The organism is Paenibacillus sp. EKM206P (assembly GCF_011066155.1).
GTDB lineage: Bacteria > Bacillota > Bacilli > Paenibacillales > Paenibacillaceae > Paenibacillus > Paenibacillus polymyxa_D.
In genome coordinates this window covers 115,343-173,013 of the sequence record NZ_JAAMNQ010000011.1, presented here as the reverse complement: position 1 = coordinate 173,013, position 57,671 = coordinate 115,343, and the positions used below count along the sequence as shown (strand labels likewise).

The 57,671-nt window shown below is 41.7% G+C and carries 59 protein-coding genes and 2 pseudogenes (1 of these 61 cut by a window edge); 9 read left to right on the top strand and 52 right to left on the bottom strand.

The window, feature by feature from the left end; genetic code table 11:
• Window positions 1-1,037, top strand: the end of a protein-coding gene (fdhF, locus tag G9G53_RS20310) for a formate dehydrogenase subunit alpha (protein ID WP_165149894.1). It extends 1,906 nt beyond the left edge of the window; only the last 1,037 of its 2,943 coding nucleotides appear in the window; its start codon lies off the left edge, out of view; its stop codon occupies window positions 1,035-1,037.
• A gap of 12 nt (window positions 1,038-1,049) precedes the next feature.
• Complete coding sequence (locus tag G9G53_RS20305) at window positions 1,050-1,532, top strand: DUF1641 domain-containing protein (protein ID WP_029515420.1); 483 nt, start codon at window positions 1,050-1,052, stop codon at window positions 1,530-1,532.
• 82 nt (window positions 1,533-1,614) lie between these two features.
• On the opposite strand, the gene G9G53_RS20300 is transcribed toward G9G53_RS20305, so the two are convergent.
• The 6 genes and pseudogenes from G9G53_RS20300 to G9G53_RS20275 form a co-directional block, all read right to left on the bottom strand.
• The gene (locus tag G9G53_RS20300; RefSeq protein ID WP_069010419.1) at window positions 1,615-1,968 is read right to left on the bottom strand and encodes a hypothetical protein; all 354 of its coding nucleotides are present in this window, start codon (window positions 1,966-1,968) and stop codon (window positions 1,615-1,617) included.
• Between the two features lie 164 nt (window positions 1,969-2,132).
• Entirely contained in the window at window positions 2,133-3,134 is a 1,002-nt protein-coding gene (kdgT, locus tag G9G53_RS20295) for a 2-keto-3-deoxygluconate transporter (RefSeq protein WP_165149892.1), read from the bottom strand.
• Window positions 3,135-3,182: 48 nt separating this feature from the next.
• Window positions 3,183-4,190, bottom strand: a complete 1,008-nt coding sequence (locus G9G53_RS20290; protein ID WP_165149890.1) for a tripartite tricarboxylate transporter substrate binding protein — start codon at window positions 4,188-4,190, stop codon at window positions 3,183-3,185.
• Between the two features lie 128 nt (window positions 4,191-4,318).
• Window positions 4,319-6,765: pseudogene (locus G9G53_RS20285) on the bottom strand (AraC family transcriptional regulator).
• Between the two features lie 215 nt (window positions 6,766-6,980).
• Window positions 6,981-8,645: a methyl-accepting chemotaxis protein gene (locus G9G53_RS20280; RefSeq protein ID WP_029515425.1), complete on the bottom strand. Its 1,665-nt coding sequence runs from the start codon at window positions 8,643-8,645 to the stop codon at window positions 6,981-6,983.
• 27 nt (window positions 8,646-8,672) lie between these two features.
• Entirely contained in the window at window positions 8,673-9,677 is a 1,005-nt protein-coding gene (locus G9G53_RS20275; protein ID WP_029515426.1) for a BMP family lipoprotein, read from the bottom strand.
• A 284-nt stretch (window positions 9,678-9,961) separates the two neighbouring features.
• On the opposite strand from G9G53_RS20275, the gene G9G53_RS20270 reads away from it, so the two are divergent.
• Window positions 9,962-13,138, top strand: coding sequence for a bifunctional cytochrome P450/NADPH--P450 reductase (locus tag G9G53_RS20270; protein WP_165149886.1), 3,177 nt, complete (start codon window positions 9,962-9,964; stop codon window positions 13,136-13,138).
• A gap of 95 nt (window positions 13,139-13,233) precedes the next feature.
• Here the strand turns inward: G9G53_RS20270 and G9G53_RS20265 are convergent, their stop codons facing one another.
• The 4 genes from G9G53_RS20265 to G9G53_RS20250 form a co-directional block, all read right to left on the bottom strand.
• Window positions 13,234-13,821, bottom strand: coding sequence for a restriction endonuclease (locus G9G53_RS20265; RefSeq protein ID WP_165149872.1), 588 nt, complete (start codon window positions 13,819-13,821; stop codon window positions 13,234-13,236).
• 175 nt (window positions 13,822-13,996) lie between these two features.
• Window positions 13,997-15,406, bottom strand: coding sequence for an aspartate ammonia-lyase (aspA, locus tag G9G53_RS20260; RefSeq protein WP_165149870.1), 1,410 nt, complete (start codon window positions 15,404-15,406; stop codon window positions 13,997-13,999).
• 200 nt (window positions 15,407-15,606) lie between these two features.
• On the bottom strand, window positions 15,607-16,137 hold the full coding sequence (locus tag G9G53_RS20255; protein ID WP_165149868.1) for a GNAT family N-acetyltransferase: 531 nt from the start codon (window positions 16,135-16,137) through the stop codon (window positions 15,607-15,609).
• A gap of 112 nt (window positions 16,138-16,249) precedes the next feature.
• A complete protein-coding gene (locus G9G53_RS20250; RefSeq protein WP_029515431.1) occupies window positions 16,250-16,651 on the bottom strand; it encodes a VOC family protein in 402 nt (133 codons plus the stop codon).
• A gap of 396 nt (window positions 16,652-17,047) precedes the next feature.
• Between G9G53_RS20250 and G9G53_RS20245 the strand changes: the two genes are divergently transcribed.
• The gene (locus G9G53_RS20245) at window positions 17,048-18,211 is read left to right on the top strand and encodes an aminotransferase A (protein WP_165149867.1); all 1,164 of its coding nucleotides are present in this window, start codon (window positions 17,048-17,050) and stop codon (window positions 18,209-18,211) included.
• A gap of 512 nt (window positions 18,212-18,723) precedes the next feature.
• On the opposite strand, the gene G9G53_RS20240 is transcribed toward G9G53_RS20245, so the two are convergent.
• From G9G53_RS20240 to G9G53_RS20210, 7 genes are all read right to left on the bottom strand, one after another.
• A complete protein-coding gene (locus tag G9G53_RS20240; RefSeq protein ID WP_165149865.1) occupies window positions 18,724-19,797 on the bottom strand; it encodes an ABC transporter substrate-binding protein in 1,074 nt (357 codons plus the stop codon).
• Complete coding sequence (locus tag G9G53_RS20235) at window positions 19,794-20,615, bottom strand: ABC transporter permease (protein WP_013372269.1); 822 nt, start codon at window positions 20,613-20,615, stop codon at window positions 19,794-19,796. The genes G9G53_RS20240 and G9G53_RS20235 overlap by 4 nt, the downstream gene beginning before the upstream one ends.
• Window positions 20,605-21,417 carry an ABC transporter permease gene (locus G9G53_RS20230; RefSeq protein ID WP_023989586.1) on the bottom strand — a complete coding sequence of 271 codons (813 nt, stop codon included), beginning with the start codon at window positions 21,415-21,417 and terminating at the stop codon, window positions 20,605-20,607. The genes G9G53_RS20235 and G9G53_RS20230 overlap by 11 nt, the downstream gene beginning before the upstream one ends.
• Window positions 21,407-22,516: an ABC transporter ATP-binding protein gene (locus G9G53_RS20225; protein ID WP_029515434.1), complete on the bottom strand. Its 1,110-nt coding sequence runs from the start codon at window positions 22,514-22,516 to the stop codon at window positions 21,407-21,409. Before G9G53_RS20225 ends, G9G53_RS20230 begins: the two co-directional genes overlap by 11 nt.
• 66 nt (window positions 22,517-22,582) lie before the next feature.
• Window positions 22,583-23,719 carry an N-acetyldiaminopimelate deacetylase gene (locus tag G9G53_RS20220; RefSeq protein ID WP_029515435.1) on the bottom strand — a complete coding sequence of 379 codons (1,137 nt, stop codon included), beginning with the start codon at window positions 23,717-23,719 and terminating at the stop codon, window positions 22,583-22,585.
• A gap of 181 nt (window positions 23,720-23,900) precedes the next feature.
• Window positions 23,901-24,614: a 2,3,4,5-tetrahydropyridine-2,6-dicarboxylate N-acetyltransferase gene (dapD, locus tag G9G53_RS20215; RefSeq protein ID WP_029515436.1), complete on the bottom strand. Its 714-nt coding sequence runs from the start codon at window positions 24,612-24,614 to the stop codon at window positions 23,901-23,903.
• 212 nt (window positions 24,615-24,826) lie between these two features.
• Window positions 24,827-25,735 carry a hypothetical protein gene (locus G9G53_RS20210; RefSeq protein WP_165149863.1) on the bottom strand — a complete coding sequence of 303 codons (909 nt, stop codon included), beginning with the start codon at window positions 25,733-25,735 and terminating at the stop codon, window positions 24,827-24,829.
• 239 nt (window positions 25,736-25,974) lie between these two features.
• Between G9G53_RS20210 and G9G53_RS20205 the strand changes: the two genes are divergently transcribed.
• Window positions 25,975-26,919: a DMT family transporter gene (locus G9G53_RS20205; RefSeq protein WP_165149861.1), complete on the top strand. Its 945-nt coding sequence runs from the start codon at window positions 25,975-25,977 to the stop codon at window positions 26,917-26,919.
• A gap of 75 nt (window positions 26,920-26,994) precedes the next feature.
• Entirely contained in the window at window positions 26,995-27,858 is an 864-nt protein-coding gene (locus G9G53_RS20200; RefSeq protein WP_165149859.1) for a sulfurtransferase, read from the top strand.
• A gap of 299 nt (window positions 27,859-28,157) precedes the next feature.
• Here G9G53_RS20200 and G9G53_RS20195 read toward each other — a convergent pair whose 3' ends face one another.
• From G9G53_RS20195 to G9G53_RS20150, 10 genes are all read right to left on the bottom strand, one after another.
• Entirely contained in the window at window positions 28,158-28,523 is a 366-nt protein-coding gene (locus G9G53_RS20195) for a hypothetical protein (RefSeq protein WP_165149857.1), read from the bottom strand.
• Window positions 28,524-28,661: 138 nt separating this feature from the next.
• On the bottom strand, window positions 28,662-29,288 hold the full coding sequence (locus tag G9G53_RS20190; protein ID WP_029515441.1) for a class I SAM-dependent methyltransferase: 627 nt from the start codon (window positions 29,286-29,288) through the stop codon (window positions 28,662-28,664).
• Window positions 29,289-29,309: 21 nt separating this feature from the next.
• On the bottom strand, window positions 29,310-29,765 hold the full coding sequence (locus G9G53_RS20185; RefSeq protein ID WP_165149855.1) for a DinB family protein: 456 nt from the start codon (window positions 29,763-29,765) through the stop codon (window positions 29,310-29,312).
• A 128-nt stretch (window positions 29,766-29,893) separates the two neighbouring features.
• Window positions 29,894-30,091, bottom strand: a complete 198-nt coding sequence (locus G9G53_RS26580; RefSeq protein ID WP_238796273.1) for a GNAT family N-acetyltransferase — start codon at window positions 30,089-30,091, stop codon at window positions 29,894-29,896.
• A gap of 139 nt (window positions 30,092-30,230) precedes the next feature.
• A complete protein-coding gene (locus tag G9G53_RS20175) occupies window positions 30,231-30,962 on the bottom strand; it encodes a hypothetical protein (protein ID WP_238438009.1) in 732 nt (243 codons plus the stop codon).
• Between the two features lie 282 nt (window positions 30,963-31,244).
• Window positions 31,245-31,661, bottom strand: a complete 417-nt coding sequence (locus G9G53_RS20170) for a GNAT family N-acetyltransferase (RefSeq protein ID WP_238438010.1) — start codon at window positions 31,659-31,661, stop codon at window positions 31,245-31,247.
• A 110-nt stretch (window positions 31,662-31,771) separates the two neighbouring features.
• A complete protein-coding gene (locus G9G53_RS20165; protein ID WP_165149853.1) occupies window positions 31,772-32,221 on the bottom strand; it encodes a hypothetical protein in 450 nt (149 codons plus the stop codon).
• 1,316 nt (window positions 32,222-33,537) lie between these two features.
• Complete coding sequence (locus tag G9G53_RS20160) at window positions 33,538-33,951, bottom strand: GNAT family N-acetyltransferase (protein ID WP_165149851.1); 414 nt, start codon at window positions 33,949-33,951, stop codon at window positions 33,538-33,540.
• 89 nt (window positions 33,952-34,040) lie between these two features.
• Window positions 34,041-34,490, bottom strand: a complete 450-nt coding sequence (locus tag G9G53_RS20155; RefSeq protein WP_165149849.1) for a GNAT family N-acetyltransferase — start codon at window positions 34,488-34,490, stop codon at window positions 34,041-34,043.
• Window positions 34,491-34,792: 302 nt separating this feature from the next.
• Entirely contained in the window at window positions 34,793-35,350 is a 558-nt protein-coding gene (locus G9G53_RS20150; protein ID WP_029515451.1) for a TetR/AcrR family transcriptional regulator, read from the bottom strand.
• 240 nt (window positions 35,351-35,590) lie between these two features.
• On the opposite strand from G9G53_RS20150, the gene G9G53_RS20145 reads away from it, so the two are divergent.
• A complete protein-coding gene (locus tag G9G53_RS20145; RefSeq protein WP_165149847.1) occupies window positions 35,591-36,340 on the top strand; it encodes an SDR family oxidoreductase in 750 nt (249 codons plus the stop codon).
• 241 nt (window positions 36,341-36,581) lie between these two features.
• Here the strand turns inward: G9G53_RS20145 and G9G53_RS20140 are convergent, their stop codons facing one another.
• From G9G53_RS20140 to G9G53_RS20100, 9 genes and pseudogenes are all read right to left on the bottom strand, one after another.
• On the bottom strand, window positions 36,582-37,037 hold the full coding sequence (locus tag G9G53_RS20140; protein WP_029515453.1) for an NUDIX hydrolase: 456 nt from the start codon (window positions 37,035-37,037) through the stop codon (window positions 36,582-36,584).
• Window positions 37,038-37,313: 276 nt separating this feature from the next.
• A complete protein-coding gene (locus tag G9G53_RS20135; protein ID WP_029515454.1) occupies window positions 37,314-37,703 on the bottom strand; it encodes a hypothetical protein in 390 nt (129 codons plus the stop codon).
• Between the two features lie 194 nt (window positions 37,704-37,897).
• Window positions 37,898-38,584: a hypothetical protein gene (locus G9G53_RS20130; RefSeq protein WP_069010401.1), complete on the bottom strand. Its 687-nt coding sequence runs from the start codon at window positions 38,582-38,584 to the stop codon at window positions 37,898-37,900.
• 515 nt (window positions 38,585-39,099) lie between these two features.
• Entirely contained in the window at window positions 39,100-39,468 is a 369-nt protein-coding gene (locus G9G53_RS20125; protein ID WP_165149845.1) for a hypothetical protein, read from the bottom strand.
• Window positions 39,469-39,691: 223 nt separating this feature from the next.
• Window positions 39,692-40,042: pseudogene (locus tag G9G53_RS20120) on the bottom strand (hypothetical protein).
• 774 nt (window positions 40,043-40,816) lie between these two features.
• Complete coding sequence (locus G9G53_RS20115) at window positions 40,817-42,538, bottom strand: helix-turn-helix domain-containing protein (RefSeq protein WP_165149843.1); 1,722 nt, start codon at window positions 42,536-42,538, stop codon at window positions 40,817-40,819.
• 109 nt (window positions 42,539-42,647) lie between these two features.
• Window positions 42,648-43,424 (bottom strand): (2Fe-2S)-binding protein, encoded by a 777-nt coding sequence (locus tag G9G53_RS20110; protein WP_165149841.1) that lies wholly within the window; start codon window positions 43,422-43,424, stop codon window positions 42,648-42,650.
• A 1-nt stretch (window position 43,425) separates the two neighbouring features.
• The gene (locus G9G53_RS20105; RefSeq protein ID WP_165149839.1) at window positions 43,426-44,469 is read right to left on the bottom strand and encodes an ABC transporter substrate-binding protein; all 1,044 of its coding nucleotides are present in this window, start codon (window positions 44,467-44,469) and stop codon (window positions 43,426-43,428) included.
• A gap of 687 nt (window positions 44,470-45,156) precedes the next feature.
• Window positions 45,157-45,381 (bottom strand): helix-turn-helix domain-containing protein, encoded by a 225-nt coding sequence (locus G9G53_RS20100; protein WP_010345209.1) that lies wholly within the window; start codon window positions 45,379-45,381, stop codon window positions 45,157-45,159.
• A 153-nt stretch (window positions 45,382-45,534) separates the two neighbouring features.
• Here G9G53_RS20100 and G9G53_RS20095 point away from each other — a divergent pair, with 153 nt between their 5' ends.
• Window positions 45,535-45,822, top strand: a complete 288-nt coding sequence (locus G9G53_RS20095; protein WP_094154364.1) for a DUF6809 family protein — start codon at window positions 45,535-45,537, stop codon at window positions 45,820-45,822.
• A 164-nt stretch (window positions 45,823-45,986) separates the two neighbouring features.
• Here the strand turns inward: G9G53_RS20095 and G9G53_RS20090 are convergent, their stop codons facing one another.
• From G9G53_RS20090 to G9G53_RS20055, 8 genes are all read right to left on the bottom strand, one after another.
• A complete protein-coding gene (locus G9G53_RS20090; RefSeq protein WP_165149837.1) occupies window positions 45,987-46,454 on the bottom strand; it encodes an NUDIX domain-containing protein in 468 nt (155 codons plus the stop codon).
• Between the two features lie 209 nt (window positions 46,455-46,663).
• Complete coding sequence (locus G9G53_RS20085; RefSeq protein ID WP_165149835.1) at window positions 46,664-47,116, bottom strand: GNAT family N-acetyltransferase; 453 nt, start codon at window positions 47,114-47,116, stop codon at window positions 46,664-46,666.
• 191 nt (window positions 47,117-47,307) lie between these two features.
• The gene (locus tag G9G53_RS20080; RefSeq protein ID WP_165149833.1) at window positions 47,308-48,198 is read right to left on the bottom strand and encodes a hypothetical protein; all 891 of its coding nucleotides are present in this window, start codon (window positions 48,196-48,198) and stop codon (window positions 47,308-47,310) included.
• A 262-nt stretch (window positions 48,199-48,460) separates the two neighbouring features.
• Window positions 48,461-48,847 carry a hypothetical protein gene (locus G9G53_RS20075; RefSeq protein WP_165149831.1) on the bottom strand — a complete coding sequence of 129 codons (387 nt, stop codon included), beginning with the start codon at window positions 48,845-48,847 and terminating at the stop codon, window positions 48,461-48,463.
• A gap of 189 nt (window positions 48,848-49,036) precedes the next feature.
• Complete coding sequence (locus G9G53_RS20070; protein ID WP_165149829.1) at window positions 49,037-49,414, bottom strand: retropepsin-like aspartic protease; 378 nt, start codon at window positions 49,412-49,414, stop codon at window positions 49,037-49,039.
• Window positions 49,415-49,657, bottom strand: a complete 243-nt coding sequence (locus G9G53_RS20065; protein WP_013372314.1) for a hypothetical protein — start codon at window positions 49,655-49,657, stop codon at window positions 49,415-49,417.
• A 181-nt stretch (window positions 49,658-49,838) separates the two neighbouring features.
• Window positions 49,839-50,477: a hypothetical protein gene (locus G9G53_RS20060; RefSeq protein ID WP_165149827.1), complete on the bottom strand. Its 639-nt coding sequence runs from the start codon at window positions 50,475-50,477 to the stop codon at window positions 49,839-49,841.
• A 197-nt stretch (window positions 50,478-50,674) separates the two neighbouring features.
• Window positions 50,675-50,878, bottom strand: a complete 204-nt coding sequence (locus tag G9G53_RS20055; protein WP_010345194.1) for a helix-turn-helix domain-containing protein — start codon at window positions 50,876-50,878, stop codon at window positions 50,675-50,677.
• A gap of 171 nt (window positions 50,879-51,049) precedes the next feature.
• Here G9G53_RS20055 and G9G53_RS20050 point away from each other — a divergent pair, with 171 nt between their 5' ends.
• Window positions 51,050-51,337 (top strand): hypothetical protein, encoded by a 288-nt coding sequence (locus G9G53_RS20050; RefSeq protein WP_165149825.1) that lies wholly within the window; start codon window positions 51,050-51,052, stop codon window positions 51,335-51,337.
• 88 nt (window positions 51,338-51,425) lie between these two features.
• Here G9G53_RS20050 and G9G53_RS20045 read toward each other — a convergent pair whose 3' ends face one another.
• The 8 genes from G9G53_RS20045 to G9G53_RS20010 form a co-directional block, all read right to left on the bottom strand.
• Complete coding sequence (locus G9G53_RS20045; RefSeq protein WP_165149823.1) at window positions 51,426-52,265, bottom strand: HNH endonuclease; 840 nt, start codon at window positions 52,263-52,265, stop codon at window positions 51,426-51,428.
• A 171-nt stretch (window positions 52,266-52,436) separates the two neighbouring features.
• The gene (locus tag G9G53_RS20040; RefSeq protein ID WP_165149821.1) at window positions 52,437-52,766 is read right to left on the bottom strand and encodes a hypothetical protein; all 330 of its coding nucleotides are present in this window, start codon (window positions 52,764-52,766) and stop codon (window positions 52,437-52,439) included.
• An 8-nt stretch (window positions 52,767-52,774) separates the two neighbouring features.
• Window positions 52,775-53,032: a hypothetical protein gene (locus G9G53_RS20035; RefSeq protein WP_165149819.1), complete on the bottom strand. Its 258-nt coding sequence runs from the start codon at window positions 53,030-53,032 to the stop codon at window positions 52,775-52,777.
• A gap of 196 nt (window positions 53,033-53,228) precedes the next feature.
• Window positions 53,229-53,993: an AbiU2 domain-containing protein gene (locus tag G9G53_RS20030; protein ID WP_165149817.1), complete on the bottom strand. Its 765-nt coding sequence runs from the start codon at window positions 53,991-53,993 to the stop codon at window positions 53,229-53,231.
• Between the two features lie 146 nt (window positions 53,994-54,139).
• Window positions 54,140-54,568: an NUDIX hydrolase gene (locus G9G53_RS20025; protein ID WP_165149815.1), complete on the bottom strand. Its 429-nt coding sequence runs from the start codon at window positions 54,566-54,568 to the stop codon at window positions 54,140-54,142.
• 283 nt (window positions 54,569-54,851) lie between these two features.
• Window positions 54,852-55,970, bottom strand: coding sequence for a hypothetical protein (locus G9G53_RS20020; protein WP_165149813.1), 1,119 nt, complete (start codon window positions 55,968-55,970; stop codon window positions 54,852-54,854).
• A 235-nt stretch (window positions 55,971-56,205) separates the two neighbouring features.
• The gene (locus tag G9G53_RS20015) at window positions 56,206-56,586 is read right to left on the bottom strand and encodes a restriction endonuclease (protein ID WP_274386640.1); all 381 of its coding nucleotides are present in this window, start codon (window positions 56,584-56,586) and stop codon (window positions 56,206-56,208) included.
• Window positions 56,587-57,022: 436 nt separating this feature from the next.
• Window positions 57,023-57,451 carry a hypothetical protein gene (locus G9G53_RS20010; RefSeq protein ID WP_165149809.1) on the bottom strand — a complete coding sequence of 143 codons (429 nt, stop codon included), beginning with the start codon at window positions 57,449-57,451 and terminating at the stop codon, window positions 57,023-57,025.
• Window positions 57,452-57,671: the final 220 nt, after the last annotated feature.

The window sequence follows — 57,671 nt, the reverse complement described above, 5'->3', positions numbered from 1 at the left end:
ACAACATTCAGATGCTAGAAGCCATTGAAGCAGGTGAGCTCAAAGCGATGTATATCGCTGGAGAAGAGATGGCATGGGTGGATGCCGACTCCAACCATACCCAAGAAATGCTGGCGAATTTGGATTTCCTTGTCGTTCAAGATGTATTTCTGAGCAAGACAGCTGAATTCGCTGACGTTATTTTGCCAGCCGTACCTTCACTTGAAAAAGACGGAACCTTTACGAACACCGAACGTCGTGTCCAGCGTTTATACGAAGCACTCCGCCCTATGGGAGACAGTAAACCGGATTGGTGGATTTTCAGCCAATTTGCCAAGCATATGGGATTTGATTGGGATTACAGCCATCCAAGTGAAATTTTTGAGGAAATGGCGTCGCTCACTCCATTTTTCTCCCAATGTAATTATGACGTATTGGAAGGCTGGAACAGCTTCCACTGGGGGTCGCCGGATGGTAGCAATACACCGCTGCTGCACACCAACGGCTTTAACTTTCCAGATAAAAAAGCGCGTTTGGGACTTTTCGAATATGTACCACCAAAAGAATACCCTGTTGAATTCGATCTGACCTTAAATAATGGTCGACTGCTCGAACAGTTTCATGAGGGAAATATGACGACCAAATCGGCAGGCATTCAGCTCAAACTCCCAAAAGTATTTGTGGAAGTGTCACCTGAATTGGCTGAGGAGCGCGGAATCCATAATGGATCGCTGGTTCGACTGGAATCCCCTTATGGTGCGGTCAAGCTACGCGTTCTGGTTACAGACCGGGTGCAGGGAACTGAAATTTATGTGCCGATGCACTCTACCAGCCATGATGGTGCTGTCAATCTGTTAACTGGTGGAGCGTTCGATGTGGTCACCCGTACACCGGCCTATAAACAAGCCAAAGTACGGATGCAAATTTTGGAGGTAGATGGTCAAAATCCACTCCCACGTATTAATCCGCGTTACAAAAAGCGTCACCCGCAAAATGGGGTTGAAGTGGACCGTAAGTGGAATCGTCCCGGTTATGTTGATTTGGTAGATCAAAAATAAGGAGGTCGAACCGTGGCTAAGCCTATTTCAATTGTAAGAAAACGCGTTTTGACAGAAGAAGAACGCCAAAAACAATCGCTGGATCAGCTTACTGCTGATCTGGCGGACAATGGAGTGGCATTGCAGAAGACGCTTGAAATCGTACGCGAGCTACACGACAGTGGTCTTCTCGAAGCAGCTCAGTCTATGCTAAAAGCCAAAGAAAGCATCGCTAAAATCGCTGTAGGACAAGCGACACGTAAGCCTGTGACGAACATCATTAATAATCTGATGGGAGCAGCAGGGATGCTGTCCGAGGTAGACCCCGAGCTGATGAAAAAGCTGGCAAACAGTGTTACCAATGGCCTGAACGAAGCTGATGAACATCTAAAGCAGAATAAAAAAACTCGTCTGCGCGATCTTATGAAGGCGATGAATGATCCAGATGTAAACCGGGCAATGGGATTTGGCATTCATTTTCTCAAAGGAGTGGGAAAAAGTTTGTCTGATAAATAACTCATAGAGTGTGAAGGTAGAAGACTAGTAACAACAGACAATAAAAAGAGCTGGCTCCGAAAACGGGGGCAGCTCTTTTTATTTATTTTTTATCCACTTGCAATAGCGTCACCGTTTTAAGAGAAACAGCATCTTTTATTTGCTCCTCTGCGATGACCTTGAGCTTAAGCAAACTGGCAATCTTCGACGTATCCGGCTTGGAAAACAAGCGCCATAGCTGCGGATCAGGCAGTGAATCATACAGCTTTGTATGATCGTATTCCTTACGGTGCTGCTGCACAATCTTGACCCGATAGTTGCCAATTTCCCAATCTGACACTTCCTTCTGCGCACAATGAGCGGTAATGTCATTACGCAAATCAGTCAGTTCACCTTCAATTTCTTTTTGCTTTTGCTTTAACTGGTAGTATCGGCGCACCTTGTTTTCCAATCCCATCACGCTCCTCTGCTTACATATGTATGTTTGCAGAAGTGTTTTAGGACAAGTTTTGTGATGTTAGGATTGAAGGCATAACTGCAAAAGCATTTCCCGGGTAATGGAAAGATTCATAAGTTGAACCATCACAATCCAAACTTTATTTCAGGATTTTTGTAAAATCCTCATTTAGGTACATTCGTCCCTGGATTTACAGGCCCTGCTCCTCGGGATTTCTCCTTACGCTTCATATAATTGGCCCAGTATGCCGTCAGAATAGGTACCAAAATCGAGGTCACAATGACTGAAGCGGCAACTAATGCCGTTGCAGATTGCGCAACAGGCAGGAACTCAGGCTTGATATTGGCGACAATGACTGGGTTCGCTACTGCTGCACCTGCTGTACTGGAAGCTGCGATCCCTGCTGTACCGTTGCCACCACCGATATATTTGTCCGTCAAAATTAGTGGAATACCTGTAACGAGAATGACAAAAATACCCAATAAAATACCAAGCATACCTGTCTGGACAATGACACTCAAGTCAATGGAACACCCAAGTGCAAAACCGAAAAATGGAATTAAGGCTTGCGTTGCGTTCCCAAAATACTTTCGGAAATCATGATCCAGATTGCCCAACATAAAGCCGATCAAAAATGGTAATACCGCCCCCACAAATGTCTGCGGTTCGAAAACGGCCAGTCCGGTGCTACCCAAAATAATCATGGTCACTAATGGACCCGATTCCAGTGACATCAGTACAAATGCTCCCGCCTCTTCCTTGGAGCCATACTGCTGCATAATGGAGGCGTATAACCCGCCGTTCGTCATATCCATAGCCGAGATCAGCGCCAGCACCGACAAACCTGCAAATAGCCCACTTTCTACACCCCCAACAGGCAGCAATCTGGATGCAATGATCGCCACTACCCACGCGACCGCGATTTTAGTCAATACGAGCGTTCCTGATTTACGCAATACAGTACCCGTCGCTCGCACATCTATAGAAGCCCCCATACAAAAAAACCACACTGCTAAAATGGGTACCGTACCTGTCATCAGCCCCTTGGTAAAAGATCCAAAATAGTCGCCTGCCCATGGAGTAAATGTATGAAAAAGCGCGCCAATAAACAGCGGCACCAGCATAATGCCCCCTGGAATTTTATCAATGTTTTGTTTGATTTTCATAACTTCGTTCAACCCTTTCGTTTTTGCCAATGCAAAAACAAGGCCGTGTCACTTGCGGCTCAAACCGAGCTCGGGAATCAGTCTCGCGAAGGTATCATGACTCTCCTTCAGTTGTCGCGCGAATGCGTCTGCATCCTGGACACGCAATCCCAACCCATGCTTACGCATTTCCTCCCTGAATTCCTCGTCTTTCGTTCCCTTGATCAGTGCATCCGTTAGCGTTTGAGCAACTGCATCCGGTGTATCCTTAGGCACAGCCAGCCCTCTCCAAGTGCCGATAAAATGTACACGCAGCCCAGTGGCTTGCTGTAGTGTCGGCACTTTTGGAAACGCTTCCGAAATAGTGTCTGACTGGATCGCCAGTATGCGAAGTTTCCCTTCGTCCACGTATTTCTTCACTTCTGCGGGACTGACGGGTACAGCATCCACAAATCCGCTCATTAAAGCGGAGACGGCTGGGCCTGCTCCCTCATAAGGAATATGGGTAAAGCGGACTCTGCTTTTCTGCTCCAGCATTGCGGCAGCAAGGTGCCATATGCTCCCTGTGCCTGCATTCCCCATTTTGAGCTTGCCGGGATGGGCCTCAGCATCCTCCAGAAATGCCTCTGCTGTCTTCCATCGTGCATCCGCCCGAACCGTAATGGCGGAAGGGTCCATATTGGTTTGAAGCAGCGGCTTAAATCGCTCATAGGTGAGCGGTAGCAGTCCCAGATGAGGCAACGTAGTCAGCTCAGCGACCAGATACGTTACGGTATAACCGTCCGCCTGCGCCTCAGCCCCTTCCATCAGCCCGACAGAACCGCCTCCTCCCGTTCGATTGACGACGATGATCGGCTGATCGAGATGCTTTTCGGCGGCTTTCGCCAACGCTCTCGCGGTAATATCTGTACCGCCTCCGGCTGCATAGGGAACGACAAGGGTTATTGGCTTCGTAGGAAATATACGGCTGTGATCCTGCAGGGTGCGGTGATCCACATATTCACTGATACTCAAGGCAGAAAGCATAGCTACTCCCGCCGCAACCAGCACATATTTTTGCCATGGCTTTTTCTTCATTACGTTTCCTCTTCTCAAAAATGAACTGGGCCCGTCATGCGCCCGTTTTCACCTCCAACGTTTTCGGTCTTGTTGTTTGCGTTTACATGAAGTCAATGTACCGCAACGTGGAGGGCTACAGCTATCGCTTAATCTTCGTATTTATCTTCTATTTCGCCAAGTATCAACCTTTTGACCGATCTGCATATTCATTGGAAGATTTGCTGATTTGTCTGAATTTCCCTGGGGTCACTTGCTTATGCTTGCGGAATACCCGAATAAAGCTGTTCTCATTTCGGTATCCAACCTGCTCTGCAATTTCTCCGATTTTCAAATGGGTTTCACATAGTAATGTGCATGCCTTTTTTACGCGTAATCCAGTCAAATAATCGTAAACGGTGGTCCCTGTTTCTTCCTTGAACATACTGCTCACCGAGGACACGCTCATGTGAACATGATCCGCAATTTCCTGAAGCCCGATGTTCAAATGCAAATGATGTTCCATATATTCGATCATCTCTTGTACACGCACAAAATCTTTGGACTGAATACGTCCGTGCCATTTTTCTTCAATATCAGTCAACATAGTGACCAGCAATACCTCAATGTCTTGAAGGTCTAGCGTCAGAATCTGATTCCAGTGGTAATCAGCAAGCTGATCCGGCGGCGTCACACTCTGAGTGGCACACCATTTCAGCAAATCTTCCAGCAATTCATGAACAAACAAGTAGACCTGGGCTGGGGATGTTCTGTGGAGTCGAAGTTCTTCTACCCAGTGGCTGATTAGCTTTACACTTGCACCCGGTTCCTGCGACTCCAGGGCATGAATTATTTCCACACGCCGATCGTCCAACAATGTTGAATCCTGAATTTGCTCCTTTGACTGTTCATCCACTGTATTATCCTTTTTCACACTTATATCGCTGTCCATATTCGTATATGAACGTCCATACCCCTCATACAAACGCAAATTAAGGGCCTCTTTTCCTTTTATAAAAGATGCCCGTGCCTCTTGAATATCCGTGACCATATGACCAATCCCTATAGAAATGGTCAAAGGAAGATACTCACCGACAACCTGAATCAGTCTATCAACGCTTTTGTGAAGCAAAATACTCTCTTGGAGGGCAGTCTCCGAACCAACTTCAACTTCATTCGAACTCTCGCTGTACTGTAACAGCACAATAAAACCACTTTCCTCTTCCGGCGAGCATACTGCTTTCCAGTAAGGTTCAAGCATCTCTAGCAAAATATTGTTCAGCGCATACTTGAGCAGCATTTTATCCTCTTCTGGAAAGCTTGCAGCCCACGCAGAATATCGGTCGATGGACACGATTATGACAAACAAAGAATTACCGTCCCAATCGGAAAAATACTGTTCCCATTTCATACGCATTTCCTGTATGCCCATTCTACGCTGGATGACATCTTCCATATATTTGGAACGCAGCTCCGGCAGGCTTCGCTCTACCACCAATGATTTGCGATGAAACTCTCCAACCAGTTTGCTAATCACAGGTTCCAGGTCATACAATCCTCCTTGGCGCGTTCCCTTATTACCCGAATTCAATAGGCTATTAATTTTTTTCATGGGGCGAAAAGCTGCATAGTTGTAATAGTAAACTGCTGAGCACCCAGCCAGTATGGAGATAAAGGCCAGCCACAGCATCATATTGCGCGCCAGCTTTACATTTTTTAGCAGCTTGTCCATCGGAACGAGCGAGACTAGACGCCAGCCCGTTACATCAGAAAAGGTTTGGTTCGCCATATATTCCATATTCCCTATCTCCACATAAGCATAGGGGCTCACATCCAGCTCTTTCAAAACCCTGCCCATATCATTTAAGGGTAAGGACAATCTCAGCTTGGGATAGATCAACTCGCCCTCCAGATCATACACGTATTGCGAGTTGGATAAATGAATATATAGTTTGGAGAAAAAACGGTCGTAATCCAGATTGATTAGCACCGCACCCATGACCTGACCATTCTCTACTATGGGCCTGGCCAGCGAAAGCAGCTCTAACGTCCCCTGCTCACGATCGGTGCCGTACCATCTCCGCTTAATCAACAACGGCTTTTTTTGAATGTCCTGAATCCAGGGAACCCATGTGGTATCCGGCGCCTGCTTCCAATCAGGCATGTAACCATAATTGCTGGATACGAGAGCATGATTGTCCAAAGAAATCACTTCAACCGAATAAATTTCTTCGTGTGAAGAAAGGGTTTTCAAGTATTTCTGAAGCCGATCTATGACGGAGGCGTTATCTTCCAGCGATTTCCTATCCGTTTGGACACGTACAAAAGCCTCTACATCCGGATGATATGCTGCATCCAGCGCCTTGTTATCAGACTCACGAAAAGCCCGATTGGTTACATCCAGATTGATTTGCAATAATTCTATATTGGGTGTGTTCAACTCGGTATCCAAACCTTCACGGTATCCTGAATACGATAGCAAGCCGATCACGCTAATCACGAGCGACACACACAAAGTGAGCAGTAGAATCAGTCTTGTCTGTTTATTTTTCAGTATCAATTGAAGCTTAAGTCGCAACATTCCCGTAACTTCATCCTTCCGGACTTCGTTGTCCATCTTCCTCTTGCCCATATACGTGGTGACATATTCTCCCTAAATCTATTTGACGTAAGAGTTGGAATTCCCTGCCTATGTAAATCAAACTTAATAAAACTTCATATGAGTACATCATTAAAATAAAAAAAGAAGAAGTCTCCCTGTGTTAGGTAGAACTTCTTCTTTGGCTGCTTATATTCATTATTCAGCAAAAACAGATACTCGCTTCACAGGTTTTAGCTTGTCTTTTCCACCTGAAAACGATCCAGTTCCCGCTGCATTTCCTCGCGAATCTGACGAAGCTCTTTTACCTTCTCAGCCGATTCCTCAAATGAACGCTTCTGCTCTACCGTGGAAGCTGTAATCTCTTCGCTGCCTGCGGCGGATTGCTGAGTGATTGCGCTGATATTTTCGATAGCTTGCTGCACCTGTACGCTCAATTCTCGCGATACATTCATGTCCGTTGATAGCTTGCTGACTTGGCCGGCAATTTGCTGCACTTTGCCACTAATCTCTGTAAACGATTCTCCGGTCGAGGAGGTTGCCTTCTCCTGCTCACGGAACAGCTCCTGACTTTGCGCCACAGAAGTCTTCACTTTATCCATAGCCTGCGTAATACCGTCAACTGCGGTATAAATTTTCTTTACAGCAGACTCTGATTGATTCGCCAGCTTTTTCACTTCATTGGCAACCACAGCAAAACCTTTTCCTGCTTCACCCGCACGTGCAGCCTCAATAGAAGCATTCAAGGACAACAGCGATGTTTGGCTCGCAATTTCGGATACGTATCCAGTCATGGTTGTAATCTCGGCTGCATTAGCTTCCAGCTCCTTGACTGTCTGCTCCACTTCGGACATGGCTGAACGATTTTCTGCAACAATACGCAGTTGATCGCTCATGACCCGCGTACCCTGCTCAATGACACGCAAAGCATCCTCACTATACGCGGTCGATTGAGTGGTCTCCAGCAGATTCGATTCAAACTTTTGCTGCATCTCGTCCACAACACCAACTGTCGACGACAGATCCTCAGCAATTTTCTGACTGCCTATCGCCAGTTCCTCTGTTGACGTGCTGACTTGTGTCACAATTTCCTTCATGGCCTCATTATGGTGATCAATATCCCGAGCCATCAGATCGACACGATTACCCGCCTGATCAATGGAGAGTACAATGCTGCGCAAGTTCCCGATCATTACCCGGAAAGATTCATTGAGCTCGTCCAGCTCATCGCGTCCCTTCGTTTGTGCGAGCTGAACGGTCAGATTCCCCTCGGCAATTTGCTTTGCGGCATCCGTTAACTTACGTGTTCTAAGGGCAAGCTGCCTGGAGGTGTATGTATTATATAGCCCAACTGCCACCAGAAGTAAAACTGCACCTGCTAAGGCCAATTGCCAAGTAAAACGAATGCTCTTGGTCAAATCTTCTGTGTATTGGTCATAACGTGCCTTGGTCAGCAGATCCAGCATAAAAACATCGTTCTGAATCCCCTGGGCGCGCATGGCCTCCCGCTTGGACTCCGGACTGTTTTGGGTACTCATTGCTTTCTCCGTTGCTACTTTCAATTGGCTGAATTTTGTTTTAATCGTATTCAGTCGTTTTTGCTGTTCTTCGGTCTGCATCATGCCCTGTGAAAGCAAAGCAATCGTCTTTTCAGACTGAGTCAGTTGATTTTGCACATCAGCTTTGTTGCTCTCTGTCATGGAAGCAGAATAATTTTGCAACGCCTGTCCCGACTGAATCAAATAGGCATTGAGCTGCTGTACATTCAACATAGCCGGAACCAAATTACTACTTTGCGAGTTAATACGAATTAATTCAAAAATGATATATGCCACTAAAGCCAGACAAGCGATCAAGGAAATCATCGCATTCAGCACCAGTTTACCTTGCAGTTTCATCAGCTTTCATCCTCCGTTTGCGAAAATTTATTGGGTGGGAACAGTAAGTGTGCCGGATTTGATTTTTTCCTTTAAATCATCCAACAACTTTTGCTGATCCGGACTCAGTGTCACGACACGAATAGGCGCTAAACCTACGCCATCTTCTGCAAGACCAAACACCATATCCTTCTCCGTAAATTTTCTTTGATGATCTGCAAAGCCTTTGACTGCTGTATAAATTGCAATGTCTACATTTTTAAACATCGAGGTCACTACCGCCTTTTCCGCAATAAAAAACTGGTCGCTATCGACCCCGATGGCTAATTTTTGCTGTTTTTGCGCTTCCTGTAGCGCACCTACGCCCGTGAGACCTGCGGCTGCAAAGATAACATCAATCTGATCCTGATTAATCATGTCATCTGCAATTTTCGTACCCAGTTCCGGCTTTCCAAAATCTCCTGCATACGTTGCAGTAACTTTGGCATTAGGCTTGACTGATTGCACCCCTGCGCGGTACCCAATTTCAAATTTTTTCAACAGAGGAGATTCCGCACCTCCAAGAAAACCCACCTGTTCGGTGCGACTCGTCAAACCGGCAACGACCCCAGCCATAAAACTGCCCTCTTCTGCTTTGAAGCTAATAGAGGCCACATTCGGTAAATCTGATTTCTCATCCACGATTAAAAATTTACGGTCTGGGTATTTTTTGGCAATGGATTCCATACTGTCCTTCACCATATAACCCAACCCAATGATTAAATCCGCTTTTTCTTGAGCAAGCTGCTCAAAAGCCGCATCATACGTCTTGGTCTCCGTTATTTCCCGGTATTCAAAAACAATCTTCCCCTCATCCCGTGCCTTGACCAAACCTCGAAAAGCCGCGTCGCTGTAAGATTGGTCACCCAGACCAATATCTGACAGTACGATTCCCACCTTAATGGGTTCGGCCTTGGTTTGTACGTCTGATTGCCCACATGCACTTACCAATAATGCAAAGATCGTGACAATGGGAATCCACCTAAAAGTTAATAATAGAGCTCGTTTCTTCATGACATATCACCTCAACATAAAATGCAAATCCCCAACATCTTTATATCGGTTATAAAAGCATATTTTTTCATAAGAGTTTCTGTAAATTCATTGTTAATAGAAGTGTGATAAGTGTGATGTCTTTGTTTATTATGTAAAAAATGTATATTTTGCTTTGTTTTTATTATACGAACTGTCCAAATTCATTTATTTTCGTTTATACCGGAAGAATAAAGTGTAATTTGGAAAACATAGGTACTTTGAAACCATCACCCTATTTCAATCTGAAAGGAGCAACATTTAAAATGACTTCGACCCATTTAATTCCACAACCCAAAACATATGGTCCCTTAGGAAATCTGCCCTTGATTGATACACATGCCCCTGTCCAGTCTCTGGTTAAGCTTGCTAATGAGTACGGTCCCATCTTTCGCATGGATCTGCCTGAAGGAACGAACATTTATATTTCCGATCATAAGCTAGTGGCAGATGCTTGTGATGAATCCCGTTTCGATAAGCAGGTGTGGGCTCCCTTACAAAAAGTACGAGCTTTTGCCGGAGACGGACTATTCACAAGCTGGACTGAGGAACCGAACTGGCGCAAGGCCCATCAAATATTGCTACCAAGCTTCAGTCAGCGGGCTATGAAGGGTTACCACAATATGATGCTTGATCTTGCGGTTCAGCTGGTGCAGAAATGGTCTCGGCTCAATCCAGATGAAAGTGTAGAGGTACCGGAAGATATGACCCGGCTGACTTTGGATACCATCGGATTATGCGGCTTTAATTATCGTTTTAACAGCTTTTACCGCGACCAGCCCCATCCGTTCGTGACCAGTATGACACGCGCACTGGATGAAGCAATGGGTCAGTTGCAACGCCTCAATTTGCAAAACAAGCTGATGTTATCGAAGAAAAAACAGTTTAAACACGACATCGAAACGATGTTCTCTCTGGTGGACAGCATTATTCAAGAACGCAAAACCCTGGGCAACCAAGGTGAAGAGGATTTACTGGCACGTATGCTGGAAGGCAAGGACCCGGAAACAGGTGAAACGCTGGATGATGAAAATATCCGTTATCAGATCATCACCTTCCTCATCGCCGGTCATGAAACGACCAGTGGGCTTTTATCCTTTGCCATTTACTATTTGCTTAAAAATCCACGAACGCTAACCAAAGCCTATGAAGAAGTGGATCGCGTGCTCACCGATTCGCTGCCTTCCTATACTCAGGTGCGTGAGCTCAAGTACATAAGGATGATACTGAATGAAGCTCTGCGGCTATGGCCGACAGCGCCCGCCTTCTCGCTCTTCGCCAAAGAAGATACACTGCTCGACGGAACCTATCCGCTTAAAAAGGGCGACAGTGTAAATGTACTCATCCCGAAACTGCACCGTGATACCGAGGCTTGGGGTGAAGATGTTGAGGAATTTAGACCGGAACGCTTTGAGGACCCATCCGCCATTCCACAAGATGCCTATAAACCGTTTGGCAACGGTCAACGGGCCTGTATTGGACAACAGTTTGCCTTACAGGAGGCCACCCTTGTGCTGGGTATGGTACTGAAACATTTTGAGCTGATTGATCATACTCATTATGAGTTGAAAGTCAAAGAGACGCTCACACTCAAGCCTGAGGGCTTCACCATTCAAGTACGACCGCGTAGCACACAGACTGCCGTCATGCTGCCGGGTGCCGCTCAAGAACTTCATGAACAGGAGGAACAAAAAGTTGCAGCTCCTCATGCCGAAAAACATGATACTTCTTTGCTGTCTTTGTACGGCTCGAATCTGGGTACAGCTGAGGGACTTGCGGGTGAACTAGCCGATTTAGGTCGGAATTGGGGTTTTAACAGTAGCATAGCAACTCTGAATGAACATGTGGACCATTTGCCTAAAGAAGGCGTGGTACTTATTACGACTGCATCTTATAACGGACATCCGCCGGATAATGCTGATGCCTTTGTAGAATGGTTGAAGCAGGTAGACGAGGGCCAACTGGCAGGCATAAGGTACGCTGTCTTTGGTTGCGGTGACCGGAATTGGGCCAGCACGTATCAGCGTATTCCAAGGATGATTGATGAGCTAATGGCTGCCAAAGGGGCAAAGCGACTGTATGATCGGGGCGAGGGCGACGCCAGTGGTGACTTCGAGAAGGATTGGGAAGTCTGGAATCGCGGCCTATGGCCGGAATTGCTGAATGCTTTCGGCATAGAGCACAGTGATACAGAACCACAGGACACCAGCAGTCTGAGCATAGAGTTTGTAAGCGACGTACTTAGCGCTCCTCTGGCGGCCAACTATGAGGCAACTACTGCCGTTGTTACCGCGAATCGTGAATTGCACGCTGCTGAAAGTGAACGCAGTACACGGCATCTGGAGATCCAATTACCAACCGGATTGTCCTATCGCGAGGGTGATCATCTGGGTGTTTTGCCGCGTAATCCTGCTTCGTTGGCGAATAGAGTAATGCAACGCTTTAAGTTACAGGATCAAGACTACATCGTATTGAGAGGCAGTGACCGGGATGCGGCGCATCTCCCCTTAGATCGGCCTGTCAGCGTAGGAGATTTGCTCACTCTCAGTGTGGAACTGCAAGAACCGGCAACGAGAGCCCAGCTACGGCAACTAGCATCCTTTACAGTGTGTCCACCGCACAAGAAAGAAATCGAAGCTTTGCTAGAGGATTCTACCTTTGATCAAGAGATACGACAGAAGCACGTCACGATGCTGGATATTCTGGAGAAGTATCCAGCCTGCGAGCTGCCATTTGAAAACTTTATCTCGCTGTTACCTCCACTCAAGCCTAGGTACTACTCCATCTCAAGCTCTCCGCTTGAATCGGAGAATTCAGCGAGTATAACCGTGGGCGTCGTGCGTGGACCAGCCCGTAGCGGACAGGGCGAATACCTGGGAATTGCCTCCAACTATTTGGCGCAGCTCCAACCAGATGATCCAATTGTCATTTTTGTGCGTAAGCCTCAGTCGGGCTTCCGTTTGCCGGAAGATCCGACGGTGCCTGTCATCATGGTCGGTCCAGGTACTGGAGTGGCACCATTCCGCGGATTCCTCCAAACCCGCCATGTACTTAAAGAAAGAGGGGAACAGCTCGGCGAGGCTCACCTATACTATGGCTGCCGTAATCCTAAGCTTGACTATCTGTACAAGCAAGAGCTGCAAGCCTGGGAGCAGGAAGGAATCGTTACGCTTCATACAGCCTTTTCACGTCTGCCCGATCAACCCAAAAGATACGTGCAGCATGTCATGAAAGAAGATGCGGACACTCTGATTCACTTGCTTGATGAAGGAGCGCATCTATATGTATGCGGTGATGGTAGCCGGATGGCTCCCGATGTAGAAAACACCCTTTGTGCTGCTTACGCGGAAGCACACCATACCAGTAAAGAAGAAGCACAGCAATGGTTGGATCGTCTCCAACAGGAAAAACGCTATGCCAAGGATGTCTGGACAGGCATCTAATGATAACAGTATAAGAACAAGCATCATGTTAAAAAATAAAAGGGACTGATTACTGGCCTTCAAACTCGTCGCCAGTAGTTCAGTCCCTTTTATGATTATCTTTCACTCCATTTGGAAGCAATCACATCTACTTTACTTTCTAATAGGTCCATAACCTCCTCGCGGTGCCTAGCCTTGAATAAATCTATGATGTCGATCAAGTCGTTGCGATCTAATAATTTAACCCCGTTGACAGCAGCAAGTGTTTTACAAGATTCCGTATAACGGCCGGAGGTGATAACGATAGACTTGTCGGCCGCATAATAACGCATAGAGGTGTAAATTTCCTGTACTGCTCCCAAGCCCACCGGATGTTGTACGCCATAACGTTTGGCCTGTATGACAACTCTGATGCCTTCACGGTCTGTAAAAACCAGATCCGCTCCAAAATCCCGGCTACTGGTTGTTTTATAGATGTCCTTATAGCCAAGCGCGGATAATAACCGTTGCAAATAAAGCTCAAATTCCGAGCCATCCTCCATACGATCTATATCCTGAATTCCAATTTTGCGTGGGTCCAGATCACGTAAAATCCGATTTCTGCGACCACGTATCAGTCCTCTGATGATGAGCGCAAACAACACCAAAAGTACAATGAGTCCTATTCCTAATTCCTTGTATGCCAATAATTTTTCTAGCAACACCCAACTCTCCCTTTTCTACCGTAAGCGTAGCCGTATCATCCTTAACAGGGAACTCCCCTATGCACGCTGGCTCCCGTATTACATCTCTCTTATCACCATAACAATAGCCCCGCCAGATTCGACGGGGCTATCTTCGTCTTGCCTCAAAGCTATCTAAATTCCATACTCCGTATCATTATTCGCGATTCAGCAAAGATTCTCCGGCAATACCAGGCTGAGTCATTTGGTACGGGTCCAATATAATGTCCAACTCTTCCTCGGTCAGTACATTATACAGCAGGCACAGCTCGCGCACCGATTTCCCCGTCGTAATTGCTTCGCGGGCAATACGTGATACTACCTCATATCCAAGGTGGGGATTGAGTGCTGTAATAATACCTACACTGTTCTCCACATATTCATGGCACCGCTCCACATTTGCTTCAATTCCTTCTACACAATGTATACGGAAAACGTGGAAGCCCTGCTTCATAATTTCCAGCGATTGCAGCAGATTGTAGACAAGCACAGGCTCCATCACGTTCAGCTCCAGCTGGCCCGCCTCTGAAGCCAGGCAGATCGTATGATCATTACCAATGACCTGAAAAGCAATTTGGTTAATGACCTCACACATCACCGGATTTACCTTGCCTGGCATAATGGATGACCCTGGCTGACGAGCAGGCAGACTCAGTTCTCCCAGACCTGCACGAGGTCCGGAAGCCATTAAGCGGATGTCATTTGCCACCTTAGACATATTCATCATACAAATTTTCAAGGCGGCAGACACTTCAGTATAAGCATCCGTATTTTGTGTAGCATCTACAAGATTTTCGTCAGCTTCCACAGGGAAGCCACTGACGTCTGCCAGTACCTCTGCGACACGCTGAATATAACGACGGTCTGCATTCAGGCCAGTACCTACCGCAGTTGCACCCATATTAATCGTTAGCAGGTGCTGTTTGGTCGCACGCACGCGTCCGATATCACGACCCAGCACACGCGCATAAGCCTGAAACTCCTGTCCTAATCGGATTGGCACTGCATCCTGCAAGTGGGTTCTACCCATCTTAATCACACTATCAAACTCATTGGCCTTGCGGGAAAATGCTTCCTGAAGCTCACTCATGGTAGCCAACAGTTTATCAATCATGCTTAATACAGCCAAGTGTACGGCTGTAGGAAAAGCATCGTTCGTCGATTGCGCCATATTAACATGATTATTAGGACTGATCTCCTGATAATCTCCGCGTTGCTTGCCAATCAGCTCCAACGCGCGGTTCGCAATCACTTCATTTGTATTCATATTAATGGACGTGCCTGCGCCGCCCTGAATGGGATCGACGATGAAATGATCATGCAACTGTCCTTGTATAATCTCATCAGCAGCCTGAATAATGGCCTCTGCTTTGGAGCGGTGTAAACGAGTTAGTTCCATATTTACCGTCGCTGCTCCCTTTTTCACGATCGCCATGGCTTTAATCAACTCAGGGTGCAGTCGTTGGCCTGTAATTGGAAAATTTTCTTTTGCCCTCAGCGTTTGTACACCGTAATAGGCATCTAATGGTACTTCCTTGGTACCTAAAAAATCATGCTCCAACCTCATATTCTCTGATTCCTCCGCTGTGTTTGCTACGTTCTTCAATTCAGTACAGCCAAATTGACATAAAAAGACCTCTTCTGATCCCCTCTTCATTATACGTTCCGATTCCCGTGCTTTACCAGTCGAATAAACGCGGAAAAAGGTTATGTAATCCTATGACAAGTTATGATTACCCGTATATACCACGGTTATTCGGCAAATGCTCAGCTATGACTGGAATACGGATTTAATGGCTTATAATAATATCGAGTGGCATGCAGTTGACCATCGGCTGATTGAGCATAACCCGGAATAACACCAGCTTCCACGAACCCGATCGACTCGTATAGTCCATTGGAGGGATCACCCACCCGCGTATCTAGCACCAGTAACGTTCTATCCTGACTTAGTGCCTCTTCTTCCGCTGCCTTCATTAACTGACGTGCGATCCCAAGCCTGCGCCCGGACGGATGTACCATAAGCTTTGCAATTTCCGCACGATGAATAGCGTTAGCTTTTTGAGCCAAATGAAGCTGGACCGTCCCTACAGGTACTTCGTCCTTCTCGGCAATCCACAGAACTACGCCATCCTCAAGTACATTATTCCAATAAGCTGCTGCTTCCTGATAACCTAATGGAGGTAAGAAACCTATAGATGCACCGTCTGCAACCACGTCGATTAACAGTCGACTCAGTGAATCTGTCAGGGCTTCGTTCAGAGCTTGAACAGGGTAAACTCTCACTTCGTTAGACATTGTGATTCCTCCCGGTGAGTTCGATAACATACAATAAAGAAAGTAAACTATCTTTTTAGGATAGCTTACTTTCCATGGTACTTTGTTTACTACTTAATCACCCTTACTTCTATTACTGCTCTGCCATATAAAAGAACTCCCACAAATGACCATCCAAATCCTGAAAGCTCCATCCATACATAAAACCATGATCTTGAGGTTCATTCGAGGGCTGGCCGCCTGCTTCCAAAGCCTTGCGAACGATCTCGTTCACCTTTTCTCGGCTCTCCACCGATAGAGCAACAATCGCTTCTGTGCTTTTCGTGGCATCTGAAATTTCCTTTGTAGTGAACGCTTTAAAACGTTCTTCAACCAATAGCATGACAAAAATATGCTCACTAACAACCATGCAGGTTGCATGTTCATCAGTGAACTGAGCGTTAAATTCAAATCCAATTGTAGTGAAAAAATCAATGGAGTGCTGTAGGTTTTTAACTGGTAAATTCACAAAAATTTGTTTAGCTGTTACTCCCACGATGCTTCACCTCTTCATTCTACTTTATCATACGACTTCTCCACAAAAGATAACTTAACTACCTCACAAAGTCAATCAATCTGACATTTGCAATTAAACTAACAACTCTTACCTTGTCCCTTAGCTTGCTTTACACCAAGAATAGGCTTGTACAACAAAATGGCTTCAGATGTTTTTTCATCCTGATCCACTTGATCATCCACTCTTGGATTTAGAAGCTGTTCCCTTCCCCAATTTAGCCATGATTACGCTTACAAACATATCCTATATTTAAGATACCACAAATTAGCCAATTTAGTACTTAAATTATGTAAAAATGAATTCTTCTTGCCGTAGCGTAATCAGATCATATTATTGTAAACTTGTTCTAATACAGAAAAAGGTGGCACACACGCTATGGAGCATTTGCTTAACGATCAGGTCAAAAATATTCAAATCAGCGGCATCCGCAAAATCGCAAATAAAGTTGCCGCATTACCCGGAACGCTCTCCTTAACGATTGGACAGCCGGATTTCCCTACCCCTGCGCATATTATGGAAGCTGCCCATCGGGCGATTGATGAAGGCCGGACCACTTATACACCTAATCCGGGACTGCCGGAATTACGAGAAGCCGCAGCGGCGTTTGTAGCCCGTAAATACGGCCTAAATTACCGTGGACAGGATGAGGTTATCGTAACGAACGGAGCCAGTGAAGCGCTGGATATTACCTTACGCACGATTTTGTCACCCGGTGATGAAGTCATTCTACCCGTGCCAATCTACCCAGGGTACGAGCCATTGATCCGTTTGTCAGGCGGCATTCCTGTGTTTGCCGATACCCGCAGTAGCGGATTCAAGCTCACAGCCGAGGTGCTGGAGCCTTATCTGACCGAACGGACAAAAGCAGTCATTCTCGGATATCCTTCGAATCCGACCGGGCGAGTGATGAGCCGCGAAGAACTGGAAGCGGTCGCCGATTTACTGAAGGAGCGCGATCTGTTTATCATTTCGGACGAAATATACAGCGAACTGATTTACGATCCCCCCCACGTGTCCATTGCAGCTCTTCCAGGTATGCGGGAGCGCACCATCGTCATTAACGGTCTGTCCAAATCACATTCCATGACGGGATGGCGTATTGGTTTTACACTTGCACCCGCTGTAATTACACAGCACATGGTCAAAGTCCATCAGTACAACGTGACCTGCGCTAGCTCAATTAGCCAATATGCAGCACTCGAAGCCCTGACCGTCGGGGTGGATGATGCACTTCCGATGCGCGAGGAGTACCGCCGACGTCGCGACTATGTACACGGAAGACTGACTGATATGGGAATTCCACTAGAGAAGCCTGAGGGAGCCTTTTATCTCTTCCCTTCCATCGCCCATTTTGGATTAAGCTCGATGGGTTTTACCTTGAAGCTGCTGGAAGAGCATGGAGTGGCTGTAGTACCTGGAGATGCCTTTTCTTCCTATGGCGAAGGATACGTTCGCTTGTCCTATGCTTACGGACAGGATGTGCTGGAGCAAGGATTGGATAAAATAGAGAAGTTTGTTAGAGGAATGGTGAGGGGTTAAGGTGGTTAGAGGCGCTACGCAGTCCATTTGATCTTCCGATCGCTGTTGCTGGGGGATTCTTGAATTGGATAAAACATTTATAGGTAAGAATCCCGCCACAAAAGCGAACGCTGCCGCTTCTCCAGATTCAAATGACCCGCTTCGCTCACTGCCCACCTTAAAGTCCCAAAATTCTCTAACGTGTGTGTGGAGCAGCAGGATAAAAGAATACTCACCGCTTTACACGGTGAGGAAACAGAATAGGCCTCTGAGGCACCCCTACGGGTGGCTCAGAGGCCTATTCTTCCACTACTCCCACGCGCTATCGGCGTAGGGATTCATGGGTGACTAGCTTTAAGCACGGTGCAGCGGAGGGGGCGGAATGGTACTGGACAAGCGAAGCGGTCGCCTTTAAATTCCGATTTCCACCTTTATGCGGTAATCATAAAAATCGGAATTTAACAGCGATGGTAAGCACCATCCGCCTCCGCAGCGACCTCTAAAGCGCAAACCTGAATCCTCACGCCACTCCCCTACTTTAAATGCATTTTGAATTGCAGGAACAATTCGTTGTAATGAGCGAGCATGCGCTTGCCCAGATTGTCGTACACTTCCAGCTTATCTGTAATGTCGGACGGAGGGTAAAAACGCTCGTCGCCAGAGATATCTTTAGGCAGCAATTTCTTTGCATCCTTGTTTGGCGTGGAGTATCCTACAAATTCGGCATTTTGAGCGGCTACATCGGGCTGCATCATGAAATTGATGAACTTATGGGCCGCATCCACATGGGTAGCGGTTTTTGGAATAACTATATTATCAAACCACAGGTTGGAACCTTCATCCGGCACGATGTAATCGAGCTTATCGTTCTCATCCATGATTTCAGACGCATCACCGGACCATACAACCCCGGCAGCAGCTTCCTCGTTTGCCAGCAGCATTTTAATCTCGTCACCAACAACCGCTTTGACATTGGGCGCTAATTTCTCCAACTTCGTCAAAACCTGCTGCAAATGTGCCTCATTCGTATCATTCAAGGAGTAGTGGAGACTGTTCAGCGACATGCCCATAATCTCCCTAGCTCCATCAACCAGCAACAGGTTATTACGTAACTTCGGGTCCCACAGGCCATCCCAGCTATGAAAATCAATGCCTTTCGTCAGCTCCGGGTTAAACACAATCCCGACTGTACCCCAAAAATACGGAACCGAATATTGGTTATTCGGATCAAACGAAAGGTTTAGATAATGTGAATCTACATGCTTCAAATTCGGCAGCTTGCTATGGTCCAACGGGAGCAACAAGTGCTCCTGCTTCATTTTAGCCAAAGCATATTCCGAGGGAACCGCTACATCAAACGAAGTTCCTCCCTGCTCGATTTTCGTCAGCATCGCCTCATTGGAATCAAAGGTCTGATAAATGACAGTAATCCCCGTCTCCTTCTGAAACCGTTCCAACAACTCAGGGTCAATGTAGTCTCCCCAGTTGTACACCGTCAGTGTGTTGCCACCGGAGTAGCCTTGACTGGAATTCAGCCATGCCGCCACTCCCATCAGCCCAAACGAGATGATGAAAATCGACAGAAACACGCGCACAAGTGACTTCATCTAGGCACCCCCATTTCTGCCGCAGGCTCTTTTTTACCATTGCGATTCGCCTTGCGCATAATAAAGTAGTAGCCCACTACCAACAACACAGTAAATAGGAAAATGAGCGTGGACAGCGCATTGATGGACAAGGAAACCCCTTGACGGGCACGTGAGTATATTTCCACCGATAAAGTCGAATAGCCACTGCCTGTCACAAAAAAGGTCACCGCAAAATCATCCAGCGAGTACGTTAACGCCATAAAAAAGCCCGCATAAATCCCTGGCTTGATAAAGGGCAAAATCACCTTGGTCAGTACATCCAGCCGGCTGGCACCCAAATCACGCGCAGCATCCACCAGGGATGGACTCATTTCTTGAAGCCGCGGCAAAATCATAATGACCGCAATCGGCACACTAAACGCAATATGGGACAATAAAACGGAGTAGAATCCCAGCTTAATCCCGACCATCGTGAACAAAATAAGGAAGGAAGCGCCGATAATGACGTCCGGGTTCACGATCAATACATTATTGAGCGACAGCAGCGTATTTTTGACTCGACGGTTCTGCATCTGATGGATAGCCAGCGCACCCATAATGCCAATAATCGTAGCCAACGCAGATGACAGCAAAGCAATCACCAAGGTGTTAATGACAATAATGATCAAGCGAGTGTCTGCAAACACCTCTTTGTAATACTGGAGTGTAAAACCCTCAAACTCATGCATCGTCCCGCCGCTATTGAAGGAATAGTACATCAAATACAAAATAGGCGCGTACAAAACGAGAAAAACAATCACCAAATAAATATTTCCGAATCGGTTTTTATTTACCATGCCGCACCCTCCGTTTCGTTCCCGAGGTGAGCAGCATAATGATCCCCATCGCCAAAATCAGGAACACGGCAACCGTAGAGCCCATACCCCAATCCTGAGTAACCAGAAAATGCTGCTCTATCGCCGTCCCCAGTGTAATCACACGGTTACCTGCAATCAGGCGGGTAATCATAAACAGCGACAACGCTGGAATAAACACAGCCATGCAACCAGATCGCACACCCGCAAGCGTTAACGGAAAAATAACCCTGCGAAACGCAGTCCACTTGGAGGCTCCCAAATCACGGGCTGCGTCCAGCAATGAAGGGTTTAACCCTTCCAACGCGTTATAGATGGGCAAAATCATAAAAGGCACAAAAATATAAACCGACACAAACACAAAGCTGGAGCTGGTAAACAATAATTGCTGACCTCCCAACCCAACCATACCTAACACCGCATTCACCGGACCATAGGTTCCGAAAATCCCAATAAAAGCATACGTTTTGAGTAACAGGTTAATCCAGGTCGGCAAAATAATGAGCAACAGCCACAGCTGCTTATGCTTGGTGCGTGTGAGTAAATAGGCTGCCGGGTAAGCAACTAACAGTGAAAATACAGTGATCAGAAATGCATACCAAAACGAGCTAAGCGTCATGCTCAAATAAACAGGTGTCAGAAACTGAGCATAGTTGTTGAATGTGAGATGACCATCCACATCAAATAGTGAATAGTAAAACACAAGTACAACCGGAGCCGCCACAAACAGCACAATCCATAAATAATAAGGCAGCAGATACGCTGCTCTTGTATTACCGGACATGTTGATCCACCTCTTCATAGGCTTCCAGACGCCGATCAAATTCTTCCTCTGTTTCCCCGAACCGCATCACATGGATCGCTTCCGGGTCAAATCGCAGACCGATTTCACTGCCCAGCTCCGCCTTTTTGGTAGAATGCACGAGCCATTCCTGTCCCGAATCATCATAGCAGCTTATTTCATAGTGAACACCACGGAACAATTGGGTATCCACTTTTACACGCAGCTTGCCTTCAACAACACTCGTAATCTCCAGATCCTCCGGTCGGATCACGATTTCAATGGGCTCGTTCGGACGTAAGCCTCCGTCGACACATTCAAACTGTCGGCCGTTAAATTCCACTTGGTAATCCGCAATCATCCGTCCTGGGACAATATTGGATTCGCCGATGAAATCAGCAACAAACCGATTGATCGGCTCATCATAAATATCATTAGGCGTACCACTCTGCTCAATCTTACCTTTGTTCATGACAAAAATTTCGTCCGACATGGCCAGTGCTTCCTCCTGATCATGCGTAACGAAAATAAAGGTAATTCCAAGGCGCTGCTGCATTTCGCGCAAAATGTACTGCATTTCAGTACGCAGCTTTAAATCCAATGCAGACAACGGTTCATCCAACAAGAGAACGTCAGGCTCATTAACGATAGCCCGTGCGATGGCAACACGCTGACGCTGTCCTCCGGACATCTCAGAAATTTCCCGCTCGCCGTAGCCTTCCAGATTGACAAAGGACAACGCCTGTGTCACCTTCTCTTGGATGTCCTTTTTATTCATCTTTTTGATTCGCAGACCAAAGGCTACATTTTCAAACACATTCAGATGCGGAAATAGCGCATAATCTTGAAAAACCGTATTGACCTGCCGCTCATTGGCTGGAACACGATTAATGAGTTTTCCATTTAAATAAATAGAGCCTTCTGTCGGCTCCGCAAAACCTGCAATCATACGCAGAATCGTCGTTTTACCACAGCCGGAAGGCCCCAGCAGTGTATAAAATTTACCACGCTCAATTTCAAAGCTGACGTCCGCCAGCACTGGGGGATCGTTGTCATATTGCTTGGTCACCCGTTCAAATCGGATGATGGTTTGCTCTCCCATAACACCCTCCTTCAAAAATTCGACTTCATTCCATTTTATTAAACATAATTATTCAGGGCGCCTCATTTACCCTTGAGACTTCCATGTAAAATAGTCTGTCAGCACACGAATGGCTACACCAATCGCTTCTTCCGCAGGCTCCAGCTTCGCATGATGCAAACCATAAGGCGTATCAACGCCAAGCCAGAACATCAGACCGGGAATTCGCTCCAGAAAATACCCGAAGTCTTCTCCGGTCATCGCTTCTCCGCATTCAATAAGCTGCACATCCTGCCGGTTACTGACCCAGTTCATAAATTCCTCGGTCACCTGAGCTTCATTGTACACTTGCAAATAATTGGAGCCATAATGAATCTCGGCATGGCATTCAAACCCAGCTTCCACACCGCGCACCAGCGCTTCGATCCGCGATTTAACCAGCGCCATCGTATCGGCAGACAACGTTCGGATCGTACCCTCCAACCGGGCGGTTTCTGCGATAATATTTTGCTTCGTGCCTCCGCTAACCTTACCCACAGTAATGACTGCTGCATCGAGTGGATTCACATTACGGGCTACAACCGTTTGTAATTGTCCCACCAGTTGGCAAGCAGCCACTACCATATCATTCGCCTTGTGTGGATACGCAGCATGCCCGCCCGTACCCTTCAGGTCGATGAAAAGCTCCGACGTATTGGCAAATAGGATGCCCGGGCGAGTCGCAATGGTACCGACAGGATATTCAGGTGCAACATGCAGCGCGACAATTTCATCGGGTATCCAGTCTGCCAGCTCTGTGCTGTCCCGCATAGGCAAGGCTCCGCCCGGCCCTTCCTCAGCCGGTTGAAACAATACAACCAGATCATCCTTAATCGGATGGCTTGCAAAGTGAGTAACAATTCCCAATCCAATCGTCATATGTAAATCGTGTCCACAAGCATGCATATAGCCGGGATGGGTCGAACGGAAATCGTAACCTGTCTCTTCTTCAATCGGTAAACCATCCATATCACAACGATATCCATAGCGGCGTTCAGGAGCTGATCCATGAATGAACACTAACACGCCCGTACGCCATGTACGAATTTCCAACCGCTCCTGAGGGAGCGTTTCCAAATAATCCAGCAAATATTGTTGTGTTTTGTACTCCTCAAAACCCGGTTCGGGAATTTGGTGTAAATCTCTTCGTATTTGGACAAAAGAACGATAGTCGACCGTACTCATTGCTGCCACGCCTCCTCTTTATAGCTCATCAGCTCTTATCGGGCAAAAGAACAAAAGGACAAAAGCCCGGCGCAGCCGCCGAGCCTTGTCCGTTGTGCTTCGTCCCTAAGTTATGCTGTCAGTGCATCATGCTTCTGACAAGGAATCGTTCACCTTTGGTACATAAAAAACTTCTGCATTCTTACAGAACGCGCAGTTCTTTCAAAATCTCAGTTTTAGATTTGGTCTTATCGTCGACCTGTTTGATCACACGTGCAGGTGTACCCGCTACTACGGAGTATTCAGGCACATCTTCAGTTACAACCGCTCCGGCTGCAACAACTGCACCTTTACCAATGCGTACGCCTTCCAGTACAACCGAGTTCGCACCGATCAATACTTCGTCTTCTACGATAACAGGCTGTGCGGACGGTGGCTCAATGACACCCGCCAAGACAACGCCTGCACCGATGTGGCACATGTTGCCTACTTTAACACGACCGCCCAGCACAGCATTCATATCAATCATCGTGCCTTCACCAATGGTGACACCGATGTTAATCACTGCACCCATCATGATGACTGCGTTGTTACCGATGCCAACCATATCACGGATATATGCGCCTGGCTCAATGCGTGCATTAATGCCTTTCAGATCCAACATTGGAACAGCGGAGTTACGGCGATCATTTTCCACCACATAATCTTCTTCTTTAGCGTTTGCGCTATCCAGTACCGGCTTGATATCAGCCCAATCACCAAATACAACACCACTGTCTCCAGAAATAAAAGCTTGAACATTCTCGCCAAATGATGCGGAAGCCAAAGCTCCTTTTACATATACTTTAACAGGCGTCTTTTTCTTGCTGTTTTTAATCACGTTGATGACTTCTTGTGTATTCATTTCGATGGACATAGTAAATCTAACAACTCCTTCATCGCTTCATACGACTTCGCAAGCCGGAATGATCTTATTCTCTCATCCTTTATAGCACAAAAGTGCAGGTCTCGCAATTATAGATTAGACCCTTATAGCTCTAACCTAGCCCTTAAAATAACCATTTTCAGCGGCATGACTGCCTTAAATTCATGATTGTAAGCCGCCGATCATCCCGCATCAAAGTAGGGTTATTTATTAGCTTGCAGGCTCTCCAGCGATGTATAAATGTAGGATTGGAATCCTTCAGCAGGTTCACCTTGTGGAATGTTCACTTTCACGATGAAACCGCCTGTTTTATTTTCTACAACTATATATTGCTGTGTCATCTTCGAACTGCTCGCTTGTAAGAACAGACGGCTACTGGATAACGCTTCAGGTATGGCTGCTTTGTCCAGCTTTTGCACCTTACCGATGGAAGCTAGATCCTTTTCGCCTTCTTTTTGAAGTTCGTCCAGATTAAAATCGGAGGGTAGCTTCGTAATTTCAGCATAATAGTTATCATCTACAGCCAAGGCAACACGGTTTTGATCAGGAAACAGGGACATCGGATCAAACACATACAGCGAATATCCCTCTCCTTTTGCTAATGTCGCAGTCTGCTTTTCCTTTTTTCCCTCAAGGGTGAGATCAAAAGTTTGAGTCTTTGTGCGTTCTCCGCCTACTGCTTGACCAGCTCTTCCGTTTTGATTGCCATCTGTTGCAGCCTCTGTTTTTTGTATTTTCGTTAAAGTCAGTTGCTTCGCCGTCGCGTCGCCCTCTACTGCTTTTTCGGTGTATTCAAACGCTACTGTATCGCCTTCCTTAAGTCCAGCTATTGCCGTGTCCAGTCCGTCCCCCAATTGGAAGGATTGGGCTTCGCCATTGGTTCCAATCTCTACCGTATGCGGGTCAGCAGCTCCATTGTATACACCTGTGCCTTTTTTAACCTCCGACTCAGCGATTGTCTCCGGTTTAACTTGCGGCTGCTGTTGCGTTTGCGGTTGGTCTGACCCTTGAGGTGCGGTGCTATTGGTTTGCGGTTTCGTTCCACAGGCTGACAGAGCCAGCACTGCCACTACAGTCAGTAGTATGATTGAAATTGTGTTTTGTTTTTTCATAAAATCCACCTCCACTATGATAGACGAGCTTGTGCAGCAAAAGTTCTACGCAGCATCTCACTTAAAATCCAAAATCCTACCTCCTGCTCCCGTTTATTATATTCTCAGGATTTTGCAAAATCCTAATACCACGGGAATGTTAGGTACGGTATAATGGGCTGTATTAACCTAATTTTCGAGATACCGCTTGGAAGGAACATAGACGTATTTATTTTCCCCCATACGGATGGAGCTGCCACGTGAATCAAGCACACAAACCGTCGTTTTCCTTTGAATTATTGTACATCATAGGTATTATCGCTATTTCGTTCTCCTCGATCTTCGTAAGATGGTCTGAAGCCGAGGTGTCCGTCATCGCTATGTACCGTTTGTACCTAACCAATCTGATCATGCTGCCTTTGGTCTGGAAGTACCGCACTGAGCTGTTTAGCCTGACCCGCAAGCAGTGGATGCTGATCCTCTGGTCCGGTATTGCGCTGGGGCTGCATTTCTTGCTCTGGATGGGCTCACTGCGACTGACCACCGTTGCAAGCTCTACCGTTATTATGACATTGGAGCCGATCCTTGTCATGCTCGGTTCATTTTTGTTTTTCCGGACGGGCACGAATCGCGCTATGCTCATCGGGATGGGTATGGCTTTTATCGGCTCGCTGGCCATCGGAGCTGGAGACTTCCATGTCTCTGGACAAGCCCTGCTCGGGGACGCACTGTCCTTCTTGGGTATGGTAGCCGTGTCCATCCATATGCTGATGGGCAAGCATCTGCGCGAGCATTTGAGCGCGTTTGTGTATAATTTTTGGGTTTTTGCCATCGCAGCCACATCACTTGCGCTGTATAATGTGGTCGATGCCATTCCTTTTACCGGATACGCTCCACGGGAATGGGGACTGTTCCTGCTGTTAGCCATTGTACCTACGCTGTTCGGACATTACCTATTTAACTGGCTGCTCAAATACATTAACGCAACTGCGGTGTCGATGGCGGTACTCGGCGAGCCCGTTATTTCTTCCTTGCTAGCTTGGGTGCTGCTCGGGGAAAGGTTGTCTACTTTACAATTTGGTGCAGGCTTTTTCATCCTGTTCGGGGTATGGATTTTTATCCGATACGGAACGGATTTTAAAAAGAAAGTTGTCCATCAAAGTGAGTTGCCCGACACTGAGCATCCCCTGAAGGCCAGCTCTTAACTTATTTACCCCATTTTCATAAACCATACTCAATGAATTAAATTCACTTCTAAAAAAAGGAAGGCGGAATTCTCTATGAAATCCATCGTATCCAAACGCTGGCTGCTAGCCCGATTGTATGAGCCGGACATGATCATCGCCGACTGCCGTTCCCTGCTCGGACAAGCCGGAGCTGGGCGGACTCAATTTAATGAAGACCATATTCCAGGGGCGGTTCATTTCGATTTGGAAGAAGACCTTACCGCTCCTCTTGCTGAGCATGGGGGTCGCCATCCCTTACCTGATGTGGATACACTTGCTGCACGTCTAAGTCGTGCCGGAATCAATGCTGCCTCGCGCATCGTCGCTTATGATGACCAAGGCGGTATGATGGCTTCCCGCTTCTGGTGGCTCCTGCGCTATCTCGGACATGAGCAGGTATATGTGCTGGAAGAAGGCTACAGCGCTTGGAAGGAAGCGAAGTTCCCCGTTACGGCAGACCAGCCGATTCGCATTCCAAGTACATTCACACCAAATGTACAGCCACAAATGCTCACAAGTATGCAAGAGGTGCACCATGTATCCGAAGATTCTGTTCCTGTTGGCTCCTATATCGGTTTTTCACCTATATTAATCGACTCCAGAGAGCGGCCTCGCTACCTGGGGCTGGAGGAGCCCATTGATCAAGCAGCGGGACATATCCCCGGTGCAGTGAATTTCTTCTGGAAAGAGGTCTTGGACGAAAAAGGCAGCTTTAAAAATGCGGAACAATTGCAGCAGCACTTTGCCGATCTTGATCCAAACGCAGAAATTATCGTGTATTGTGGTTCTGGCGTATCCGCCTGTCCCAATGTACTGGCCCTGAATGAAGCTGGATTTAGTAAGGTCCGTTTATATCCGGGAAGCTGGAGCGACTGGATCAGCTATGAGGAGAATCCGGTGGCGACCGGAGAGGAATAAAAAGTTTCAACGGATATACAGGTTCAAAAGACAAATAAACTGCCTTAAGCGATTTGGCTCATGGCAGTTTATTTGCTTTGTTAAAAAGTACATAAAAAATCAACTTGAGCCGAGTGAAGCGACCTTATATAGAATTCCAAAGCTGATTTTTTTCTACGTCCTGACGATTTGGCGTAAGTTTCTGACTGGTTCCACATCTCCCGAAATTCTTCTACCAGATTGAGATGATAGCCGGTACAAAAATACGTTGTTAACTGGAACTTATTTCGCCTTCGAATAGCATCGCATTGCTCTATGCACTATACGTTCACCTCATCCCATCTATAAATAACATAGCCGAGTTGACATATAACTAGTAATAAATAAATTACGTTTATACATAGATATATTTTAATTTTTTTCTTGTATTTATGTAAATCTACTTCTTCGTTCACTTCTCTTTTCTTTATTTTCTCTCTCCAACTCATTAATCTTGAGAATTCTACTGTGCCTAATACTCCCCATAGCAATGTAAATACTAAAAATACGGCATTTACTAGAGACAATAATATCCCCATTCCTACATCCATTGTTCTTATTGATCTAAAACAAATGTGCACCACTAGTGTCAGACTAAATAATCCCAAGCCTATAATACTTACTATCGGTTTATCTTGCATTCTCATTTTTTATTCCCTTCAGTTCCAAATACATGTAACGTTTCTTTATTCACGATGTCCCAGCGCTTTAAGATTAACAGTCCAGCTGCCACTTGCGGTAGCTAAGCGATGGGACATGTCTGTTGAATTACTTCCTCGAAATAGCTATCCAATATTTTGAACAACTATATATCTTAATTCATATTCTTTCTGTTGTTTCTCTACATATATCAGAGTTTCTCTCATGAAACCCATTTCTAATATATTCAAATCATTAAAATGTTCTTTTAAATCTTTTTCAGTAAAGAAGTGAGCATATTTCCCTTCCTTGTATTCATATGTTCCTTCCTCAACTTTCCTACCTACACCATTATTAGAATCACGATCAGAAAAACATGTGAAATACATTACTCCCAATTCCTTCAAATGCTTCACGCAATTCTGTATCAGTTTTTTTCGGTCTTCTAACAAAAATAAATGTAATAAATCATAACAATATATTCCATCATACCTTTGGCTTGTAGTAAACTCTAATACCGATTCTTGAATAAAATTCGTTTTTAAATCCCATTCTTTTGCTAGATTTATAGCTGAACTAGATATCTCAATTCCATCAACCTGAAAATAAGAAGAGAACGCCTTCGTATTTCTTCCATATCCAGCACCAGGAACCAAAATATCATGTACATTATTTTTTTTGAACAAATCTATAGCTTGGGTTACAGTTTGACTTGGTTCACAACCCCAAATCATTCCTTCTTCAGTAAATCTTTTGTTCCAATAATCCCCCATATTATTCACCCGCCTATATACTCACATTGCTCTTCTTTTAAGCTCATCAATCTTTCTGATATGATGTTGATCATGCCAGATAAAATCTCTTAAATATGATATTACAGTAAACTTCCCGTCAGCATATTCTTTAGTAAACTTGTCGTCTTCAAAACTCTCTATACTCTCCAATATCATGTTACGGTACTGAATAGTCATTTTAATTAATTCTTCTTTCGTTTTTGTTTTTCCATATTCAACAGCATCCTGATTAAATTGTTCAAAATCCATATGTGTTAATGTCAAAGGCGCATCGTTTAATATCGGATTTATGGCTACTTCATAAAAGTATTTATCCCACAGTAATATATGACTTACGATATCGTGAACTGACCATTTATCTTCAGCAATCTTTATTTTCCAATCCATTTCACGAATCTCAGAAACAAAACGTATCCATTCCTTGAACTCCTCTAGTAACCGCGACTTCTCATTCATGGTATCACACCCCTTTTTTCGAATTATTCATTGTTCCTTTGCCATTCATCTGTTAAAATCGCATGTTGATATGCATTATGCCAAATGGGTTGTCCTTCTTTTCGCATCAACAAGCGCTCCAATAATCTTCACGATGAAGCGTTTTCTGGATTACACATCGCAATAATCCGATGAGCCTTTAACTCTTCAAATCCATATTGCAATACTCTTCTACTTGCCTCAGTAGCATATCCATTTCCATAGTATCTTGGGTTGAATATGTATCCTATTTCCCATGTTAAAAACTCAAACGGTACGGTTTGATTAAAGTAAATGTGTCCTATCATTTTATAAGTAATCATGTAGATCATTCCAATCATCAGATCGAAAATTTCTTATAAGTAATCTTTCTGACGCTAAATCTATCATAATTATCGCCTCTAATACGTTTATTTAGCCTTTGCCTGAATTACTTTTACCGATCATTTAAACCCTCTCCATTGAGAATTTTCTGGATACATTTTTCAACCCTTGACTCCCGAGTTTTGGATTGTTTGGGTGCAGAAAAATACATAATAGAACTACTACGACCTGGTATTCTTCATTCATTCTATCTGCTCGTATCCAACTCATTTCCTCAATGCTTAATAATTCTTTAAACTCTTCTACTAACTGATGCTTAGATTCCAGTTGTGTATAATAATTATTATTCAAAATATCGTCTAATTGTTTTATTCGCTCATTATCTAATTCAAAAAATCTAAATGTTTTTAGATTGCAATTTGTAAACTGTTTTGCTATTTTCTCATTGTATTCATTAGATCTTAGAACTTCTTCAATTAATTCAGTTCTGATTTTGTCCCCTCTAGGGTCGACATATAGAAATTCAATGTGATCTTCCTCTGGATATCTTTCTTCAGCAAGCTTAATAATTGAAGTATCTAATAACACATATGATATATGAAGACTTGCTATCTCTTGTGAATTGTAAACTACCCGGTATCCCCAACAGTGATCTTCAAAATTATAAAAATATAACACTGGGATTTTTTCTGAAATTTGAAATAAACTTTCTGGAATTTCTTCACTTTCTTCTGTATCTTTGGTTATGAAAACAAACCATTTGTCATTTAAATCCTCCGCGTATATAGGATCATGCTCAAGAATTGCTTCTTTATATTTCAATAGTGATAAGCTTCCTGAAGTCAATTCACTCATTGTTTTGGCCCCTTTTTGTTTTTTAGTCATATTTCAGCTAACGTTCTTGTATTCATGAACCACTAAGGGGTTGTCTGCTGAAATGCTTCTCCGAAATCCTCTCAGACCCATACTCCGTAAGGACCGCTGCTTGAATATGATGTTAGGCGATACCCTTGATCTCTTTTGAGTTCCTTAAAATAATCCTTATTAATACTGTATTTTAACTTCTCAAATCGACAACCATCGTGATTGATGAATCAACTTTCCCAACTTCTTTAAATCCGAATCTCTCGTAGAGTTTCATTGCCGCTGCATTACTCGGATCAACACTGAGGGATAATTTTTTATATTCCTCTTCCTAGCTTCTTTAAATAATTCATCCATTAAGGCCATTCCGATTTTTCTTCCCCTGTATTCTTTTAACAAAGCCATTCCTAGTTTGGGTACATCATTATCAATAAATCCAAATCCCTTATTATCCTCGTTAAAATATCGAACTGTTATTGATCCGACGGGTTCACCCTCATGGTTCATTGCTATAAATCCAAAATCCCCATCCCTTCCCCAACCTTCAATATACTTTGATATATAAGGGTCTTTTATTATCGCTTTATCGAATGGCTCTTGACCTTCTGGGACAAATAATGATTCATATAACATCTCCCATAAAAAAAACACATCATCTTCTATTATTGGTCGAATTCTGTATTGCATCATTGAAGTTACCTCATTTCTAGATTCTCAAAGGTTTCACCTAACGTTTCTGTATTTTCCATAAAAGCCGTAGCTTGAATATTATGTTATGCAATTCCTCCATCCTCTCCGAATCAACGTTCCAAAGATTGGCTTGCTTCTGTTAATTCATCATTTACCTCTAAATATTTCAATGTTTTTTCAATATCGTCGTGGTCCATTGTTTTCGTTATAATTAGATGTTTAATATTAAATCCTGGTGGTTCCATTTCTTTTTTAAAGTGATTTACTAATTTTTGAGGGGTTGTCACCAAACTCCATCGTTCACTTCCATCCGAAAAAGTAAGGGTCACCTCCACCAAATCAAACTCCTTTGGATCATCATCAAACTTCCATCTTTCTAAATAAGGCACTTCTATATTTCCTTCAATAAAATGAGCTTTTGATATCCAAACTGCTTTTCCATGGTTTCCAATAATTCTATACTTGTCCCTATCTTCTTTTTTTACGATGTATTTATTGCCTCGTGTAAGTGCATGAGCATAAACGCCTATACTCATACAAGTTATGATTGGTCCCTCCATCAATTCACTTCCATACCGTATTTAACTTACTGAGGTTTCGCATAACGTTCCTGTATTCATGAACTCCAAAAGGGGGTGTCTGCTGAAATTCCCCTTTGAAATCGACCTATCAGACCAAGGCTCCGTCAGGAGCCGCTGTTTGAATATGATGTTATATGACGGTACTTTGGACTACTTTCAAAATACATTATTTCTTTAAGTATTTTCCCATGTTCTTTTTCGACTTGAATTTTATAATCATTGTTTGTCATCTATGAAAATTCCTCCAAAAGTAATTCTTTTTTTAAATCTGCACTCATGAAGATGCCCAATTCAGAAAGTTTGTTTAGTTGATCTTCAAATATTATCTTCTTCTTCTTAAATAAACCAAACAACTTAAACACCTTCTTTTTATGGTTTGCGTCCCTTTTCTATAACACTTGTATTCATGAGCTCCGTCAGGGGTTGTCTGCTGAAATTCCTCTTCGATATCCAGCTCGCAGACCAAGGTTCCATAGGAGCTAACGAAACATAACTTCTTCGATTCACTTACAAAATCAGCCCTTTATCATCCTCGCCTTCGAGCTGTTTATAATTCTCAATAAAATATCTATAAGCAATTCTCTTAATCGTAGACAAAATTGCTTCGCATGAAAATGCCAACATTTATTTGTAATCATAATCCCTTAATGATAGTTCTTGAACAATTTTTCTACTGTCCTTTATTCTTAGAATTTGCTTCGGTTTATCATATATCCAAGCAAGCTTTATACAATATTCAATTAATATGGATTTTATTAAAGGTCTATATAAGTTAATGTAATAACATTCTTTCCAGTCGAAAGAAATTTCAATAAAAGAAGTTTTATACTTCCTTGAATAAGCTCTAAACAATACCTCATAAGGTTTCTCGTCAACAATGCAAATGAATTGATAATGTCTAACAATGATTGGGATTGCTTTTTTTTGAAATACTTTCATCATTCACCTCAACATTACTTTATCAGCAATTATGTCTAATAGCTTTCTTGTGTTCCTGAACCCGAGAAGCTTAAAGAAGCGTAGCGACCGGCTAGCTTCGGTTCTTAGCCTCGCAGGATTGTCTACCTGACTTTCACTTTCAGGAAAACGATGTTATGTGATACCTCTAGTTCTTATTTAATATATTCTTCAATCCTTGTTTAATATTATTTGGTCTCGTCTATTCTAGATTACTCTATTAGAAAAATCTCTGTAGTCTAAAGTCAATTCCTTTTTTAGTTCTATATTGGAAGAAATACACCACATATTATTAGCACTCTCTTCTTAAAATGCTTTTTACATTGATTTCCTCAACGTCAATTTTTGTTTAAAACCTTTGTCAGTATTATTTCCAGAGGTTCATTCTCAAACATTAAACATCCAGCATCTCTATATCCAAGCTTCCTATAAAAATGTTGAGCTTCTTCATTCGAAAGTGTTGAGGTCATAACCATTTCAAAACCTTTTTGTTTCATTAATTCCTCCCAATAGTGGACAACTTTTTTACCAATACCTGTTCCTCTATACTCCTCATCTATCCATATCATATTCATAAATGGTGTGTTGTCCCAGAAAAATCCGTATCTCATCCAACCTATTTCTTGATTGGATTCTCTGATTATTAGGATTTCATTTTCTTTTATTTTTGGTCTTATAAGTGTCTTATGTATGTGCTTGTCTCTTAACAAGATGTACTCATAATCTGATTCAATCGCAAAATCAATCTTCATTGTAAATCCTCCCTTTCACTCTTTTCTTCGAATATCTTCTTGGTAACACTCAGCACTGATGTCTCATAACGTTTGTACATTACATAATTTTATAAAGTCTTTTTAAAAATGTATAAGTCACCTTCTTCTCTAACTTTAGTAAACCCACACTTTGAATAGAAGTGATGATTCTTCACATTCCAGCTAGGAGTATCCAGCCACCATTCAGTGCTGTCTGGAAATTTACTTTCAATTTTCTCCATCATCTTCGTTCCGATTCCTTGATTTTTAAAATTCGGATCAATAAAAATTCTTCCTAGATTATGCACTTGATTACATTCTACAAATATCATAGCTCCCCCGATTATTTCTCCATTAAAGAGCACCTTGAAATATTCGCAATTTTGCATCATCTCTTCTTGCCAATTTATGGAGTCATATCCTATGGGCCCAACGGTTTCGTTATTATTAAAATGCTTTGATTCATCCTCAAAACTGGCCTTTTGTATTTCAGCAAGTCTTTGCGCATCATTTTTTCCAGCTTTTTCTAATGCCAGCACCAAACATACCTCCATTATCTTTTTATTTTTTCCAGGGTTGTCTGCTAAAATGCCCCCCCAAAACTCTATACCAGCAGGTCAAGGCTCCGTAAGGATTCGATGCTTGAATATTATGTTATCAGAAGTTACCGAACTTCTTCATTATGCATTCAAAATCAATCTGCAATTTTTTTATCAGCGAATTTTCTTATATGGTCTTTTTTTATTTTGTAATTTGATTATTAGTTCATCTGCATCTCTTTCACTTTTTTGAGCTTTTAGTGACTCTTCTTCTGTTATTTCTATTTCTATCATTTGAACCACTATTGTTCGTGTCCCTCGACACCACGGTTCAGCAAATTCCAAAATTGTTCGACCATGACCGATGCCGGATATGGCATTGAACGGGTAATCCACCATTCCAATACCCCCACTGCCGCTGAAATTAAAAATTGCACCGTAATGTCCCTGTTCATATCCTGATCGAGGTTGATCGAATCCAGATGCTCGCACAGACTTTGCCGGAACATTGTCTCTATTTGGTTTCGAAAAACCGTACTTCCCTTGTTCGTCAGCATTATTGAGTAGAATGAAGCATGCTGCTCCAAATATTCAAACGTACGCAGTAGTGCGGTTTTGGAAGGGAGATGAAAGAAGTTATCTTCAGACATACAATTGCGTAGTAACTCTTTAATTTGAGCTTCCATGCATTGATCGCGCAGATCGTACTTATCAGCAAAATGCAAATAAACCGTTCCGCGATTGACATTCGCTTCCTCAGCAATTTGATTGATCGTAATTCTCTCGAATTCCTTTTCTGACATCAGCCTCATAAAAGCATCAATAATGGCTTGCCTCGATTTTTGAATACGCCTGTCCATATCCTTCTCCCCTTTGTGCTATCCGAAAAAATGAACACTTCGAAGTCCTCTGTTGAAAAATCAACAACCACGCTTGTTTTAACCATTGAACCCCATATACCGCTCTGATACATTCACTTTATAAAATTTATGTTGATGATTCAACATATGTTCAATTTTAGTGGAGCTGTAATCATGAAATCTATTGTTTTACAATCTTTGGAATGATTTAAATCACATTGAATTAGGAGGGTTTAAAAATTGAAACTTACAGGAAACACGATTTTTATTACAGGCGGCGGTTCGGGAATTGGACGTGCGTTAGCAGAAGCTCTCCACAATCTTGGAAACAAAGTTATTATCGCCGGTCGACGTAAAGAGCGTCTGGAGGAGACGATCAAAGCGAATCCCGGCATGTCCGCAGTGGAATTGAATGTACAAGACCCTGCCAGCATAAAGGCGGCCGCCAAGCGGTTAATCAAAGAATACCCGGATGTTAATGTCTTGATTAACAACGCCGGCATCATACAGTCCGATGACGCGGCGGGCGTGATCGATGAGGATGTTTTGATTTCGACTGTCACGACAAACTTTCTAGGTCCCATTCGGTTGATTTCTGCATTCATCGAGCATTTGAAGTCCAAAGAAGAAGCCGTTGTCATCAACACGACTTCGATACTTGGATTTGTACCGTTAGCGACAACTGCTATATACTCAGCGACGAAGGCAGCACTTCACACCTATACGCTGTCCCAAAGGTACATGCTTAAAGACACATCGGTAAAAGTAATAGAAATTGTGCCCCCATGGGTTCAAAGCAACAACGATGAACCGCGTGCGATACCACTTGATTCATTCATTGATGCAACAATTAAGATACTTGGCACGGATACAGACGAAGTTCTGGTGGAAGAAGCGAAAATGTTTCGAAATAACCCTGGCCCGAACGAAGGTGTTTTTGTGACCCAGCTTAACGATTTGATGAATTCTGAACCTCCAAAGATCCATTGATCCATCTGTAATTCAGTTTTTAAAAATTTAAGCGAGCATGAAGTAAACACTCATCTCCGTCTACTTCATGTTCATTTTACTGCAACTTGCACGTGGAATAAGAAAAAGCGCAACCGGCCACACCCATGTTTACCTCTTAAATAATTTCGTTGATTTCACATAATGTAGGGAATTCCCGAAGTTCAAACAGCCCTTTGTTAGGTGATGTCGGGGACATCCTCGATTTACTAAAAAAATGTTTTCATGATCTTACCTCATTTAAAAATCTTGTTATTATCGGTAGGTCGGGAGGACTTATTTGATTAGGTATCTTGTTTAAATCAAAAAATCGTATATCTTGTACTTCAGCTTTATCACCTTTAATTATTCCACTGTATTCTTTACATATATAAGCTGCAACTACGTTATATACTTCATCTCCATGCGGATATCGATAGTAGAGTTCCGGGCCTGAAAATATATCAAGTAATTCTAACTCTTCGGCTTCTAAGCCTACCTCTTCAAAAAGTTCCCGGCTTGCAACCTCCTTCATATTCTCACCAGGCTCCATTGAACCTCCTGGTAATCCCCATAGACCATTGTCAGTTCTTTGCTGCAATAGTAATCGTCCCTCATCATCTATGAGAATCACACATGCTCCTGCCATAATTATAGGTCGGGTACCTACTAACTCTCTTAATTCTCTTATGTAATTCAATTTCTTCACGCCCCTTTGAGATCCTTCAACAGACCAAGGCTCCGTTAGGAGCCACTGCTTGAATTTAACGTTATATGACGGATTCACTTCTAAAATCTACTTTCGTCAATGGATAAGGCACGTAGTCCGGGTGGCTCTGCTACTTAGCCGGTTGAATGTTTCCGTTGAATCCGCCCTTCCGAAATGCATCTTCCGGGCTAAGGGTCGGGCTTGTCCCGGCCAGATGAGTTGAATGCTATGTTAAATAACGTTGACTTTTTTCGAGTTAAGTAATTATTATTCTCGTTTCCATTTATGTGTTTCGAGTAGTTTTCCAGTTTCATAAAAATACTTTATTACTTCAAGCATAGGAATTAATTCTATACAAATGTTATCGCAATAATTGCCTAACTGGCCACCAGCAACCAGATGAATTTCACCGTTTCCCTGTTTATTGTTCATAAGAGTATATATATTACCATCAATTGTAATAGACACTATAAAATATTCCGGTCCGCCTCCAACCAATGCTGAATCTGTATCTGATACCTCAAAAAAAACTAATGTAAATTTATCTCCATCGAGTTTTTTAAAAAAACTTAAAGTGTCTGCCCACGTAGGATTCATAACTATTTCTTCATTGAATGTGGTCCCAATCCATTCATCAATACTAATAGATTTTATCACTTTTTCTTTTCATCCTTTTTAGATGGTTTTATTTATTCGGGGGCTTTCATCTAACGATTCTACATTCACGATCCCAGCGAGTGCTCAGGTGTCCTACAGTGATCTCCTTTTCCGAAATCCTTCTGCCGGGCCGAGGGCGTATGCCGATGTGTGATACTATGTTATCAGATGAACTATGACAATTTTGAGGGTATCTACAAAATTTCTTCTCCCTTTAATATTTCATTTGAGAACTGGTCCACAGCCAACCACGTCGAAACATCCTCTTTGATATTCTTATTCCAAGCAACTAAAAAATGTACTTGGCATATCTCATTAGAATCAATTAGTGTCATAGGAATTTTAATGCCTTTATCAGAACTTAGGATAAAACCGTGCTTTTCAAAGTCAGAGTTTAAACATAGCGATTTAGGAATCATATCTCCTTGATTTCTTCTTGCCATTAACATATCCCCGTCTTGTGTCCCCAAGTGTAAACGGTATATCTGATTCTCGTATTCGACAGCTTCAAGATCTTCCCCAGTATTAGATCCATAATCTGTCCAACTGTAACCCTCCTTCCAAGAAGCAGAAAAGCTGCACGTACTTATTTGAGTGTTCGCATGAGGCTTTATTCTAAAAACTGCTCCCCAACATTCTTCTACTGTCAGATGTAAAGCGAGATTGAGCTTGGGTCTACAGACAACTAGCTCACAATCAAATGAATCATAATAATATTTATATAATGATCCACCATTTTTGAGTTTATAACTTTTTTCTGGATAATAGAAGTTATCAGAGACTGTGATTGAAAATTCAATTATTCCAAGAGGAGTATGTATTTGTGGCTGTAAGAGATTGTTTTCTTTAATTAAGACTTGTTCTCCATGAAATAGCTTCATTATTTTCCTCCTCATAGTCTTTCTAATAACGTTCCTGTATGCATGAACCCCAACTCGCTGGCCTAGGCTCCGATAGTATGTTATGCGAAGCTTCTTCGAAAACTTTTGAACCGATGTTGCTCTTCTTAAAAACAATATTGAACTTGTATAATTATCACTTAGACATAAAGAAATTGAATTGTTAATATAGCAGACCAAGCCATAGAATACAGAATTTCTTCTTAAGCCTGTCCATTGCTTATGATTCTCTTCTGTATTTAATTTTTTGGCTAACTCAAAGACATGAGAATTCAAAAACATCTGGTATTCCTCCATCTCTAAGCAGTTTCGCATAACGTTCTTGTATCTACGAATCCGAGAGGCTTAAGGCGCAAAGCGCCGGGTCCATCGGACTTAGCCTCGCAGGGTTGTGAGCTGATCCCGCTTCTCTCTCTGCTTTCCACTTCTAGCGAACCAAGGGCAACGCCCGCAGCGTAGATGCGATGTTATATGAGGTCAGCTTTTCTTCGAGTCAACTAATAATTATGCTTCCTTGCTAGTTTCCACTTCATAAATAAATTTATATCACTTATAGCATCTAATATTATTCCTTTATGTTCTATATTATTTTTTAATTCTTTCAAAATGATTGGTTTTACTAGTCTTTTATCTAACTGTTTTTTAGTTCTTGCTATATGTGCTAATCCCAATACAGAATTCGCTCTTACATTTGGATTATCATGTTGCGCTGATTTAAGACATATATCTTGAGCAAACTTCCAATTGTGATGATACATTCCAACTGAAAGTGGTAAATATATAAGTTCTTCTACTTCTTGACGAGTTAAAATATCTTTTATTTCCTGATCTGTGTATTCTTCGATATGCTTGTAAATTCGCTTCATAGTACTTGCTCCTAAATATAGCCTTTTTATTCCTAGCTGATCTCACATAACGTTTCTGTATTCAAGACGTCCGGCGTATGCCGAATATGTTCGGCTGATTCTACTTCATGGCTTCTCAACTTCTGCCGAACCGAGGAGCGAATGCGACGATGCTTGGATGTGATGTTATACAGAGGTACCATGAATTCATTGAATCTACTTAGAAATCCTGTTTAATTCACCATCACCATTCTCTCCATTCTTCTGTAATATCTTGATCCTCCTCAATTTCTAATCCAGCTAGTCTTGCTGCCTTATCTATAAATTCAGCCAGTTCTTCACGTTCCATCGTTTCAATAAAATAGTGTTCTTTTCATTCAATTCATTAAACGTAATTACAATTTCTTCTACAGCCTTCATAATACTTTCAGGATGTTTAGTTTCTTGTAATAATATTAATTGGTTTAGATAGTTATCAAGGACTTTATCACACATTAATAATCTCTCTTCTGTAAAAAGGTCATCTCCGTATTCAACCATTCTTTTGTTTTTACAATTGAGTTGGTTTTTCATTAAATAGGTCCTGTAATGTCATTGGGCACATCCCTCATTTTCTTGTTTTTGTTTTAATAGATTTTTAAAATTGTTGCATAGTATTTCGCATATGAGTTTGCTTACTAACTTGCTTTTCACTTCACTTATCTTATTTTTTCTTTAATTCATCTTTTTTCATCTGTTAGCACACTTAAAGAAAGACCAATTACGGTCAACATCTGGTCATTACAATTGGCTTGGAGGGTTTATTCCCTTCTAAGTCTCAGATAATAAAAACCCACCTTCGGCTCTTAACCTTTAGGTGATTTTTTACCTTCTCTTGTTGTTATTGATGCATGTTAAAAGTGCAAGAATAGATGTCCAAAATAGTAACATTAGAGTCATCGCATCTTTTACTTCCATGGTCTCACTTTCGAAGGAAAACCATACCCACCCAAGAGTCAATTGTATCTATATTTTACCTGTGTTCACTCCTGCAAACAAGTGTTCTCATCTATTTTCTTGCATTTTTCTTTTATTCTATCTGTTGTCCATCATTTCTAGCATATAACGCTTATGTGTTCACGATGTCCCTCTGACTTATGCGAACGAAATGAGCGGCCGCCGTGCGTTTGTGTCCGCCTGCCCCCACTTCCTGGCAATCCTCTTTGCCGGACCGAGGAACCGCCAGGCTCCGATGCGTGGATATGATGTTATCTGATGGATTGGCCATAAAAAAACAGTTCAACTTTCCCTCTATGACATAAGGCAAAGATGAACTGTCTTTAGTTCCTGTTAAAATCTCTATGCGCACAAGTAGCAACTTCTTCTCCCATCAAGCCAACAAAGCCTGAGCGATCTGATCCACAATGCCATTGATGCCTGTGGGTCCATAACAGCCAATCCATGTCGCGGCATCGACCGAGTGTATGTGCTGGCGCTCAACGGTATCAAGCATTCCCCAGACACGTTGCTCTGTTGCGGATATTCCCTCCTGCATGAGTTCATGGCTAAGCAAGAAGTAATGGCTGGCGTGTACAGCCGGTAGTCTGTCAACTGAGATGTGATAGGCCGTGTCGGAGGTATCTGCCACAAATAACGGAACAGGCAGACCTAGATCATGGTACAGCACAGCCCCTGTACGATGAGAGGCAGAATGCACGCGAACCAGAGAATCCAGCGGACGGATCAGTGCCACGCTCTTGCCTGCCAGAACGGGAGCAAGTTCTTCGGACAGCAATGTGGTTCGTCGGTGATAATCCGTTATAATACGCTTTGCCTCTTCTCGTTTGCCTGTCAGTTCACCGAAAAGAGTCAAAATAGTCTGCCAGTTTTCATTGCGCTTAAACATGAGAACTGGAGCGATCCGGCTTAACTGTTCATAGTGCGGCTCATGTACCTCGGTGCAAATAATTAGATCCGGAGACAGTCGCTCCACTGCAAGCAGGTCGGGGTACTCATATGTTCCGAGTAATTCAGTATTCTGAAGTCCTGCCCTGATCGTTTGAGGGAAATGTAACACTGCATTGCCTAGTCCTACACTACCTGCTGGAGAGAGCCCCAGCGCAAGCAAATGATCGGCATATTGCACATCGAGTACAGCGATACGCTTCGGAGATCCGATAACATAGTATTCCCCTCGCATATGGCATATCACCGAGCCTTGGGCCGATTCATATGAAGAAGCTGTGCGGTTCCGCTGCAAGGAATGAGCATAGTCTATATCTGTTTTCAAAGCGGCATCAAGCCTATAACGCAGCGGAGGGATGCCATAATATTTCTTAAACGCCCTACTGAAATAATACATGTCGCGATAGCCCATTCTGTCAGCAATTTCACCGATGGGAGCATCCGTGTGACGCAGCATCCGCGATGCACTCTCCATGCGCAACTGAATGACATACTCAGTCAGTCCGAGCTGTTTCTCTTGTTTAAATCGTCGCTGCAGCTGTCTTAAGCTGCATCCAGCAAGGGCTGCCAGCTCTTTAAGCTCCAGATTCTGGCGATAATGCGACGCTATATATGAAGCGACAACATCCACCATGCCAGACGCTTCTCCTCCCTGACCACGTTCGTAATCCATGATCAGTTCGTAGATCATACCCTGAAGCAACGCATTGGCATGAAAACGTTCCATCCCTTCACCACGACGCCATTTGGCAACGATTTTTTCTGCATTCTCGATCCATTCTGCTTGGGTTACCGAATTTTGCACAAATGAAGTACGCAACGGGTGTTTGCGATATGAAGGCAAAACAAGAGAGGCTCCCTCCATGGAAGAAGCCTTGTACATGATCATGATATAATAAATGTCGTCTGATCTGGCCGTCAGCGTTAAGGATGTCCCCTTAACAACATGACCAGCAAAAGAAGCTCCAATGTGGCAAACCTCACCATTCATTGCAAGCTCCCCTTCCCCTCCGTATGCCAGCAACAACACATTCGAAGTTAATTCCGTTTCGCGAAGAACACTGCCTGTCTGCAAAGTACCGCTATACCCGTCAAGCATCTTGATCGTTGTATCACTCCATAGATTTGTCTGTTCTTGTAGCGGCATTTCTCTCATCTCCTGACAATAGCATCCTTTGCTAGAGTGACTCTCATGACTGGGCTTAACCAATTAACTACAATCAGGCCTGTTAGCAAAAGTAAAATTGTTGCTGTTGTCATTTTAATTGAGATTTATTCTCATTGTCAATTTTCGGACATTTTCTGCAATATTCCCCTGACATCTCGTAATAAAAACAACAGGTGGTACGCTTGCTTTTCACGGCTGGAATGCTGTCCTTATTTTTTGTGAACCGGGTGAACGGATTTCTTTTTACACCGAACAAATGCCCAGGCGCTCCTTGCGTCAGATATGAAAAATCTGCCTGGATGTGCTGACTTTCTTGGTCAGCATTGTCTACTTCAGGAGTATATAATGGGACAATACGTATCATGATATTCTCCCAAAGGATACTCATCGAAAGAGGAGCAATCGCAGCAAGCGTCTTTAACAGCGGTGCAAGGTGTAACGCAAACATCTCCTTTACCACCTTTTCCCGCCACACTTCCCTGTCTCCAGTTAGTGCTTCTGCCCGAAGCCCGTTCATAGCTAGAAAAGGAAAATGCGTCCCCCCCTCGTTAGCTGTGAGCGTCGGATGATAGAGAAAGCTGTTGTCTAGCCGAAAAGAAACATGCTGATGATGAACGGTCATCGCGGTCAGCAACGGAGCAATCCACAGGTAGCCGATTCGCTTAGCTAACATTGAAGCAGCTACCCTCATGTCAGGCGCACCAATATACTCTTGAAGCCAGCTTAAATACTCTCGGCATGCAGCTTCTTCATGTAGTTGGCTCAAAGCAATAATACGGACATTATCTTCAGACGGCTCACCAAGCCGAATCGAGTGTTCATCCACCGTTTGCTGCCATAAGTCAGTCGATAGATAATGGTCCATTTTAATTCGATCCCAACAGTGCTTCCGATGCCTGATCTACAATAATATTAATTGCAAGTGGGCCATAATAAGCGATCCAAAGTGTAGAATTAACATCATATGCACGGTTATTTTTGACTGCATCAAGGGATTTCCATACTGAACTGCTATCCAAAGCCTCTGCCTCTGCCGCAAACAACTCATCAGACAGAACAAAATAATGATCTGCACCAATCTCAGGAACTTTCTCCATCGAGATTTCAACGGAGGTATCATCTTTGATCTTCTGGACTAATGCAGGCATTTTTAAGCCCAAATCCTCATACAGAATGCCGCCTGTTCGATGCTCAAGACCATGAACACGAATGCCTTCTTTTCTCGGACGAATAAGTGCTACCGTTTCCTCTCCTAACTTCTCCGACAGCTTCTCCTTCAGTCCTGCAATTTTGTCCTCATAAGCCTTACGCACAGTTTCTGCCTCTGCCTGCTTACCTGTGATCGCAGCCACCGTAGCTAACGTATCTCGCCAATCCTCGTAGAAGTCAAGTACGATTGTGGGTGCTATTTTGCTTACACTCTCATACTCTTTCTCTTGAAAATCAGTCATTAAAATAAGATCCGGGTCCAATGCTACAATCGCTTCCAGATTGGGCTTGTCCCGTGTGCCTAAAACCTGTACGTCACCCGGCTTATCGCCTAAATATTCTGGAAATGTGGTATTGCCTTCAGCGATAACACTGCCTGCCGGCTGCTCGCCAACGGCTAGCAATTGATCCAGAAATTTGACATCAAGCACAGCAATTTTCTTTGGTTTCTCGTTAAGCGTATACTGACCCTTCATATGCGAGATCGTAACCGGGAAGGCTCCGGCAGTCTGAGACGCTCCATTCGAAGGCGTGTCCGTTGGAGTTGTAGCAGACGACTCATTGCCGCCATTTGTACCTGCTCCGGCACCGCAAGCCGTCAGTACAAGAACAAGGGCCAGCATCCAGCCCATTAAAAATCGTGATTTATGGTTAGCATGTGCCATGCTTCCGGCAGCTTGCCTCTTTGTTCCTTTATTCATGCTGAATCCTCCTTATGTATGATAATGATTTTCATTATCGAAATATAAGGCGAGTATAATATATCTCCACATCGCGTTACCATGTACTTTTGCGACATTTCAGCCGGACTAATGCGACATGTAAACCGCTATATCTTCATTTACAATTCTATCAGCTCTTTTACTAATTACTGCATAATCATCGTCTAATGTATCAAGCCAATAAAACCAAGAATCTCCCATTTTTTCTTTCCATTCATTTGGGAGTTCCGTTATTTCTAATCTAGCAACAACTATTTGATCTTCATTTTCTTCAAAAGAATATTTTTCTTTTCATTGATTTCTACCTCTTGCGTCAATGTACATTCCATATCCATTTGTTCCATTGAAACTACAACAGAGGTTTGTATGATAAATTTGTGGATGCTCTTCATTAAATTCTGAATGTGGAAACTCATAAAATGTTCCTTTGGATTCATAAGCCATTTTCGGTGAAACATCTATCTTCTTTAATACCCTTTCATCCGCAGATATTTCTAAAAGATTTTGCTTTCTCCTTTTATCAAGTATTTCCTATAACGTTCTTGTATTTATGAACCCGTTAGGGGGGTGTCTGCTGAAATGCCTCTCCGACACCCTTCTCACAGACCCAGGCTCCAAAGGAGCCGCTGCTTGAATATTATGTTATATGACGGAATCGCTTCTTCACTACTGGTTTTCTTCAGGTACATACTCAATTAAATCTGATAATTTGCAGTTAAATGTATCGCATAGCTTGAATAAAGTTTCCAGCTTTGTTGTTTCTATATTCGTTTCCCTATACAACTTGTTGATTGAATTCCGACTTAAGCCCGATTTCGCCATCAATTCTGTTATATCATCTATTCGATGTTCTGCCATGAGTTCTCGTATATTACACTTGATTACGTTCATCTTTTCCCCTCCATAATTCTATCTTATCTCCCATACCAGCAATCATCAACGAAAAGCGAAGTTTTAACTCTATAAAGCCAAATATTCACCTTGAAATTAACTTTATAAGGTTATATAATAACTCTATAGAGTTAATTAGAGGAGGAATAACATATGATTAATACATTAGAATCATTAACAGAGCCGCTTATAAGAATACGTTTAGAATTACTCTATACTGAGCTTCTGGAGTGTCATAAGGAGTACACTCAGCTTTCTTCGGAGACAGATCAATATTTTAAAACGCTTCGTGATGCTTTGCCCGATCAACTTCAACATACGGTTTTTCTTTACGAAGACGCCCAAATTTCTCTCCAATCCATCCTAGAAAGAAGTATCTACATACAAGGTTTCAAAGATGCTCTACAACTATTAAGTGAATTGCAAAATTCTAGTATTTAGAGGGTCATATGACCCTCTTTTTCTATTGTTCTTGATTCTGTCGTATAACGTTCCTGTATTCACGACCCTGCGTATGCTGGGTGTCCGGCTCCTGCCAGACCGAGGACGAATGTCCGATGCATGAATATTATGTTATACGTAGACTTTTTCTTCATCGAAAAACCTCACTCAATTTCTTTAAATGTGCTCTCAAAATAAGGCCCTTTAACATCATTTATATAGTTCTGAACAATCTTTCTCATAGGTTGAGGAAGGAGATTATGCTGATCCATCTCATTTATAGGTATCCAATAAAATTCTAAATGGCTTTCTTTTGCTTCTGGATTCTTTCGATAATCTGCATTTTCTAATCTAGCAGTAAAAACATGATTTATCTCTTGATGATATGTTCCTTCATCTTCGTGTTCCGCTTCTACTGCTCCTATGTAAGGCCCGACTTCACTTATTAAACCAAGTTCTTCATTTATCTCTCTATATAAAGAGGTTCTAATACTTTCATGAAGCTCAACATGTCCTCCTGGTAAAAAGGTGTTATCCATGCCTATGCAGTGAGCAACCAAAAGATGATTATTGCTCAATATGACTCCTCGAGCCAGCACATGGTACTTTTGTGGTTGTTGTTGCCCTATCATCTTGAAATGCCTCCTTGAAATTATTGGTTTTTAATGGAGCTAACAAGTTTTCGTATAACGTTCCCATATTCACGACGCCTGGCGTATGTCAGGTGTGTCCGGCTGCCTCTGCTTCCCCGAAATTCCTTTGCCGGACCGAGGGCGTATGCCAGATGCGTGAATATATTGTTATTTGTAGTCACCGGCATCTCGAATTTTCTTACATTTATCTATATCTTCAAGCAATAAAGCATTTCATCATCTAAGATTTCTCCTGTGTTTTCAAATCCAAATTCTTCATATAGTTTTTTTGCAGAGTAGTTTTCGGGTTCAAATGATATATAGATTTCAGAGCATTGCTTATTCTTGCTCATCTCTTCGATGATTAGACTTAACGCCTTTTTACCAAACCCTTGACGCTGAAATTTATGATCAATCATTAAACGGCATATTTCAAAAAAATCCTTTTCTTCTGAATATCCATACATTGCAAATCCTACAATGGTGTCCCCATCATAAATAGCTTTGGTTATCCATCCTCGCTCTATCTTTGATTGTGCAATTGAAACAGCATTTGAAGCTACAAACTTCTCTAAAAGATAATGATTGTTATCAGGATCAGTCGTTAGAAAAATGCATTTTGTCCAATTTGTTTTATCAATGTTCTTTAATAAAACTCCCACGAATTCGCCTTCTTTCTGATGTTCTATCGGTAATTTCAGATAACGTTTTCTCTATTCACGAACCCTCACTGGCTTAAGCGCGCTTGCGCGGGTCGTCAGACTTAGCCAGTGCAGGGTTGTCTGCTGGACTCGCTTCACCGAAATTCCTCTGCCGGACTGAGGGCCGGATGGCCCGATAAGTGAATATTGTGTTAGATGATGCCAGTGCCTTCATCGATTTGCTTACACAATTGTTTCCAATATCCCCATGCCTGTATATATTCAGTCAAGTCATTTGGATGATGCCGTACACTAAGTCCTATTCGACAATAAAGATGTATCAGTGTTTCCTCAATTAATCTGGTTCTCTCAACATTACCTTGTTCAAGTAAATCCGATGCGGCAAACAAAGTATCAGTATTAATATCATCAGGTGAAGAACAAAATGCATATAAAAAATCATATATGATTGGTCCCACCATCGGTGACGGATCAATCACACCAATTAGTGTTGAATCATTAAAAACAAAATTATGAACGCCTGTATCCCCATGCAATAAATACTTATTTCCTTGCTTTGAATCATCATTAAATAGTTTTTTTGACATTAATTTTACGTATTGATAGTCTTCTGGCGATAATACATTCTTCAGATTCATTCTTGCTTCTTCAATGCTAATTTCATTAAATTCCTTCCATGTTTCTCGTGAGAATTCTATTCTTCCCCATGTATTTCCCCCCTGATGTTCAACATATTGGTTGAGCAGTTCTTTTACTAGGATTCTCATCCAATTTCTTTTTTTACCACGATTAAAATGAGTTATACCATCAATGAATGTATAAACAAAATATGACTTATCTTGGGCTGATAAAATAACTTTAGGTAATAATACTGAATGCGTATAGGTATGAAGCAAATGTTCAACTAATTCAATATGGATTGGAGTATCAGACTTCAAAATGTACTTAATTCCATGCTTTGATTCTAATCTTAAAACTATTCCAGAAGTTGTTCCTGATAGTCTTTGAAAACTTACAATTTCATCATTTATATGGTGCTGTTGAAGCAATCTATTAATCGTTTCGATATTATGTTCAATCATTATATATCTCTACTCCTTACTTAAGATCTTGTATTGGTTTCATCTAACGTTCCTGTATTCACGACCCAGCGCATGCCCGCAGCGTGAATATCATGTTATCTGAAGTCTTTCTCTTCCTTGAAATCGCTCAATACCCAATCTGAAATCATTTTTGTGTAATTATCTATATCACTGAAGTTACTGGGCTCTTTTTCTTGAAATTCAAAGCTCCACTTTGAAACTATAAAATCTGCTCTGGCAATATTTTTTAAGTGCTCGTAAATCAAATCATGTAACTCTGCATCAATGCTCGAATCTCTTGAAGAATATATTTTATCAAACACAAGATCTGCAGAACTATGAATAATCCAGTTGCGAGACTCTCTTCCTCCTGAAGTAAGTTTATATCTTCATCAGAAATATTTAGTTTTTCGTTTTTGTCTAATGCATTTAAAGAGCCAGCTAGAAAAAGCTTGTCTAATTTCTCTACATAAGACATGTGCTCATCGCTTAGAAAACCAAATTTTCTTTCATCTATAGCAACTGCAAGGTTAAGCCACTTAACAATTTCCTTACATGTCTTTTCGTACTTCTGACAAAGTATCAGCAGCCTACCATACATTGATTCATATTCATTTATTTTTTTGAAATCCTGTTTTACAATCCACATTTATGTCATCTCACTTTTTAGAAGATTTCAGATAACGTTCTTGTATTCATGAACCCCGAAGGGGTTGTCTGCTGAAATGGCTCTCCGAAATTCATCCCGCAGACCAAGGTTCCAGCGGAAACATAGTGTGAATATTATGTTAAGTGAAGTTCAACCTTTTTTTGAATAACCTTTTTAAATTTAATGGCTTTATGAACGAGAGAGTTTAAAGTTCTCTAGATCTACATTGAATTTGCCTTTTACCAATATGTCTAATCCCAATAATCCGTTGACATTGTGATATTTAAATGAAGTAAAATCTATGAGTACATCTCTTAAAATAAAATCTCCTACCTGTATTCCCTTGATCCGTTTGGAAAATGCGTGTTCTTTCCCTCCAATTCCGTAACTTGTTATGATTTCGTCATCCATCCCGACCTGAATCCCAATATCATCTACTTCATCCTGTGAAATCAATGTATGGCTTGCTCCTGTGTCAATAACTATGTTATTTATGACTTTCTTTTCTCCATTAAAATGGACTGTTATTTCGGTGAACAACAGCCCATCCCTATATTCAATTTTCATTTATAGATTTCTCCTTAAACCAACATTCTTCCGAACCTTCACAATGACCTGGTCCTTAGAAGTATGATAAACCAAGGTTTTGTCTCGGCTATTCAACAACTCTCTTGTTGCTTCTTCGTCACTTACAGGACCAATCACAGCGACGTCATCTATGATTTCTTTATTTTCTGTCTCTTCGAAATGAAGAATTTCAAACTTTACAAATTGGTTCGGGAAGATTTGTTGTACTTCTTGCCACTTCACGTTAATCCCTCCTGTCCTTTTTATGGTTACATTATATCATTTAATTAGAATTTCACTTAACGTTCCTGTATTCACGACCCTAGCGAATGCTGGGATGTCTGGCCTCTGCCGGACCGAGGGTACATGCCCGGTGCGTGAGTATATTGTTTAAGTAAAGTCACTTATCTTCGAGTTATATTCGTCACGATTTAGAAAAATTCTCAATATAATGTTTCATAAAAATTATATAATTATCATGACTTGAATCAATATTAAATATCTGTCTATCTGTTACACCTTTCTCTCTTACTTCTATTTTTATATTTCTTTGGTTACGTTTAAACTTGATATCTAGAAAAACTTCTTTTATTAAATCGTGTTCTATTTGACTATCTCTCGGGAAATTAAAAATATGTTTTTCTGTACTTGCATTGAATAGTGCAACAATATCTATAAAGTCTGACACTTGTTCTTTATTTGGAACAACAAATTCATGTTCAACTAAATTCCTTACAGAATTTATTTTATTTAATATTCTAGGAGCAATAATTCCTAAGTTTTTTAAAGTCTCTATCTTCTTAGGTACATTCCATTTTTTTGAATTTCCAAAAAAACCAAATGCAATCATCAAACAATCAATTTGGCAGTCAAGAGATCTCTTTGCATTTGAGAGAGCATTTATTAAACTGTGTTTTTCAGTTCCCGATTCTAAATCAAATTCAGCAAAGGACAAGTATTCTGAAGGCGTAACATCAAATGGTATATCTATTTCTTCATGTCCACGAGAACTCCAATAACTATTATCATTACTTAGAAAATCAATCACCTCAGAAAATTCCATAAGATCAACTCCAATTTAGTATTTAGGTGATTTCACTTAACGTTTCTGTATTGAACCCCGAAGGAGTTGTCTGCTGAAATGCCTCTCCGAAATCCATCTCGCAGACCAAGGCTCCATTAGAGCCGCAGCTTGAATATTATGTTATACGATGGAATCACTTCTTCGATTAACCAACATTCATTCTTGATTCTAATCTTTCATTGTTCTGCTATATGTTCCAATAAATCTCCTGGCTGACAACCTAAAGCCGCACATAATTTATCAATCACTTCTAATGACACATATTCGTTCGTATTGAGTTTCGCCATTGTAGCAGACGAGATACCTGTCATTTTCAATAAATCCTGCTTCTTAATCTCCCTGTCGATCAATAATTTTTGAAAAGGTTTATAACTAATCATCTGAGATTCCTTTCACACATCAAGTGAATTTTTCTTTAATTATATGAAAGTATATTTTTTATATCAAAAACATCTTCAACATGTATTGACTTAATTATTCGATATGATAAAATTATATTTAATAAGTTGAACTTTTATTCATAAAATCAAATACATTGGATGGTGTCTAAAATGCATAATTCTTTAGAAGTCTTACTTGATTCACTGATTCATACTCGAATTGAATCTTTATATGGCGAGCTTATCAAAAACAACTCCAGCTACAATCAGTTCTCATCCGAACGGAATCTCTACTTCAAGCAGTTACATGAAGGCGTACCGGAGAATATACAGAATACCTTATTTCTTTACGATGATGCTGAGCTTTCTGTTCAAGCTATTTTAGAACGTGAAATTTATCTGCAGGGTTTTAAGGACGCTCTTCACCTGCATAACGAATTACATATATCTTTAGATTGAGAGCCTTCTGGCTCTTTTTCATTTTGATTCTGTTGTATAACGTCTTTTATATGACGTGCGATGCTTTTTCGAAATGCTATCAGAATATTTAAATATCCCATAAGGGCACTGCATAAACTGAGATCAAGCTACTTTTATTTAACTTTTTCAAATTGCACTCTTTACATAAAATTTGTAAGTTCGAGGGATCATTATTCCCGTAATTAGAAATAGGTACTATATGGTCAATCTCAAAATCTCCTCCTCGATTAATAACCCCCGTCAAGTCATTCCTACAAACTACACAAACTCCGTTATCTCTGTAAAACAATCCTTTCTTTAACCAGGCAGGCCATCGAATTCTTTTGACTTTGTTCCCCTTCTTAAAACTTTCAGGATATTCGAAATTCAAGTCATTTTCCTCGTAAGTTAAGCAATTCGCGAGTTCTTCGTGAAAATCTCTTAGGAATGATTTATTAAGCATTAATAAGTGAAAACTCGAATTAATTACTGTTGGATTAATTTCTTCTTGCATAGAAACCAGAAAATCTACAAATTCCTCAAATCGAATGCATTCAATACATTTTTTACAATGTTCACAATTAATAATTGATTCAAATTCTATGTCAACTTCCTGTAGGTCTATGCCTGCTCCTTCAATTAGCTTAACTTCGTAATAAATATAAGCTTCATATTCAGAAACACTAAGATTACTTAAAGTGCTTCTTACATCATGCTCAACAAATCCATCAACGTATTCTAAATAGTAGTGTAAGATAGTTTTTTTATGAGGTTTTAACAATCTTAATATTATTTCTTCTCTCAGTTCATTCCAAAAATCTTTAAATTTAAATCCATAAACATCTTCTTCATTGTAAAAAATCTCTATTGACCAATTCGCTAATTGAATTGCTTGACTATAACTAAATCTCACATGTCTAGTCTTCATCTGAACCTCTTTTTATTTTATTATTAACTATCGCATGTCATATAACGTAACGTTCCCGTATTCACGACTCAGCGCATACTGAGTGTCCGGCGAATGCCGGACCCAGGACGAATGTCCGTAGCGTGAATATATTGTTATCAGGAGTTGATTCTTCATCAAATTACAATCTAGTTATCTTACATTATCTATTCTATTCTGAATTGCTGTTTCCATTTGCTCTTTAGTCACTATAAGCAAATTAGAAGTATCAAATGTATTCTTTCTTGCATAGCGTAAATAATGAAGATATCTAACAAAACGTACAAATGATCTTAGTTTCTCTTGAGACCATGGCATAACTACACCTATCCTGCCTAGTGCTGATGCATTTATTGCTCCTCCCATTATGTGTTTATGACTCACAAAATTTTCGATCTCTATAGCCATAAAACATCTTGCATTATGATTCATATAAATCATATCTTCAAAACTAGGTACTTGGACAAAATCATCATTAATCATTCCTAGATTTACTCGATTTGCCTCATATAAATCTCTCTTAAAAAATCTTGAATATCAGCATTATTAAAAAATTCATCATACTCATATGCATATGTGTTTTCTGTAGCAAATGGTCCGACTGCCACATCAATCCGTGGTGAATAAATAAATAGATCTCTTTCGTTAATCATTGATGACCACTCAGTTTGAGCAACTTCTCTTGAGAATACTTGGTTAAGTTTCAATTTCAATTCTTCTTGGTATTCTTGTAAATCAGTTTTTTTCATGAACCTTCCTCGCATATCTCTCATAACAAATCCTTTCTAAATCAATTTCTGATAACGTTTTCGTATTCTCGACGCCTGGCGCATGCCAGGTGTGTCCGGCTGCTTCTGCTTTCTGAAATTCCTCTGCCGGACCTAGGGCGTATGCCCGATGCGTGAATAGATTGTTAGCTGGAGTTACCTGGCATCTTCGGGTTGCCTAAATATTATCTAGTCCTAGTTTACTTCTATATGAATTTATCTCCTCTATGTCGTGCTCTTTCAAGGATCTTATTCTAGCTTCCCACAAGATTGGGCTCGTTTCCGGCAGAGATACAATATAGCTATCAAATGCTATATGGTCTAGTATTCTCTCAATGTCTGTTCTGCTATCAACACCAACCGGATGTTTAACAGATTCATCGTACTCTAATGGTAGCATCATTCGCGTAGTGCCGAATGACAATGTAGAAAGTAGTGAATTCAGTTGATCTCGTAAACTAAATAAGTCTTTTAAATAAATTGTTGATTTATGAAGTTCTTCCTCACTAGCATTATGGATAGTATGAGCTATACGTTGATTTCTCCTAATTCTAATTCTTTCTAAGAGTTCATCAGTACTTTTATCAAATTTACTTTCTCTTAGTCTCTCCTGAAAATCCTTTTTGTAGGTCTCTTTCATGTTTCGAAATATTTTATTCTTGAATCTTGTAATCGTCCGGAAATCTCCATCATTATCTGTAACTAGGCGAGCAACACGCAAGATGCTCGATTCAAAAAAACTCCTTAAGACAGTACTAAAGAAAGTTGTTTGATCTGGACTAACGAATAAGTCAAATCTAAACCTTCTGATTTTATCTATAATGGACAACTGCACATTAAGATGGACAAGTTCGGAATAAAAGAATTTAATTTCATCTCTGTATTCTAGAAGAAAAGGCTCATCGAAAAATTCTTCATCTTTAATCATAGTGAAATTTATCATGTAATTTCCCTTCTCACTGTTCAGGTAATTTTAGCTAACGTTCCCGTATTCACGACGCCGAGAGGCTTAAGGACCGAGGGCCGTCATGCCCAAAGCGTGAATATAATGTTATATGAAGGATATGCCGTCTCTAACAGCTCACTAAATTACTTATTGCCTTCATTAAAATATGTTATTTCATTTCCATCTATTAGTCTTCTTAATCCATCTTTATAGTAAGGCATTAATTGTTCAGCCTTCTCTATATCAATCCAAGCTATTTCAGAAATTTCGTTAGGTCTAACTAATTCTTCATTCCCACCAATTACCTCACCTTTAAATGTAATAAATAATACATGTTCTTCTTTTTTTACAAATATACATTCATTCACTGACACTATTCCATGAACTTTAATATCTAGTCCAGTTTCTTCTTTAGCTTCCCTTATTGCTGCTTGGTCTAATGATTCGTCTCTTTCAACAGTACCGCCTGGAAGAGACCATCGGTCACTAGAATCATCAATATTCCTGACCATTAACACTTTGGAACTGGTTGGATCAGTAATTAAGGAGTAAGCTACATCGACTCTGATCATTATGTTTGACTTCCCTTCTGATTAGATCTGCATATCTTTCATATAACGTTCTCGTATTCACGACGCTCGGCGAATGCCGAGTGTGTCCGGCTCCTGCCGGACCGAGGGCGTATGTCCGATGCGTGAATATATTGTTATGTGGAGTAATGACTTCGAAGCTAGTACACCATCAACTCAAATCGACTAAATAAAATATATTGGCACTTATTCAATAATATTCTAATTCGACAGGCTTGATTACATTCGAAATATTGATGGATTTAGAGTTGATTATTTATCAGTTCTAAAGATGCATCTTAATATCTTGTGACCTCTTCCTGGCTGTTTCAATATGTTCATCGTAATCCAATCCTACCAAGTACTCAGGCAAATCACGATCAGGATAACAAGCTAACCAACATTGTTTTGATACTTCCATACAAATTTTTGCTGCAGACGACACCTTATTCAACCACTCATCTGGTTTTCTCCAAATTTCTCCTTTAAGAGGAGTAAAATGAGATGCAGCATCTCTAATTTCTTTTATTTCATTGAAAAATGTTTTAAAAGGTTCTTTAATTTGATTTTCATCGGTTGTAATAACTACTATACGATTATCGGATCTTATAATAGATTGAAACTTTTGAATTCTTTGTTCAAGAGGGATAAACCTACCCTTATGCTTCCCTTGTAAAACTTCAATTTCATTACTTTCTAGTTTGTCTTTATTTCTTAAGTAATAATCGAAACCTATACTATTTATAAAGGCTTCAGTAAAAAAGTAAAAGCTTTGTGTTCCTAATCGTGAATAAGTCGCAACTGTATGATTGTAGCTAGAAAGAATCAGGTAATCCTCTTTTGTTTCAACATCCTTTCCATTGTCTTTATACTTTTTTGCAATTGCATGCATATCTTCATGTACCTCATATGCTTTTACCAACAAATAAAAAGCATCTCTAAGCATAAATTCTTCCTCTATCCCAACAGAAGGAAAATGCGCTCCTATACCAATTTTCGATTGATATGGCAAGTCCGACGGCCATGGATCGTTGACAATTTCTATTCTCTCTTTGATCCATCCATATTCAATACCATATGAATACGGATTTCGATTTTCTTCAGCAAATAATTCATTAAAATCTCTACCAATCTTTCTGTGGTTTATTTTTGGTTTAATTACAGTTTTATACGTATTGTAAATCTGGACAAGGTATGCATAAAGTTGTACTTCTCTAGCATGAAATTCTAAAGCAGAAGATTCTTTTATAAAATTTGCAATCTCAAAAATTTTTTCTCTTACTGACTTGTTCATAATTCCACCAGAACTCTTAGGTGTTAATGAAGCAACAAGTTGCAAATAATAAAGCTTTTCAAGCATGTTTATTTTTGATTTTTCAATACCTTCTTCTCTACCAATATTCACATTTATGTTCCTTTCATCATTATTTCACATAACGTTCCGGTATTCACGACACTTTGCGTATGCCAAGTGTGTCCAGTTGCCTGTACTCTCCCGAAATCCCTCTGCTGGACCAAGAGCGTATGCTCGATGCGTGAATATTATGTTATGTGGAGTTGTGAAGTTCTATCTCTTTTAGGAGAAAACCCATTCTTCCTAATTTCAAAAATAGCATTTTTTGTTCTACAACGTATTCTTCTTATTTGCTATCTTCGTTGTATTCTTTCAATACTTTATTTTTAATTTCTAATAACATAGTTTCTGAGGGATATATTTTTTTATCAGAACAATCATTTAGTCTAGTGTTCCATTGGTAAGCGTAAAATTCAGGAGATTGTCTAATAAATTCCATGAGCATATGGTTGGTTTGGAGATTGATCGAGGCTTGAATATGCATAACATACTTATCGAATATTTGTAACAAAGCAATTCCATGCTGCCTTGCATATTCTATTGCCCCACTTTGAAAACCAGATGTAGAAATTAATATCCCTTTGTGGGCACCTAAACTTCGTACCTTATCAGCTAGAACCACAATTTTCTCACGTTCCAATGGACGTGTATAACGCTTACATTTCAACAATAACTTTGAAGCTTATAGACAGGGCTATAAATTCTGCAATAATATCAATTTGGTACTCTCCATCACTAGTCTGAACTTTTTGGTTATGAAGTATGGAGAAGTTCTTAAGTGCTTCGGTTTCAGCGTAAGCGTTCAATACTTATAAACAATACTTTTCAAATTCTGTGGCAGAAATACTGGCGACAAATTCACGGTATGGATTGATCATTTCCACCTCACTTTCGATTCCCTTGAACCTATTAATTTTAATTATATGATATTCTCAGGTTTATATTGGTACTTGATATAATTTCACATAACGTTCCTGTATTCATGAACCCCAAAGGGGTTGTCTGCTGAAATTCCTCTTCGAAATCCTTCCCGCAGACCAAGGCTCCAACGGAGCCACGACTTGAATATTATGTTATCGGATGTTGCTGACCTCATTGAACTACTACCAAGACCCTGTTCCTATATATTCCTTGAGTTTCATACATCCAATATCATAAAAAGAAACAATACTATCTTCAGGTCCGTTAATAATTCTTTTATATGCTTTTATAATTGGATTTGCTTTTATTTTATTTATTTCAAGTAATAATTCTCCATCTTCAAAAATCCATTTACACGGTTCTCCAATCGACTTCTTCATTACTTCTCCAACATAAGTTCCCCATACTACTGCCATTGACCAAATTTGATTGTCAGTCGGCTTCTCTTCCTCATCAGCGTTCTTAAGCTTGTTCCAATTATGATTGAGAATTTCCTCAACAGTGTGGATTGAAGGTTCTTCAAAGGTTAGGTTGCAATTGAAGCTTTGTGCATAACTAATAGCCAATTCGCAATATTTGTTTATAGTCTCCTGAATCTCCAAATCCTCCATTGATTCCTCCTGCTTTTGTATGTGTTCCAGCGATTTCCGATAACGTTCAGGCATTCACGAACCCTCACTGCCTTAAGCGACCAACGGGAGCGGCCGCGATGCGGTTAGGCAGTGCAGGGTTGTCCGCCTGTTAATCTTCCCTGAAAATCCTCGGGCGGACCAAGGGGCGCGACAGCGACCCGCAGCGTGAATGTTTTGTTATCGGATGTCAATACCTTCC

Bases quoted from the DNA above. Each gene is read 5' to 3' on its own strand.
- G9G53_RS20170 (WP_238438010.1), bottom strand. From the start codon at position 31,661: ATGATGCAATACAGAATTCGACCAATAATAGAAGATGATGTGTTTTTT.
- G9G53_RS20150 (WP_029515451.1), bottom strand. From the start codon at position 35,350: ATGGACAGGCGTATTCAAAAATCGAGGCAAGCCATTATTGATGCTTTT.
- G9G53_RS20220 (WP_029515435.1), bottom strand. From the start codon at position 23,719: ATGAGTACGGTCGACTATCGTTCTTTTGTCCAAATACGAAGAGATTTA.
- dapD (WP_029515436.1), bottom strand. From the start codon at position 24,614: ATGTCCATCGAAATGAATACACAAGAAGTCATCAACGTGATTAAAAAC.
- G9G53_RS20185 (WP_165149855.1), bottom strand. From the start codon at position 29,765: ATGAATGAGAAGTCGCGGTTACTAGAGGAGTTCAAGGAATGGATACGT.
- G9G53_RS20160 (WP_165149851.1), bottom strand. From the start codon at position 33,951: ATGAAGATTGATTTTGCGATTGAATCAGATTATGAGTACATCTTGTTA.
- G9G53_RS20195 (WP_165149857.1), bottom strand. From the start codon at position 28,523: ATGAGAATGCAAGATAAACCGATAGTAAGTATTATAGGCTTGGGATTA.
- G9G53_RS20280 (WP_029515425.1), bottom strand. From the start codon at position 8,645: ATGAAACTGCAAGGTAAACTGGTGCTGAATGCGATGATTTCCTTGATC.
- G9G53_RS20130 (WP_069010401.1), bottom strand. From the start codon at position 38,584: ATGAAGCTATTTCATGGAGAACAAGTCTTAATTAAAGAAAACAATCTC.
- G9G53_RS20060 (WP_165149827.1), bottom strand. From the start codon at position 50,477: ATGGAATTTTCTGAGGTGATTGATTTTCTAAGTAATGATAATAGTTAT.
- G9G53_RS20300 (WP_069010419.1), bottom strand. From the start codon at position 1,968: ATGGGATTGGAAAACAAGGTGCGCCGATACTACCAGTTAAAGCAAAAG.
- G9G53_RS20225 (WP_029515434.1), bottom strand. From the start codon at position 22,516: ATGGGAGAGCAAACCATCATCCGATTTGAACGGGTGACCAAGCAATAT.
- G9G53_RS20105 (WP_165149839.1), bottom strand. From the start codon at position 44,469: ATGAATAAAGGAACAAAGAGGCAAGCTGCCGGAAGCATGGCACATGCT.
- G9G53_RS20080 (WP_165149833.1), bottom strand. From the start codon at position 48,198: ATGATTGAACATAATATCGAAACGATTAATAGATTGCTTCAACAGCAC.
- G9G53_RS20075 (WP_165149831.1), bottom strand. From the start codon at position 48,847: ATGTGGATTGTAAAACAGGATTTCAAAAAAATAAATGAATATGAATCA.
- kdgT (WP_165149892.1), bottom strand. From the start codon at position 3,134: ATGAAAATCAAACAAAACATTGATAAAATTCCAGGGGGCATTATGCTG.
- G9G53_RS20290 (WP_165149890.1), bottom strand. From the start codon at position 4,190: ATGAAGAAAAAGCCATGGCAAAAATATGTGCTGGTTGCGGCGGGAGTA.
- G9G53_RS20255 (WP_165149868.1), bottom strand. From the start codon at position 16,137: ATGTCTAACGAAGTGAGAGTTTACCCTGTTCAAGCTCTGAACGAAGCC.
- G9G53_RS20270 (WP_165149886.1), top strand. From the start codon at position 9,962: ATGACTTCGACCCATTTAATTCCACAACCCAAAACATATGGTCCCTTA.
- G9G53_RS20030 (WP_165149817.1), bottom strand. From the start codon at position 53,993: ATGATAAATTTCACTATGATTAAAGATGAAGAATTTTTCGATGAGCCT.
- G9G53_RS20200 (WP_165149859.1), top strand. From the start codon at position 26,995: ATGAAATCCATCGTATCCAAACGCTGGCTGCTAGCCCGATTGTATGAG.
- G9G53_RS20040 (WP_165149821.1), bottom strand. From the start codon at position 52,766: ATGATTAATGATGATTTTGTCCAAGTACCTAGTTTTGAAGATATGATT.
- G9G53_RS20050 (WP_165149825.1), top strand. From the start codon at position 51,050: ATGCATAATTCTTTAGAAGTCTTACTTGATTCACTGATTCATACTCGA.
- G9G53_RS20125 (WP_165149845.1), bottom strand. From the start codon at position 39,468: ATGAAGCGAATTTACAAGCATATCGAAGAATACACAGATCAGGAAATA.
- G9G53_RS20100 (WP_010345209.1), bottom strand. From the start codon at position 45,381: ATGAACGTAATCAAGTGTAATATACGAGAACTCATGGCAGAACATCGA.
- G9G53_RS20235 (WP_013372269.1), bottom strand. From the start codon at position 20,615: ATGGTAAATAAAAACCGATTCGGAAATATTTATTTGGTGATTGTTTTT.
- G9G53_RS20110 (WP_165149841.1), bottom strand. From the start codon at position 43,424: ATGGACCATTATCTATCGACTGACTTATGGCAGCAAACGGTGGATGAA.
- G9G53_RS20115 (WP_165149843.1), bottom strand. From the start codon at position 42,538: ATGCCGCTACAAGAACAGACAAATCTATGGAGTGATACAACGATCAAG.
- G9G53_RS20090 (WP_165149837.1), bottom strand. From the start codon at position 46,454: ATGATAGGGCAACAACAACCACAAAAGTACCATGTGCTGGCTCGAGGA.
- G9G53_RS20190 (WP_029515441.1), bottom strand. From the start codon at position 29,288: ATGGGGGATTATTGGAACAAAAGATTTACTGAAGAAGGAATGATTTGG.
- G9G53_RS20010 (WP_165149809.1), bottom strand. From the start codon at position 57,451: ATGGAGGATTTGGAGATTCAGGAGACTATAAACAAATATTGCGAATTG.
- aspA (WP_165149870.1), bottom strand. From the start codon at position 15,406: ATGAGGTTGGAGCATGATTTTTTAGGTACCAAGGAAGTACCATTAGAT.
- G9G53_RS20245 (WP_165149867.1), top strand. From the start codon at position 17,048: ATGGAGCATTTGCTTAACGATCAGGTCAAAAATATTCAAATCAGCGGC.
- G9G53_RS20230 (WP_023989586.1), bottom strand. From the start codon at position 21,417: ATGTCCGGTAATACAAGAGCAGCGTATCTGCTGCCTTATTATTTATGG.
- G9G53_RS20175 (WP_238438009.1), bottom strand. From the start codon at position 30,962: ATGAGTGAATTGACTTCAGGAAGCTTATCACTATTGAAATATAAAGAA.
- G9G53_RS20070 (WP_165149829.1), bottom strand. From the start codon at position 49,414: ATGAAAATTGAATATAGGGATGGGCTGTTGTTCACCGAAATAACAGTC.
- G9G53_RS26580 (WP_238796273.1), bottom strand. From the start codon at position 30,091: ATGATAGGACACATTTACTTTAATCAAACCGTACCGTTTGAGTTTTTA.
- G9G53_RS20240 (WP_165149865.1), bottom strand. From the start codon at position 19,797: ATGAAGTCACTTGTGCGCGTGTTTCTGTCGATTTTCATCATCTCGTTT.
- G9G53_RS20210 (WP_165149863.1), bottom strand. From the start codon at position 25,735: ATGAAAAAACAAAACACAATTTCAATCATACTACTGACTGTAGTGGCA.
- G9G53_RS20035 (WP_165149819.1), bottom strand. From the start codon at position 53,032: ATGAAAAAAACTGATTTACAAGAATACCAAGAAGAATTGAAATTGAAA.
- G9G53_RS20045 (WP_165149823.1), bottom strand. From the start codon at position 52,265: ATGAAGACTAGACATGTGAGATTTAGTTATAGTCAAGCAATTCAATTA.
- G9G53_RS20055 (WP_010345194.1), bottom strand. From the start codon at position 50,878: ATGATTAGTTATAAACCTTTTCAAAAATTATTGATCGACAGGGAGATT.
- G9G53_RS20165 (WP_165149853.1), bottom strand. From the start codon at position 32,221: ATGGAGGGACCAATCATAACTTGTATGAGTATAGGCGTTTATGCTCAT.
- G9G53_RS20275 (WP_029515426.1), bottom strand. From the start codon at position 9,677: ATGAAGAAACGAGCTCTATTATTAACTTTTAGGTGGATTCCCATTGTC.
- G9G53_RS20025 (WP_165149815.1), bottom strand. From the start codon at position 54,568: ATGATCAGAGTCGATGTAGCTTACTCCTTAATTACTGATCCAACCAGT.
- G9G53_RS20095 (WP_094154364.1), top strand. From the start codon at position 45,535: ATGATTAATACATTAGAATCATTAACAGAGCCGCTTATAAGAATACGT.